56 protein-coding genes and 2 tRNA genes (2 of these 58 running past the window's edge) are annotated in these 57,671 nt (G+C 48.9%); 32 read left to right on the plus strand and 26 right to left on the minus strand.

What is annotated here, in order from left to right:
* The 6 genes from BCY86_RS00580 to BCY86_RS00610 form a co-directional block, all read left to right on the plus strand.
* Window positions 1-230, plus strand: the 3' portion of a protein-coding gene (locus tag BCY86_RS00580) for a 3'-5' exonuclease (RefSeq protein ID WP_075275965.1). It extends 610 nt beyond the left edge of the window; 230 of the gene's 840 nt are visible here — the last part of the coding sequence; its start codon lies beyond the left edge, outside the window; the stop codon is at window positions 228-230.
* 80 nt (window positions 231-310) lie between these two features.
* The gene (locus tag BCY86_RS00585; protein WP_075275966.1) at window positions 311-1,513 is read left to right on the plus strand and encodes a tetratricopeptide repeat protein; all 1,203 of its coding nucleotides are present in this window, start codon (window positions 311-313) and stop codon (window positions 1,511-1,513) included.
* A 59-nt stretch (window positions 1,514-1,572) separates the two neighbouring features.
* Window positions 1,573-2,064, plus strand: a complete 492-nt coding sequence (gene coaD, locus BCY86_RS00590) for a pantetheine-phosphate adenylyltransferase (protein WP_075275967.1) — start codon at window positions 1,573-1,575, stop codon at window positions 2,062-2,064.
* A complete protein-coding gene (locus tag BCY86_RS00600) occupies window positions 2,061-4,544 on the plus strand; it encodes a TonB-dependent receptor domain-containing protein (protein ID WP_083604082.1) in 2,484 nt (827 codons plus the stop codon). The genes coaD and BCY86_RS00600 overlap by 4 nt, the downstream gene beginning before the upstream one ends.
* A gap of 38 nt (window positions 4,545-4,582) precedes the next feature.
* Window positions 4,583-5,407 (plus strand): hypothetical protein, encoded by an 825-nt coding sequence (locus tag BCY86_RS00605; RefSeq protein WP_156864944.1) that lies wholly within the window; start codon window positions 4,583-4,585, stop codon window positions 5,405-5,407.
* 15 nt (window positions 5,408-5,422) lie between these two features.
* Complete coding sequence (locus BCY86_RS00610; protein ID WP_083604083.1) at window positions 5,423-7,579, plus strand: M13 family metallopeptidase; 2,157 nt, start codon at window positions 5,423-5,425, stop codon at window positions 7,577-7,579.
* Between the two features lie 50 nt (window positions 7,580-7,629).
* On the opposite strand, the gene BCY86_RS00615 is transcribed toward BCY86_RS00610, so the two are convergent.
* From BCY86_RS00615 to BCY86_RS09505, 11 genes are all read right to left on the minus strand, one after another.
* The gene (locus tag BCY86_RS00615; RefSeq protein ID WP_075275969.1) at window positions 7,630-8,520 is read right to left on the minus strand and encodes a P-loop NTPase family protein; all 891 of its coding nucleotides are present in this window, start codon (window positions 8,518-8,520) and stop codon (window positions 7,630-7,632) included.
* Between the two features lie 15 nt (window positions 8,521-8,535).
* Window positions 8,536-8,781: a hypothetical protein gene (locus tag BCY86_RS00620; protein WP_075275970.1), complete on the minus strand. Its 246-nt coding sequence runs from the start codon at window positions 8,779-8,781 to the stop codon at window positions 8,536-8,538.
* A 69-nt stretch (window positions 8,782-8,850) separates the two neighbouring features.
* A complete protein-coding gene (locus BCY86_RS00625; protein WP_075275971.1) occupies window positions 8,851-9,270 on the minus strand; it encodes a hypothetical protein in 420 nt (139 codons plus the stop codon).
* Between the two features lie 152 nt (window positions 9,271-9,422).
* A complete protein-coding gene (locus tag BCY86_RS09490; RefSeq protein ID WP_156864945.1) occupies window positions 9,423-9,569 on the minus strand; it encodes a hypothetical protein in 147 nt (48 codons plus the stop codon).
* Window positions 9,570-10,089: 520 nt separating this feature from the next.
* Window positions 10,090-10,563, minus strand: a complete 474-nt coding sequence (locus BCY86_RS00635; protein ID WP_075275973.1) for an efflux RND transporter permease subunit — start codon at window positions 10,561-10,563, stop codon at window positions 10,090-10,092.
* A gap of 180 nt (window positions 10,564-10,743) precedes the next feature.
* Window positions 10,744-11,151, minus strand: a complete 408-nt coding sequence (locus tag BCY86_RS00640; protein WP_075275974.1) for a hypothetical protein — start codon at window positions 11,149-11,151, stop codon at window positions 10,744-10,746.
* A 109-nt stretch (window positions 11,152-11,260) separates the two neighbouring features.
* Window positions 11,261-11,407, minus strand: coding sequence for a hypothetical protein (locus tag BCY86_RS09495; protein ID WP_156864946.1), 147 nt, complete (start codon window positions 11,405-11,407; stop codon window positions 11,261-11,263).
* A 323-nt stretch (window positions 11,408-11,730) separates the two neighbouring features.
* Complete coding sequence (locus BCY86_RS10415; protein WP_075275975.1) at window positions 11,731-11,946, minus strand: efflux RND transporter permease subunit; 216 nt, start codon at window positions 11,944-11,946, stop codon at window positions 11,731-11,733.
* Window positions 11,943-12,653 (minus strand): efflux RND transporter permease subunit, encoded by a 711-nt coding sequence (locus BCY86_RS00650; RefSeq protein ID WP_075275976.1) that lies wholly within the window; start codon window positions 12,651-12,653, stop codon window positions 11,943-11,945. Before BCY86_RS00650 ends, BCY86_RS10415 begins: the two co-directional genes overlap by 4 nt.
* Window position 12,654: 1 nt before the next feature.
* Window positions 12,655-12,879 carry a hypothetical protein gene (locus BCY86_RS00655; RefSeq protein ID WP_156864949.1) on the minus strand — a complete coding sequence of 75 codons (225 nt, stop codon included), beginning with the start codon at window positions 12,877-12,879 and terminating at the stop codon, window positions 12,655-12,657.
* A 392-nt stretch (window positions 12,880-13,271) separates the two neighbouring features.
* Window positions 13,272-13,424: a biotin/lipoyl-binding protein gene (locus tag BCY86_RS09505; RefSeq protein WP_172824752.1), complete on the minus strand. Its 153-nt coding sequence runs from the start codon at window positions 13,422-13,424 to the stop codon at window positions 13,272-13,274.
* A gap of 95 nt (window positions 13,425-13,519) precedes the next feature.
* Between BCY86_RS09505 and BCY86_RS00660 the strand changes: the two genes are divergently transcribed.
* From BCY86_RS00660 to BCY86_RS00680, 5 genes are all read left to right on the plus strand, one after another.
* Complete coding sequence (locus tag BCY86_RS00660) at window positions 13,520-13,768, plus strand: hypothetical protein (RefSeq protein WP_156864951.1); 249 nt, start codon at window positions 13,520-13,522, stop codon at window positions 13,766-13,768.
* A gap of 10 nt (window positions 13,769-13,778) precedes the next feature.
* Window positions 13,779-14,699, plus strand: coding sequence for a glycine--tRNA ligase subunit alpha (glyQ, locus tag BCY86_RS00665; protein WP_075277488.1), 921 nt, complete (start codon window positions 13,779-13,781; stop codon window positions 14,697-14,699).
* A gap of 64 nt (window positions 14,700-14,763) precedes the next feature.
* Window positions 14,764-14,958, plus strand: a complete 195-nt coding sequence (locus BCY86_RS00670; RefSeq protein WP_156864952.1) for a hypothetical protein — start codon at window positions 14,764-14,766, stop codon at window positions 14,956-14,958.
* Window positions 14,959-14,973: 15 nt separating this feature from the next.
* Entirely contained in the window at window positions 14,974-15,393 is a 420-nt protein-coding gene (locus tag BCY86_RS00675) for a hypothetical protein (protein ID WP_075275980.1), read from the plus strand.
* A gap of 20 nt (window positions 15,394-15,413) precedes the next feature.
* Window positions 15,414-15,833, plus strand: coding sequence for a hypothetical protein (locus BCY86_RS00680; RefSeq protein ID WP_156864953.1), 420 nt, complete (start codon window positions 15,414-15,416; stop codon window positions 15,831-15,833).
* A 178-nt stretch (window positions 15,834-16,011) separates the two neighbouring features.
* On the opposite strand, the gene BCY86_RS10010 is transcribed toward BCY86_RS00680, so the two are convergent.
* Window positions 16,012-16,197: a hypothetical protein gene (locus BCY86_RS10010; protein ID WP_172824753.1), complete on the minus strand. Its 186-nt coding sequence runs from the start codon at window positions 16,195-16,197 to the stop codon at window positions 16,012-16,014.
* A gap of 133 nt (window positions 16,198-16,330) precedes the next feature.
* Here BCY86_RS10010 and BCY86_RS09510 point away from each other — a divergent pair, with 133 nt between their 5' ends.
* Together BCY86_RS09510 and BCY86_RS00690 are read left to right on the plus strand one after the other, a co-directional pair.
* On the plus strand, window positions 16,331-16,495 hold the full coding sequence (locus BCY86_RS09510; protein WP_156864954.1) for a hypothetical protein: 165 nt from the start codon (window positions 16,331-16,333) through the stop codon (window positions 16,493-16,495).
* 261 nt (window positions 16,496-16,756) lie between these two features.
* Window positions 16,757-17,092, plus strand: coding sequence for a hypothetical protein (locus BCY86_RS00690; RefSeq protein ID WP_156864955.1), 336 nt, complete (start codon window positions 16,757-16,759; stop codon window positions 17,090-17,092).
* Between the two features lie 179 nt (window positions 17,093-17,271).
* On the opposite strand, the gene BCY86_RS00695 is transcribed toward BCY86_RS00690, so the two are convergent.
* Complete coding sequence (locus BCY86_RS00695) at window positions 17,272-17,553, minus strand: hypothetical protein (RefSeq protein ID WP_075275984.1); 282 nt, start codon at window positions 17,551-17,553, stop codon at window positions 17,272-17,274.
* An 82-nt stretch (window positions 17,554-17,635) separates the two neighbouring features.
* On the opposite strand from BCY86_RS00695, the gene BCY86_RS00700 reads away from it, so the two are divergent.
* The gene (locus tag BCY86_RS00700; RefSeq protein WP_075275985.1) at window positions 17,636-18,880 is read left to right on the plus strand and encodes a protein-disulfide reductase DsbD family protein; all 1,245 of its coding nucleotides are present in this window, start codon (window positions 17,636-17,638) and stop codon (window positions 18,878-18,880) included.
* Window positions 18,881-20,070: 1,190 nt separating this feature from the next.
* Here BCY86_RS00700 and BCY86_RS00715 read toward each other — a convergent pair.
* Window positions 20,071-20,152: transfer RNA gene (locus BCY86_RS00715), tRNA-Leu, on the minus strand.
* Between the two features lie 121 nt (window positions 20,153-20,273).
* On the opposite strand from BCY86_RS00715, the gene BCY86_RS00720 reads away from it, so the two are divergent.
* Both BCY86_RS00720 and purS read left to right on the plus strand, forming a co-directional pair.
* Window positions 20,274-21,248: a phosphoribosylaminoimidazolesuccinocarboxamide synthase gene (locus BCY86_RS00720; RefSeq protein ID WP_075275989.1), complete on the plus strand. Its 975-nt coding sequence runs from the start codon at window positions 20,274-20,276 to the stop codon at window positions 21,246-21,248.
* Window positions 21,249-21,254: 6 nt separating this feature from the next.
* On the plus strand, window positions 21,255-21,551 hold the full coding sequence (purS, locus tag BCY86_RS00725; RefSeq protein ID WP_245776238.1) for a phosphoribosylformylglycinamidine synthase subunit PurS: 297 nt from the start codon (window positions 21,255-21,257) through the stop codon (window positions 21,549-21,551).
* On the opposite strand, the gene fabI is transcribed toward purS, so the two are convergent.
* The 3 genes from fabI to BCY86_RS10420 form a co-directional block, all read right to left on the minus strand.
* The gene (fabI, locus tag BCY86_RS00730) at window positions 21,494-22,297 is read right to left on the minus strand and encodes an enoyl-ACP reductase FabI (protein ID WP_075275990.1); all 804 of its coding nucleotides are present in this window, start codon (window positions 22,295-22,297) and stop codon (window positions 21,494-21,496) included. The genes purS and fabI overlap by 58 nt on opposite strands.
* 266 nt (window positions 22,298-22,563) lie before the next feature.
* Entirely contained in the window at window positions 22,564-22,713 is a 150-nt protein-coding gene (locus BCY86_RS09515; protein WP_156864956.1) for a hypothetical protein, read from the minus strand.
* Between the two features lie 60 nt (window positions 22,714-22,773).
* On the minus strand, window positions 22,774-22,908 hold the full coding sequence (locus BCY86_RS10420; RefSeq protein ID WP_275935832.1) for a hypothetical protein: 135 nt from the start codon (window positions 22,906-22,908) through the stop codon (window positions 22,774-22,776).
* A 625-nt stretch (window positions 22,909-23,533) separates the two neighbouring features.
* On the opposite strand from BCY86_RS10420, the gene BCY86_RS00735 reads away from it, so the two are divergent.
* The 7 genes from BCY86_RS00735 (at window position 23,534) to BCY86_RS00765 (ending at window position 33,105) form a co-directional block, all read left to right on the plus strand.
* Window positions 23,534-24,841, plus strand: coding sequence for a TolC family protein (locus tag BCY86_RS00735; RefSeq protein ID WP_075275992.1), 1,308 nt, complete (start codon window positions 23,534-23,536; stop codon window positions 24,839-24,841).
* Between the two features lie 2 nt (window positions 24,842-24,843).
* Window positions 24,844-26,226, plus strand: coding sequence for a TolC family protein (locus tag BCY86_RS00740; protein WP_075275993.1), 1,383 nt, complete (start codon window positions 24,844-24,846; stop codon window positions 26,224-26,226).
* Window positions 26,223-27,218 carry a DUF3575 domain-containing protein gene (locus BCY86_RS00745; RefSeq protein ID WP_075275994.1) on the plus strand — a complete coding sequence of 332 codons (996 nt, stop codon included), beginning with the start codon at window positions 26,223-26,225 and terminating at the stop codon, window positions 27,216-27,218. Before BCY86_RS00740 ends, BCY86_RS00745 begins: the two co-directional genes overlap by 4 nt.
* 23 nt (window positions 27,219-27,241) lie before the next feature.
* The gene (locus tag BCY86_RS00750) at window positions 27,242-28,396 is read left to right on the plus strand and encodes an efflux RND transporter periplasmic adaptor subunit (RefSeq protein ID WP_083604087.1); all 1,155 of its coding nucleotides are present in this window, start codon (window positions 27,242-27,244) and stop codon (window positions 28,394-28,396) included.
* 24 nt (window positions 28,397-28,420) lie between these two features.
* Window positions 28,421-28,705: a hypothetical protein gene (locus BCY86_RS00755; RefSeq protein WP_075275996.1), complete on the plus strand. Its 285-nt coding sequence runs from the start codon at window positions 28,421-28,423 to the stop codon at window positions 28,703-28,705.
* 138 nt (window positions 28,706-28,843) lie between these two features.
* Complete coding sequence (locus BCY86_RS00760) at window positions 28,844-31,978, plus strand: efflux RND transporter permease subunit (protein WP_075275997.1); 3,135 nt, start codon at window positions 28,844-28,846, stop codon at window positions 31,976-31,978.
* Entirely contained in the window at window positions 31,975-33,105 is a 1,131-nt protein-coding gene (locus BCY86_RS00765; RefSeq protein WP_075275998.1) for an efflux RND transporter periplasmic adaptor subunit, read from the plus strand. Before BCY86_RS00760 ends, BCY86_RS00765 begins: the two co-directional genes overlap by 4 nt.
* A gap of 1,279 nt (window positions 33,106-34,384) precedes the next feature.
* On the opposite strand, the gene BCY86_RS10425 is transcribed toward BCY86_RS00765, so the two are convergent.
* The 3 genes from BCY86_RS10425 to BCY86_RS00790 all read right to left on the minus strand — a co-directional run bounded on the left by BCY86_RS10425 (window position 34,385) and on the right by BCY86_RS00790 (window position 36,396).
* Window positions 34,385-34,978, minus strand: coding sequence for an MFS transporter (locus BCY86_RS10425; RefSeq protein WP_083604088.1), 594 nt, complete (start codon window positions 34,976-34,978; stop codon window positions 34,385-34,387).
* Window positions 34,944-35,342 carry an MFS transporter gene (locus BCY86_RS10645; RefSeq protein WP_075276003.1) on the minus strand — a complete coding sequence of 133 codons (399 nt, stop codon included), beginning with the start codon at window positions 35,340-35,342 and terminating at the stop codon, window positions 34,944-34,946. Before BCY86_RS10645 ends, BCY86_RS10425 begins: the two co-directional genes overlap by 35 nt.
* A 661-nt stretch (window positions 35,343-36,003) precedes the next feature.
* Window positions 36,004-36,396, minus strand: a complete 393-nt coding sequence (locus BCY86_RS00790) for a hypothetical protein (RefSeq protein WP_156864957.1) — start codon at window positions 36,394-36,396, stop codon at window positions 36,004-36,006.
* A gap of 531 nt (window positions 36,397-36,927) precedes the next feature.
* On the opposite strand from BCY86_RS00790, the gene BCY86_RS00795 reads away from it, so the two are divergent.
* The 3 genes from BCY86_RS00795 to BCY86_RS00805 are packed head-to-tail and all read left to right on the plus strand — an operon-like array spanning window position 36,928 to window position 41,027.
* Window positions 36,928-37,587, plus strand: coding sequence for a lytic transglycosylase domain-containing protein (locus BCY86_RS00795; protein WP_075276005.1), 660 nt, complete (start codon window positions 36,928-36,930; stop codon window positions 37,585-37,587).
* Window positions 37,588-37,614: 27 nt separating this feature from the next.
* Entirely contained in the window at window positions 37,615-39,579 is a 1,965-nt protein-coding gene (gene nadE / locus BCY86_RS00800) for an NAD(+) synthase (protein WP_075276007.1), read from the plus strand.
* 56 nt (window positions 39,580-39,635) lie between these two features.
* The gene (locus tag BCY86_RS00805; RefSeq protein WP_216636023.1) at window positions 39,636-41,027 is read left to right on the plus strand and encodes a GDSL-type esterase/lipase family protein; all 1,392 of its coding nucleotides are present in this window, start codon (window positions 39,636-39,638) and stop codon (window positions 41,025-41,027) included.
* A 56-nt stretch (window positions 41,028-41,083) separates the two neighbouring features.
* Here the strand turns inward: BCY86_RS00805 and BCY86_RS00810 are convergent, their stop codons facing one another.
* A complete protein-coding gene (locus tag BCY86_RS00810; protein ID WP_075276010.1) occupies window positions 41,084-42,637 on the minus strand; it encodes a GDSL-type esterase/lipase family protein in 1,554 nt (517 codons plus the stop codon).
* Window positions 42,638-42,701: 64 nt separating this feature from the next.
* Here BCY86_RS00810 and BCY86_RS00815 point away from each other — a divergent pair, with 64 nt between their 5' ends.
* Window positions 42,702-44,171 carry an MBOAT family O-acyltransferase gene (locus tag BCY86_RS00815; RefSeq protein ID WP_075276012.1) on the plus strand — a complete coding sequence of 490 codons (1,470 nt, stop codon included), beginning with the start codon at window positions 42,702-42,704 and terminating at the stop codon, window positions 44,169-44,171.
* Window positions 44,172-44,419: 248 nt separating this feature from the next.
* On the opposite strand, the gene BCY86_RS00820 is transcribed toward BCY86_RS00815, so the two are convergent.
* From BCY86_RS00820 to BCY86_RS00835, 4 genes are all read right to left on the minus strand, one after another.
* Window positions 44,420-44,492: transfer RNA gene (locus BCY86_RS00820), tRNA-Ala, on the minus strand.
* 112 nt (window positions 44,493-44,604) lie between these two features.
* A complete protein-coding gene (locus tag BCY86_RS00825; RefSeq protein ID WP_075276014.1) occupies window positions 44,605-45,246 on the minus strand; it encodes an outer membrane beta-barrel protein in 642 nt (213 codons plus the stop codon).
* Entirely contained in the window at window positions 45,200-47,221 is a 2,022-nt protein-coding gene (locus tag BCY86_RS00830) for a DsbA family protein (protein WP_075276016.1), read from the minus strand. Before BCY86_RS00830 ends, BCY86_RS00825 begins: the two co-directional genes overlap by 47 nt.
* A 102-nt stretch (window positions 47,222-47,323) precedes the next feature.
* Window positions 47,324-47,896 carry a phosphatase PAP2 family protein gene (locus BCY86_RS00835; protein ID WP_075276018.1) on the minus strand — a complete coding sequence of 191 codons (573 nt, stop codon included), beginning with the start codon at window positions 47,894-47,896 and terminating at the stop codon, window positions 47,324-47,326.
* 60 nt (window positions 47,897-47,956) lie between these two features.
* Between BCY86_RS00835 and BCY86_RS00840 the strand changes: the two genes are divergently transcribed.
* The 4 genes from BCY86_RS00840 (at window position 47,957) to BCY86_RS00855 (ending at window position 55,676) form a co-directional block, all read left to right on the plus strand.
* Window positions 47,957-49,585 (plus strand): trypsin-like peptidase domain-containing protein, encoded by a 1,629-nt coding sequence (locus tag BCY86_RS00840; RefSeq protein ID WP_083604090.1) that lies wholly within the window; start codon window positions 47,957-47,959, stop codon window positions 49,583-49,585.
* 4 nt (window positions 49,586-49,589) lie between these two features.
* On the plus strand, window positions 49,590-50,663 hold the full coding sequence (locus BCY86_RS00845) for a polyprenyl synthetase family protein (RefSeq protein ID WP_172824755.1): 1,074 nt from the start codon (window positions 49,590-49,592) through the stop codon (window positions 50,661-50,663).
* 6 nt (window positions 50,664-50,669) lie between these two features.
* On the plus strand, window positions 50,670-51,602 hold the full coding sequence (locus BCY86_RS00850) for a mevalonate kinase family protein (protein ID WP_075276022.1): 933 nt from the start codon (window positions 50,670-50,672) through the stop codon (window positions 51,600-51,602).
* A gap of 141 nt (window positions 51,603-51,743) precedes the next feature.
* Entirely contained in the window at window positions 51,744-55,676 is a 3,933-nt protein-coding gene (locus BCY86_RS00855) for a serine/threonine-protein kinase (RefSeq protein WP_156864958.1), read from the plus strand.
* A 1,169-nt stretch (window positions 55,677-56,845) separates the two neighbouring features.
* Here the strand turns inward: BCY86_RS00855 and BCY86_RS09520 are convergent.
* A complete protein-coding gene (locus tag BCY86_RS09520; protein ID WP_156864959.1) occupies window positions 56,846-57,058 on the minus strand; it encodes a hypothetical protein in 213 nt (70 codons plus the stop codon).
* Window positions 57,059-57,371: 313 nt separating this feature from the next.
* Here BCY86_RS09520 and BCY86_RS00875 point away from each other — a divergent pair, with 313 nt between their 5' ends.
* Window positions 57,372-57,671, plus strand: partial view of a hypothetical protein gene (locus BCY86_RS00875; protein WP_156864960.1) — the 5' portion only. The gene runs 69 nt beyond the window's last position; the window shows 300 of its 369 coding nt (coding positions 1-300); its start codon is at window positions 57,372-57,374; its stop codon lies off the right edge, out of view.

Raw genomic sequence — 57,671 nt, forward strand, 5'->3', positions numbered from 1 at the left:
CTCGAACATCAATTCTCTCAATTTGTCAAAAAGCGCGGGAACAGAAAATACCTTTGCGGATCGCCTATCGACCTTGTGGAAACGCGGAAGAAATTGTGGATGTGTTGGTTTGTGAGGTTCATGCTGATCGGATCCCCCCCAGAGTGGTAGGATTTTTGCTCGAGCGCAAAAATCGACGAGAATTCCGAGCCGATCGAATTCTTCGCGTGGAGCAAATCGAAAAAGAATGATCTTGCTTTTTGATGAAAAGTTTAGCCATGAAACAGAGAAACGGAGAATCTGAATGAGGTTTTGTTGGGCATTTTATTGCATGGTGATTTTTTCTGCTTGTCATTCTTCCTTTAAGGCCCAACCCGCAGAGCAGGGTGTTCTGGTCGATAAATGGGTAACCTGCGCTTCTCAAAGTTATTATGCAGGAGAATGGGATGATGCTGTAGAAGCTTCGCGTGCAGGGCTTCAAATCGGGCGGGAAAATGCTTCTTTAAAGATCATCGCTGCTCGGCTTGCTCTTGCTCGCCTGGAATTCAACGAGGCAATACAGCTTACTTCTTCTTTGGAGGACAGCGAAGCCTATGGAATCCGTTGGCGTGCTCATTGGTTTCAGGGGGAAATTGAACAAGCCGCAGATGAATTGGAAGAGTACTTAAAGGCCCCTTCTTCCAAGGACATGTGGGCGAAAGAAATTTCTAGGCTTGCGAGGAAAGGAATAGGGCGCCACCCCTTTACGTTAAAAGGAGATTTGGTGGTGGGTATTGATATGCCTAGGGCTGGATCCATGGTGGTGGTTCCCTGTGAATTGGAAGGGGAACAGGTGTTTGCTGTGATGGCCACAGCGAGTAGTGAAGTGATCATCGACTCCAGCACGCGAAAGGAATCGGCATGGGTCAACCTCCGATTCGGTGGCCGTATCGAAGTGCAAGATGTGCCTGCGATCGCTTACGACTTAAGTGGAATTTCCCGTCAACTGGGTGCCCCTATCCGGCTTTTGCTTGGGACTCACTTTTTACGCCGAACTCATGTCACTTGGGACCGCAGTGGAGATCAATTTGTCATCCGTAAAGAGGCACCTGATTTTTCGCTTCAGGCTGCCCGAATCCCGCTCTGGTATGCGGATGGGGGGGCTATGCTCCTTCCCGGACGTTTTGCTGCTGTACAAGAAACAGGGATAGTGCTCTCAATGGATTCCTTGGCTCCTTACTCGATCGCTTTTGAAGAGGAGGGTTGGAAGATGTTGAGTGGTTCTTTCTCTGCCCAGGAAGCCAATCGACCTGTTTCTGTGCTCCCTTCTCTCGCTTTGGGTACAGCCCGTTTCTCTGATATTGTTGTGAGACAGGGGGTGCCTATCCCTGAGATTCCTACGCATCTCCCATCGATGAGAATGATTGGTATGGTTGGGGGGGGGCTCTTTTCCACAAAACGGGTGACCATAGGGGAAGAAGGACGATGCCTCTGGATAGAAAATGGCCCTTTCATGGAGCAGGGGAGTAATGGAATGGGCTTGTCCTCCTTGTGATGAGAGGTTGTATGGTTTTCGATCAAAACAGGGTGGCTTAGAAGAGGACAGAGGAAGCGGTGGGCGCTACGATTGCTGTTTATGCAGGGAGCTTTGATCCGATTACGTGGGGGCACTTGGATTTAATTGAGCGCGCTTCTTCTCTTTTCGAAGTGCTCTTGGTCAGTATTGGAATCCACCCCACGCGGGTCCCTCTCTTTACTATACAAGAGCGTCTTGAACTGACGCGTGGTGTTGTTGCAGCATGGAAAAACGTTCATGTGGAGACGTTTGATGGCTTGCTTGTGGATTATTGTTGTCAGAAAGGTGCGCGAGTGATTGTTCGAGGGTTGCGGGCTGTGATGGATTTTGAAAATGAACTCCAGGTGGCTCATGCTAATGCGGACTTGGCCCCCTCAGTGGATACAATTTTTTTGCCAACCCGTACAAGACATGGGTTCGTTTCTGCCTCCTTGGTGAGAGAGATTGCAAAATACGGAGGGGATGTCAGCCGGTATGCTCCGCCTCTTGTCTGTCAGGCGCTTCGCGACAAATTTAGAAGGTCAGCATGAAGTGGAAAACAGTGTTATTGGTTGCTTTACTGTGGCCTTGGCGAGGTGGGGCAGTTGAGTCTCAGGTAGTCCCTCCAGAACCTATCAAAGAGGTTTTGGCTAAGTGGCCGCAAGGGTATCCGTCCTCTTCGAATCCGATGATTCCTCTTCTCGTCTGGATTGATGCCGAGGGAAAAGTGAAACAGGTGGAGTCTCAAGATACTTCGCTTGATCCCGCACTGGTGACAGCTGCGAGGGTGGCGGCGAGTCAGTGGGAGTTTAAGCCGGCCTTGCAGGGAGCAAAACCCGTCGGTGCAAAGATTCGGCTGGTGATTCAGTTTGAATCCCCTCCTTTGCTCGCTTCTCCTTCTCCGTCCGTCTCGGACGCTGCATCTTTCTCTTCGTTGCCGCAGGATCAATCCGACGAGGAATATCATATTAATGTGCGCAGTAAGCGCGGGAGGGAATCGGTTGCTGCAGGGGATATGGATATTAAAATCGGCCAGCTGGGGGATGTCCCGCGTCAGTCGGCGGAAGGTATGCTTCGTCTTGTGCCAGGTCTTGTCCTGACGAGTCATTCTGGACAGGGGCATGCTTCGAGTATGTTTATGCGGGGGTTTGATGTTGGGGAAGGGCAGAACATCGAATTTCAATTGGAAGGAATCCCTCTCAACCAACCCCTCAATCCGCATGGACATGGATATGCGGATTCTCATCTGATCATTCCAGAGCTGCTCCAGACGATTCATGTTATTGAGGGGCCTTTCGATCCGCGGCAGGGGGATTTTGCCGTCGCGGGGAGCATGAATTATCAGTTGGGGATGAAACATCGGGGGCTGTTTGCGAAGAGTGCCTATGGCTCTTTTGACACCAGACGGTTGGTGGTTCTCTGGGGGTCGCAGGAGCATTCGAATCGCACCGTCGGTGGGATCGATTTCACTGACAGCAAAGGGTTTGGGCTGAATCGAAAATTTTCGGAGGCGCGGACGATTGCACAGTATGAGCATACGTTTGAGAATGGGACTGTGCTCACTTTCTTGGGGTTGGGGTATGTGGCCCGCTTTGACAGTGCCGGTGTGATTCGGGAGGATGATGTAGCAACTCGTCGGATGCCTTGTGCAGCAGATCAAGACAGCCAATTTTTCTGTCTGTATGACTCAAACCAGGGGGGGATTACTAACTGGCACGGATTCTCGATGCGTCTATCCAAAAAGGCAAAGAGTTATGCGTGGGGAAACCAGGTGTTCTTGAATGTTCATCAGCTACGCTTTCGTCACAACTTTACTGGATTTCTTCATGATAAAGAGGTGCCTGGAGGTATGCAGCGAGGGGATGGGAATGATCAACTCTATCAGGCTACTACAGTGGGAGGGCGCGGTCATTACACCTTGAACTTGGATTGGAGGGGTGGCCGTCATGAAGTGGAAGTTGGATATTTCATGCGGTACGATTCGGGGACTTCTGCTCAACGCCGCTTGCGTTTCGATGATGGCTCCCCCTACCGCATTGATTTTTCCAATCAGATTGGATTCGCCAACTTGGGGTTGTACGGTGCAGGGCGCTTTATTGCATCCCCTTGGCTGGTCCTGCGAGGAGGACTGCGTGTCGATACATTTGGCTATTCCATTATCAATCAAAAGTCTTCTTTGACCGATGCGTTGGAACAGCGGCTTGCCCCTCCTTCTAGCGATGCGCTGGCGATGTCTCTCGAACCGAGGGCATCGGGGGAGGTGATCTTGACTCCATGCATGAGTTGGGTGACCAGTGCGGGGGTTGGGGTCCGCTCTGCTGATGCCAAAGGGATGATCAGCGATGCCGCTCCTGCTGGACTTGTCTATGCTACAGAGACAGGGGTGGTTGCCAATCGCAGAACAAATAGACAGGAACTGTTGGGTCGGCTCGCGGGATTTTATACGCGGGTGACTCAGGACCAAATGTTCGACGAAGAAGAAGGACGAGCTATCAACATAGGTACTTCTCATCGCTTTGGAATGATGGCAATGATGCGATGGATTCCTTGGTGGGGGTTGGATACCCAGGCGAGTCTTGCATATTCAGAGGCGTATTTATCTCGTTCCGAGCAGAATCCGTTGCAGGAGATGGCCGATCATCGCCTCCTGTACATCCCTCAATGGACTGCTCGCGCGGATGCATCGCTGAGAAGGTCACTGCCTATGACGCAGGGGAAACTCCATTATACGCTTGCTTGTGGAACATCGTACATCACTCCTCGCTCTCTTCCCTTTGACCAGCGAAGCTTAGCCTTTTGGAGTGTAGATGTTGCTGGGAAGGTACGTTGGAAGTGGATTGAAATGGGGATCGAGATGACGAACTTACTTGATCGGCGCAACCAGCAATTTATTCAGAGCTATCCTTCGAATTTTCAAGGACCAGAAGCCTTCCCATCCCGTCTTGTCCAGCCTCATTTTGCGGCCGGGCCGCCCCGCACGATCTTAGGAACGCTAACGCTCTATTGGGATCCTCTTCCCAATACATCCTGAGTATTCAATCTCTGCTCTTTATTATCGATGGAGTCTTGATGCGTCGCTTCTCTCTTTTTCTTATGCTTGGTTATAGTGCAGCAGTGGTCGATTGTGATGGATTGAAATCGCAAAGTACGGCTGCTTTTTTTGACCTTTCGATTGTACCAGTTCTCGCTGACGATTCAGCAGATCCCTCTTTGATGTCTTCTGTGGGTTGGAAAGTCAAGCTGGAAGAGGCTTGTTTGGCATTTGGTCCTATTTATTTGTACCATGATGCAGAGCAGCATGAAGCCGCTTGCCGGCCTTCCCCTCTGCATTGGTTGAAGGCTGGATGGAGTTGGCTGCTCCCTTCGGTGTATGCGCATGGAGCTTATGATGGTGATGGAGAAATGTCTGAGGTGTGTGGTGAGTGGACGAAACGGGTTGCCTTAAATGTTCTGTCGAATCAGATGCTCTTGTTCCAAACCCTATCGGGTCGGACGGAGTCGGTCACTTCATTTTCAGTCGTGCTTGGACCTGTTCGATCAAAAGAAGCAAGCGTCTGTCATCAAGGCGAGTACGCCTATGCGAGAGGAGTAGCGAGTAAAGACGGGAAAGAGATTCTGTTTGAAGGGGGGCTCTTTCATCAGGATGGGGAAGAAGAGCCTCGTGCTCATCGGTTGCCAGTGCGCGATGTGTCGATAGAGGATGGTGGAGAGATCCAGCTTCTGGTCGATTCTACCCAATGGTTTGATGAAGTTGATTTTGCTGGGCTCACTGTGTACAATGACGATGGAAGACGTCGGATTCTGCCTCGGAGCGAGGCTGCCGTTCTATGGCGACGGAAGCTGGAAAGCGATCAAAGTTTCCGTATAGTTCAGGTTTTAAACAAGAAAAGGTAAGGAAAGCAGAGGGTCATGCAAAAGCTTCTCCGATGTCGGACAGTGTTAGTGTATTTTCTGTTTGTTGGATGGTGTAGTAGTGTGGGAGGGGGGGGATGCCATAAGTCAACCAGGGTCATGGCCTCATCTGTTTCCCCAGCGTTATTGGATACGCCAGCCCTTCTTCAGCAACCTGGCCCTGTCTCTTCTTCTTCGCTCAAGCGTCTCGATATTTCTGAGTTAATGCCCGTCGATCCTTCTATATCTGCTTGTCAAGATTTCTATCAGCACGCGTGCGGCATATGGATGAAAGCGAATCCGATCCCTCCTGAATACAGCGCTTGGTATCGAGGGTTTCATGGCCTTGAGGAGCAAATCTCTCAGACGTTACGGACTTTTTTGGAGTCTTATTCAGAAAATCCAAGTCCAGAGAGACCTCATGAAAAGATACTTGGAGATTTTTACAGTTCTTGTATGAATGAAGATCAGATTCAGCAGGTGGGAGTTACCCCGCTTCAAGAGGCTTTGTGTGCGATTGACCAAGTGAAAGATTCGACCTCATTGGCTCATGTGTTGGCCATGCTCCATCGAAAAGGGGCTTACGCGCTGTTTAAGATCGACGTGACTCAGGATTTTCGAGATGCGACAGAGCTGATTGGCCTCATTCAACAAGGGGGGCTTACGCTGCCTGACCGCAAGTATTATCTGGAACCACAAGAGCAGGGGCCTGATAAACAAATCGAGCAAGCCTACCGGATGCATCTAGCCCGCATGTTCGTTCTCTCGGGAATCTCTTCAAAGGGCGATGCTGAGCAGTCTGTGGAATCCGTCCTCGCGATTGAACGGAAATTGGCTGGGGCCAGTCTACCGAGGACTCAACTCCGCGATCCAGCGCTCAATTACCATCGGATGCACCTCGCTGAATTAAAAAGGCTAGCTCCTCATTTAGACTGGGAAACCTATTTCCATGATTTGGGGGTTTTTCCATCCGTTCCTTTCAATGTTGCGCAACCTGAGTTCATCAAAGCAGTCAACCAGCTTGTAGCTTCGTACAATCCCCGTGATTCATCGCTGCGCAGGTACCTGAGATGGCATCTTTTGCATTCCATGACGCATGCATTGCCTAAATCGTTTGAGGAAGAAGAGTTCAGCTTCTTTCAGCGATTTACGGGAGCGAAAAAACTCCATCCTCGTTGGAAGCGGTGTGTGATTGCAACCCACAGTGTTTTAGGGGAAGCACTTTCTATCCCCTTTGTCCAGAAGAGCCTTGGAGAACAAGGGAAGGTGGAGGCCCAACATCTGATTGAACAAATTGAATTGCAGATGCGTCGTTTCCTTACCCAGAGCACGTGGATGGACGAGTCGACGCGCAAGAACGCATTTGAAAAATTGGAGCTTATGCACAATAAGGTGGGCTATCCAGGGAAGTGGCGTTCTTATGAACGACTCCGCCTCCAACGGGATTCTTTTGCAGAGAATGTAGCAGCTAGTCGCGCATTCAACCTGGACTATGAACTAGCCAAGATCGGAAAGCCACTCGATCGAGAGGAGTGGAAAATGAGCCCCTCTACGGTCAATGCCTATTATGAACCCTCCCTTAATGAAATGGTGTTTCCTGCGGGGATGTTACTCCCCCCTTTCTTTTATCGTCCGTTTTCCATAACGATGAACTATGGCGGGATTGGATTTGTGATGGGGCATGAACTGACCCATGGTTTCGATGATGAAGGGAAGCAATTTGATGGGAGGGGAAATTTGATCAATTGGTGGTCCTCTTCCGCCGAAGCCGTTTTTCATCAGAAGGCGAAGTGTATTGAGGATCAGTACAATGAGTACCGGGTGGTTGGCGACGTTCGGATCAATGGAAAGCTGACCTTAGGTGAGAATATAGCTGATCTAGGTGGAATTCGTCTTGCTTATGCTGCCTTTAAAGGATTGCAAGCGATGACTGTTGGGGCCGACACTGGCTCTTTTTCAGAAGAGCAACGGTTTTTTGTAGCATTTGCTCAAAGCTGGTGTGCAAATGTCAGGGAAGAAGAAGCGCGGATGCGCGTTGTTGTCGATCCACATTCTCCTCCTCATTTCCGAGTGAATGGCCCTCTCTCAAACATGCCTGAATTTGCTCGAGCCTTTGGATGCAAGTCAGGGGACGGAATGGTTCGACCGCAAGAAAAGAGATGTGAAGTCTGGTAGTCTTTCTAGCCTTGGAGTTTCAACCAGATCGGTAAACATTCTAGTGGATATTATGGGAAAATTATAGTAGGATAGAGGCTGAGCACAGTGGTTGATGTGTTTGCAGCCCATTGAAAGATGTCCCGTGTGCTTGCTTGTGGCCCTAGAGAGAGAATCAAATGCATAGAGCTACATTCCACAGAAGCTCCCGCTGCGATTGCCTGATCTCTAAATTTGTTGCGATCTCCATGTAAAATGACAAAAAAGCTTCGCTGAATAGAAGCGAGAATGGAGGGAGGTCCTTGTACGACTTGGTGTGAGCTTATTAAGAAGACAACTTCATCCGCTTCTTGCATGAGACGTGAGGTCAAAGGGGTGTGCTCTACAAAAAAAATCCAGTTCTTTGCGTTGAGGTATTGGATTAAGTGGAGCTCAAACTCTTCTGCCATGGGATACGGGAGATTGGCTAACGGCTCCTTGAGAAGGAGTACAGGAGCTTCTGTGGCGAGTACAGCAGCGACTTGAGTAAGATAGCGAGAAAAAGAATCGAGATGACTTAAAGGCTTAGTTTGCTCTTGAAGCCCTGTTTCGTGCAAAGCTTGCTTTGCTACATTTTTTGCTTGCTTTCGGGACAACCCTGAAAGCCGGCCACTCCAGTAAGCGTACTTTTGGGGGGTCCAAGAAGGAGGAAAAGCGGAATCGAAGGATACGGCTGCTGCTTGGCGAGAGGCGATCGCGGCGCGGGGAGATTGTCCCATCAGCTTCAAGCGGCCGGTTGTGGGGTTCAGCTTTCCTGTGATCAATCCGAATAGATGTTCGGTGGCCCCGAGAACCAATAGCCGTTGTCCTGATGTTTTGAAAGAAAGATCATCAAACACCACAACCCCTCCCTGTTCCAGGCGCAGGTTTTCCATTGCAAGCAATGGAAGGAAAGAAGAGTGGGCTTGTTCTAACGTTGCCATAGAGGGTAGTCGCTGTCAGGGGAAGGAAGGGTGGGTAGAAGACTGTCCAATAGCATACTGAAGGCGAATGTATACTATGTGCATTCCAATATGCGCGTAAATGGTATTGAATCGCGCTCTTGTCTGCTCATTTCTTGCATCGGTCATTTCAACAAAAATGGCCTCGCCGTGATTGAACATATCGTACCTTACACGATACCGTTCTTCCGTTGCTGCCAGTTGATGAGAAGTCGTTTGGGAAGCGCCTTTCGCCTCTTGCAACTGTTGCTGGGCTTGCGTGACTTCATTGAGCGCTTCAAGTACAGCTGACTTTTGAGCTTCTATGCTGGTTCACTGAACCGCTATCTCACTCATTCGAGAAGTGATTGAAGGAATATCGAGTGGATTCCAGGCTACAACCCGACTTACATCCCGACTCCCTCGGCACTCATCTTGTTGCTGCATAACGCGCACATTCGGATAGGCGATGATGCCATTTGCAGCTGTATCAAGTCGTGGGGGTATCCCCGCACGAACGATCTCCCTTTGTTTCTGAATCGAAAGCCTCATCTCTTCAAGGGCTTTCACTTCAGGCCTTTTCTCAGAAGCTTCGGCCCGCAAAGCATTGAGGTTATCCAACCCTTCCAGCGGAGTATCGGGGGATTCGAGTAGATTTTCTCCTATCCTGCAATTTGCGGAAGAGTTGTTGTGCGTTGCTACCCGAAGGCGCTCTTCTGCTAATTTGACTGCATCCGTAGCTGGCGCTTGCATCAATTTGACCGATTCAACTTGATCCTTTGCTTTTATAATACATCTGCTTTGGAAGCAGTGCCTTTCTCAAAAGCATGAGATACAACGGTCAAATGCTCTTCCGCCTGCTCAAATGATTGCTCCACCAGGATCACTTCTGTTTGCGCACGGATTCAATCGTAGAATGTCAATTTGGCTTCACTCCCAATTTTAAGGCGCATCGCTTGTTCTTCCCAGTAGGCCAATCGCTGGGAGTGCGCAGCAGCCGCTACCCCCTGGAATAACCGAAGAACATAATCTGAAAGAGGGATCCCAACCACCAATCGACCATCACGCTTATTAATTAGCTGAAAGAAACTCGGTGGGGAAGCTTTGATCGGAGAATCGGTCGCTTGATTAAAGGGGTAAGCGTGGGGGGGCTGGATTCGGTGTTAACACCATATCCCTGGAAAAGGATGAGGTGGGATAAGATAAGAGGGGAGAGACGAATGTGTCAACCTTGCGCTGTCAATTGTGGGATAAACTGCGCTGGACCCCTTGGAGTAATTCCATCGGCTGTCGATCAAAGGTGTCTTTCGCTCTCTGCTCTGTATCTTTCTTAAGTGTTTTTTTCTGAGGGGGAAAGACATTGAGATGCGGTGGGATTGTTTGCGCATAGATCTCTCTACTGTAGAGAAGGGTAAATGGGAACAAATTCCTGAAAAGTGTGCGTTTCACTATCGTACCTTTATGTTTTTTGGAGAGTCATCCTTAAGAAGTTAAGGGATGAGCACAGCCTGCGTTTACTTCTACTAAATGGGTCAGGTGGTCCCCTTTCTTATTTTTGAAGTTCTAACCTGTTCAAAAGTTGAATAAAAACAGGAACTTACGATAAGTGAAGAAATTGTTGAGCTGATCACTCCTCTGATGACTTGCAATACCTATGGGAGCTCTAAACTCACTACCATCCCCTTTTCCAATTGCAGTTGGAAGCATTCCCAAGATCATGGCAGCGCTGGTTATGATGATCGGGCGGAGCCGTTCATGGCCTGCTTCGATAATAGCTTGAGGGGGAGGTTCACCATGCTCTCGCACGTGCACAATCGCCCGATCGATTAAGAAAATCGTATTTTTGGTCACCAACCCCATGAGAAGAACGATCCCGATGAGCGTACCAGGGTACTGTTCGTGATGAAAAGGGCGATGATCGCTCCTAAAAGCGCGAGAGGGAAGGTCGACATGATCGTGAATGATGGAGAAAACTCTCGAATTGAAAGGTGGGGATAAGGTAAATAAAGGCGATGCCGAGTGAAAACACGAGCCTCGTGTTATCATTGATCTCATTCATAAGCCGGAGCTGACCATTGTAGGAAATTGCTGTTCCTGGAGGGAAGTTGAGTTTCTCGAATTTTGGCTTAATTTCGTTGATAATGTCTCCAAGGGGTCGTCCTGTGAAGTCCACACCACGAGCTGTCTGGTGCCGCGTTCTCGCTCGATCAGCTGAGGCCTTTCCTCTCAGTTAAGCTTGATCACATCGACAAGCTTGATAGACCCTTTGGCTCCTAATATGGTGATTTGGCCAACGCTCGCAAACACCCGGGCTCGATCAAGTTGAACTTGAGGCTTAGATCGTTCTGGTGAGTATTTAATTTGGATGTCATCTACACCATGCGTTTCCTGCAGTATCTTCTGTACTTGGTTCGATAGGGGGACAATGTCCTCGTAGTAGTCTCCACACACATTTAACACGATGGGTGCTTCTACAGCTGTCCCCTCGACGAAGAGTGGATCGGTCACTACAATTTTTGTGTCGGGGAGAGCAATCTTGCGCAATACATCGCGCGTTCTTGCTTTGAGAACATCGATCGAAGTCGTTTGTTCTGCTTTTGGGGTGGTCACAACACGCCATTCCGCTTTGTTCACGTCTCCAAGAAAGACCGATGGTTGCGTAGATTGTTTGGATGTCTGGCTCCTTGGGGAGCTTGCTCTTCCCTTTGGCGGCAAGTTCGGAAGCATAGATCAGCGAAGTTCCCTACGGGAACTCGATATCTGCGATGAATTGTCCTTTATCTTCAGAGGTGACGAATTCGGAACCTACAAAACGAGCTAGGTAGATAGCAGGAACAAAGCTTGCTATCGCTTCTGCCCCCACAATCAGCTTGTGACGAACGGCTGCCACAGAAGGCGTTCGATGGGTGTTGTCTATCGCTTGGGATGCAATTTAAAAGGGTCTTTTCAAAAAGGAAAGCTTCTCATCGTGCTTTTCTGCAAGCGATTTTGAAGAACGTGAAGAGAGCATCAGTTCGAGTGTGAACGCTACGAACAGAGAGATCAGGAACGGCGATGGAGGCAGTGATTCTGAACTGGCGGAAGAACTGTCCGACTATCCCTTGAATGAATGCGATCGGCACGAACAACGCTACCATACTGATTAACGTAGATCGTAAGTCCAACATAATGATCAGGATGATCAGAATAGCCGTAGAACTACCGAAGATGATGTCATCCTCGAATCTGATGCACGCTGGATTTAATACGCTCTATATTGTCGATCAGCAGCGAAGCGCTGATCCCTTCTGGCAATTGGGGTTGAAGGGTGGCTAGTTTAGCTTTGATCGCGTCAGCAACCGCCACGCTATTGCCTCCTGATTGGCAAACGACTTGAAAAGCGACAGCATCAGCTCCATTGATGCATGTTAACCGTTCGTATCTCTTCAAACCCGTCTTCCACCGTCCCCACATCTCGAATCCGAGCAGAAGAGCCATACGGTGCTGTGGCTACTGGTTACAATGATGTCGCGCGTCATTTCGACATCTTCAAATTCGCCGAGCGTTCGGACGCTGATTTCTTGTTGCTCTTTGTCAAAATGTCCTGAAGGGATATTGACATTTTCTGCTTGGACACGCGCTGCAATCGTTGTGGCATCGAGGTTCAATGTATCGATCTGATTGCGATCCAGTTCGATCCAGACACGCCGTTCCCTTCCGCCGAAGATATCGATCGAGGACACACCATCCACCTGTTCGAGTGCAGGCTTGATCGTATTGTTGATGAAGAGTCTCGCTGTTGAAATGGAGTCCTTGGATTTGACCGTATAAATTAGAATAGGGCTCGCATCGACGTCTGCTCGGCTGATCGACAACTCTTTGACTTCATCGGGGAGGTTACCTCGCACTTGAGCCACTTTTTCACACACAGAAGCGGAATCATCGACCATGTCTGTTACCGACTTGAAAATGACTATGACTTGCAACAGCCTTTCTTGGGAAAGAGGGCGGATGCGGTCGGTGCCATTGATCCCGACCATTGCATCCTCGATCGGTTTGGTCATGAGCCCCTCTACTTCATCAGGGCTGGCTCCTGGGTATTCGATCAAAACAGTGATGACAGGCATGGTAATATCGGTGAACAAATCGACACCCAATCTAGAAAGTCCAGGATTCCCAGGTCGCTGATGACCATGACTGTGAAAACAGGACGGTGAATCGCACGGAATCGATCACGAACTGAATGCGTGTGGAGATCATTTGCCCATCTTGCACACGCGGCACTTCATCTTGGGAACCAGGGCAAAGCATTTCTTGGGGGATGCGGAGAATGTTCAGAGAGGCTTCGCCTTGAACAACCCCTTTGACCAATAACCCGCTCAATACTAGCTTAGAGCCTTTATTGATGAATCGGGCTTCGAGCAGAAGGAATCTGGTGGTTGGATTGACCGTGGAGAGTATGACTGTGATCTTGTTCCTGATGGTTTGGAGTAGCACTCAGATATCGACATTAGCCCCTACTTTGGTGACTCCGATATCCCCTTTATAGTCCCATTTAATTGAGAATGGATAGAACGGTTAAATGGAAAACAGAAACATTCGGGTTCACAACACCATCCGCCCCCGATGGAATTTGAGTAATCACTCTGGCATAAGGGGCTTGAAGAGTGTTTTTGAAGATGCACATGTACCGCTTGAAGCTATACGCAAGCAGCTTCCAGTTGCGCCTGTGCTGCTTGCACTTGAGCGTGTGCTAGTTAGACTTCACTAACGCCTCATAAAATTATGGTTAACACCTGCCCCGCTTTGACTTGATCGCCGAGTTGCACGCGAACAGTTTGAAGACGGCCGATGGCTTTGAAGCTGATGTCTGCTTCCTGTATCGCTGCCAGACCACCAGTCCAACTACAACAGCGAGAAGCCCCCATCGCGCCCATTTGGGAACTGGAGATGGTGGTGGTTCTCCATGATGGCTTGCTTCTGCTCCCAGCCCGTGGGGTTCATTGCCTGATGGGGAAGCAGCATGGGTGCTGCTGTTGCTTGCTTCATGTCCTTCTTCGAGATTGTTCAATTGATTCATGGATTCTATTTTTCTCTCTCTTCCTCTTCGCTTTTCTTCTGCTCAAGGAGAGAAATAGCAGAAGCTTTGCGAGAGAGAAAGAAGTTTATTGCGTGTGTGCTTTATTGCAAGATAGATGAGATAGGGCTCAATATAGACGAGATGCTGATTAAGGCTACGATTTTACAAGGATTTGGGAAGGGTAAAGGTTAACTAACCCATGATGGGCTTTCAAAAAATAATTCTGTCTTTATCCAATTTTTGGGCGGAGCGGGGGTGTCTCCTGGTTCAGCCCTACAATTCAGAGGTTGGGGCTGGTACCTACAATCCTGCTACCTTCTTGCGCGCGCTGGGACCAGAGCCCTGGAATGTTGCTTATGTAGAGCCGTCTCGCCGTCCTACGGATGGACGATATGGGGACAACCCAAACCGTTTTCAACAATTTCATCAATTTCAAGTTATTCTCAAGCCCCCTCCTGAGAATATTCAGGACCTCTATTTGGAATCGATTCAATCTCTTGGGATCAATCCCCTCGATCATGATATTCGCTTCTTGGAGGATGATTGGGAGTCACCTACACTGGGAGCGTGGGGCTTGGGGTGGCAAGTATGGCTTGATGGGCTTGAGATTACGCAGTTTACCTATTTTCAGCAGGTGGGGGGATTTGACTGCCGCCCTGTTTCAGGTGAAATCACCTATGGCCTCGAACGCATTGCGATGGCTATTCAAGATAAAAGTTCAGTCTACGATGTGGAATGGGGCCCGGGAATCCCCTATCGAGAGCTCGTAAAGCAATCCGAGTGGGAGTGGAGCGCGTATAATTTTGAGTATGCGGACATCGATGCGCATTTTAAGACGTTCGATCACGATGAAGCGGAAGTGAAGCGGTTGCTGTCAATCGCTTCTGAACCACGAAGAAAATTGGTTTTGCCAGCCTATGATTTTTTGGTCAAAGCAGTCCACCAATTCAACGTTCTAGAAGCGCGGGGTGCCATTAGCGTTACGGAACGGGCGCGGTACGTTGGACGCCTTCGTGCGCTTGCGAGGCAAGTGGCGGCAGCGTATCTGGAACAGAGAGAAACCCTTGGATTCCCTCTTTGCCAGAAGCGACCAGATTTTGCTACCCAGAAAGAGGACCACTAGTCTCGTAAGCCTGCCTGAGTTTCATATTCGTCGGTCAATTCTGGATCAGTTTTCTATTGGAGATGTGCTGTTTGCTGTTCCGGGGCATGTTCTTTTGGTTGATTTTGATCGGACCTATCGTTGTGTGCAGAGCATCAATCACGCTCCTCCCCCCGAAGAACGGATAGGCCTTGCTCAATTTTATGCATTTGGCCTTCTGCATGAAATTTTTCATGTCGCCATCCGTTTTTACGAAACCCACACGCATCCTCACTTGTAGCAGACACTCGATCGCATGTTAGCGCCTCAATGCCAGAGGGAGTGTCGAACGGACCTAGAGCAATTTCTGTGTGTTTTCCTTCCTTCTGCAATCTATAAACAACAGATTACGGTTGAAGTACATCTCGATTCGAACAGTTTCGAAGAGAGACGCCCTCATGTGCACCTTACACTGGAGGAAGTATTATTAAAAGGCGAGGGAACCTGCAAGCGCTTGCTGTGGCCTATGCGGTGCATCGCCATGGAGATCACACCTGAGTTGGGGGTGCAGGTTGCTTATGAACACCTTCGCGCGTGCTACATGGGCTGGTGCATTTGGCTGGCTACCGACATTGTCTCTAACTATGCAAGGCTCGATTCCGATTGGGTTGCCGAGCATCTGGATTCTGGGGGAAGACTATCCTCCATTCTCTCATTACACGTGTCAAGGTCTTGACTTAAGTGCAAATGATCGAAATGAGTCTCTTTTTGGCAGGTGGCCATTGGAATGAATCGAACGGTGCTGTTGCCTTTAAATATGTCGATCGGAAAAACAACGGGTTCGTTACATTTATCACGGAGATGGTGGCACTGCAACTGAATTGTTTAAATCATGAGGTGAAGGAGGCTGTGAGCCAGACGATCCTTCAGGTTGCTCGTCTCTCTTCTGTGATTAGACTGGATGCAAGGATGATCTTGTCAAGCTGCATTACCAGCGGTTGTAGTTTCCACCTCCGGGTTCAGGGAAGGGGGATCCCTTCGCGCACGCTCTATTATATGCCATGCCATGACACAGAAACAGTTCCATCGCGATTTCCCAAGAGAATTTTGGCGAGAAATAGTTGGCTACGTGCAACGGGAAGTGCCGGATACCTTCCCCTTGCGGAAACCTTTTAGATGATGGAGGGGTGTCTGCCATTTAGGCATCACCCTGTCTATCATTCTTATGCTCTTATGCTCAAAATAAAGTGAAATGCCGATTGTCGATGGTTGATGAAGAAGGTGTTGGAATACGATCGGCAGATTGTAGGGCGATATGTCTATTTCATGAGTAATCCCGAAGAAGATACTACGCTCAGTCAATTCGGATAAAAGGGATAAATATTTTGGGATCTGTCTGATGATGAGCACACTCCTGGGACTCACTCTCTTTGGGCATGACCAACTGGAGGGTTTCAGTGAGCGGTATGCATGGGATATCCCCTCCCATTTTATGATAAATATCCGGACCAAGGGTTCCTGGAACATCGTGAACGCCCAATCTTCCCCTTTTTGCGAAAGCGCTTTCTGTTCACAGCTGGAACCATTTCTATTTTTATGACTTTTTCTCCTCCCATGGGAAAGTCAAAGAAGACGTTTTTGTTTATTCCAATCGATCCGAAAAAGAATCCGCTTTGATCGCATTTCACAGTCGACTTGCGGAAGCGGAGGGGTGGATTCGTATTTCGGTAGGGTGTCGTGAAGAAGATCAAGGACCTCTCCTCCACATGGATGTGATGAATGCTCTGGGATTTAACCATCGTCCCTCTCTGTTTTACGTTTTCCGAGGTGCGATCTAAGGTTTTGAACACACTCCATGCTAGTCAATCCCTTTTCGAATATGGCCTGTATCTTCACCTTATGGATATTATGCCTTTTTAAATTTTTCTGAGCGAGAAGATGTCATCGATACTTTACCATCAGCGCCTTGAGCTCCGATTGGGGGGAAAGGGATCCCTTCGGTAACGGATTATGAGCAAGAACTCAAATGGAAAGAGTGGGATGAAGCCTATTTTCAAACGGTAGGTGGCTAGACCGTTGTGACGCTGTATGAAAGGAATTTGGTTGACGGCTTACATTTCGAAGTCTTGGAACACCATCTTGAGCAATTTGAAGAAAAGGGGAAGCTATTCATCAAAGAAACCTCTTCCTCCTCTTTTCCTTTCTTGTTGTATGTACAAGGTGGGTATGAGACAGCTTTCTCCACAAGGGCAGAAATCGCCTCTTTCTTCCCTTCTGATGATCGCCGATTTTCGCTCGCTCACTTTGTTACTGCACTCCTCTTTGCAAAGGCTGCTGTCCTTTTCTCCTCAGTCAATGGGCTTACGCCGCTGCCTGGTGCCCCCTCGTGGTTGGCGCATCTAAAGTCTCTCTTGATCCAGTCTTGGAAAGAATAAGGGATTGAAGAAAAAGAAGCGCACGACATAGCCCGTCGGGTGATTGAGTGGGGGGAAGTGCATCAGTTCCATTGGACGCTGAGGTGGGGGAAAGACCCAAGCAGTTTTCTTCTAGCGCGATGGGGTCGCTGTCTCTTTCTGGATGCTGCTGTTGCATGGCAGGAGGAGAGCAGGTGAGTTTAACGCAAGCAGCGATCGAGTTGTTCTAGACTGGAGGCTTCTTGCACGCATCGAATCGTTCTCTTACTGGTGGAACGACCTATGCAAAAAGGGATCTCGTGTTGAAGGTTTGCTTCGATCTCTTTTTGACGTGTTTCAATCAGTGCTGGATCAGAGATATGCATTGCTTTCATCTGGAGCTCAACATTCTTGGCAATCAGCAATGTACATTCCGCCTCTGTGGCTTTATGTCTGCATGCACCTAGAAGGAAAATAATATTGATGAAGAGTACACATTTCAATGATTTACCTCCCTATCGTTCTTTTTCAAGTGGATAGAATAGATCTCTGTCTTAAGTTAAAGCTAGTGAATTGAGGGTTTGGATGGATTGGCCTCTTTTATTTGATTCTAACTCTTTTTCATGGCTGCTAGCAGAAAAAGTAGGTGTGGCATATATGCTCGCATGGGTAAGTGGTTTGAGCCTCACATTAACCCCCTGTGTCTATCCGATGATCGTCGTTACAGTGGGAATTTTTACAGGAGGCTCCAAGATACACTCGAAGGCAGCACGAGCCGCTCTTGCAGCAGCCTTTGTGCTTGGAATGTCGGTCGTTTTGACAGGGCTTGGAATTGGTTTTGCTCTCTCGGGGACAGTCTTCGGCTCGCTCTTGTCTAACAAATGGGTGACGGCTGCTTTTGCTATTTTATTTTTTGGTTTGGCGAGTGGAATGTTTGGCCTGTGGGATGTTGCGTTCCCTCTGCGTGTACAGCAGTGGCTCTCTTCCATTGGGGGCTTAGGGTGGAGAGGGGCTTTTCTGTTAGGTGCAGTCAGTGCTTTTGTAGCAGCCCCCTGCACAGGCCCTTTTCTCGCTGGGCTTTTGATTTGGATCTCGACCACACAGAACATTGGGTTGGGTGCAACGTTGATGTTTGTTTTTTCTTTAGGCTTGGGTTTCCCCTTTTTTCTGGTGGGGACCTTTGCTTTATCTTTGCCGAAGGGGGGCCTTTGGATGGTGGGGGTAAAGTGGGTGTTGGGATTAGTTCTGGCAACCTTTGCGTTTCATTTTCTTGCCCTTGCATTCCCTTCTTTTTCTATTCATGCAAGAAGTATGGTTGATGGAAGTTGGTCTTGGTTATGGGTGGGTGTAAGTCTTGTAATGAGTGGTGCTCTGTTTGTGGAGAAAGTCAAAAAGGGGATTCAGCAGAAAGATATCCTAGCCTATGCGCCCCTTTTTGTTTTATCGATGGGGCTTTTTCTCCTGGTCCTTCGTGCAGAATCACCCCCTCAAGGAATTGACTGGATGGAATCTGAAACAGAGGGGATTGCTCTTGCTGCTAAGGAGGATCGACCGCTTTTGCTCGATTTTCGTGCGGAGTGGTGCTCGGTTTGTAAGGAGTTCGAGCAGCGGACCCTTGCCGATCCCCGAGTCCGATCCGAAATGAGCAGATTTGTCCCAATCCGGATTGATCTTACCTATGAAGCGCATCCAAGTGCTCTTAAAGAAAGATATCGTGTTATGAGCTTACCTACTCTTATTCTTGTCGATCGGAGAGGAATCGTGAGAGCTCGTTTTCATGAGTTCATCCTCTCGGACGAACTATTAGCAGCAATGCGCGCAATCCCATAAGAATGAGCGTTTGAGTGAGGAGAGAGATGGAAGGAAAGGGAGAAGAGGAGGAGAGAGAAAACGTCCTTCGGGGAGGATGAGAGTCCTTCCCCAACTCGCTTTGCTCAGACATCGGGGTCCCTCCCGTCCTGAGGCCAATCCTTGGTTTCCTGGGAGCTATGAGCGAATCACCCCATCTCATGAGAATGGGTTCGGCTCTCTCAAGTTCCAAATCCATCGCCTGGTATGTTCACTACAACTTACCTGCCATGTCTTTAGCCAATAGTCCTGTTCATAGGTTGGTGGTTTTCCATAGGCATTAAGCAATCCTCGGTAGAAGATAGCACGGTAAAACCAGATGATTTCATCGGCTTGATAATCATACATTCCGGTGTTCGGCGCCTAACCGCGCTCATCCATGTTTTTGAATGAGAGTCGAAATGGGCTGTGCGCAAGGAAAGGCAGAGATAAAGGAGATTTCTTGTTACTTTTTATTCTCTCAAAAAGATTATACATTGAATGTGTTGCGCGCATCAATCATACCAAACTTGATCCCTTGTCCTATCCAGTGATCGACTATTCTTGCAAATGTGTTTTGATTTTCAAAGTTCGTTAAATAGGTGTGAATATGATCCTGAGTAGTTCAGCTCTTTGAGATGAATGAACAAGTCCGCATCATACCAAATAATTACGTGATCGAAAGACGGATGTTGATAGGGCTGTTGAAAGTCAGTCACCCCCTTCCTCCCTTTTCGATTCCAGAATGACCACATAGCATCGACTGTGTCGACTTTATGTGAATATCTCTTGTAGCAAAATAATGCTTCCACAATTTTTGATTGGCTTTCAATCAGAGAACAGCATAGCCCTGCCTGCTGAGGTATACTTTTAAGAGCATCCGATTATAATGTTGAATATAAGCCCACTTATCATTGGCGGGCGATTAGAATGAACTTATAAGCGTTCGATAAAGCAGCTCCTATAAAACCTCGTTCTGTTCCTACATAAAGTTGTCTTTTGGCTCTGCCTTGCTTAATATTCAAAGAGATGCTGTCCCTTTCATGGCTCCCTCAGAAAGAGATAAGGGACTTGTTGTCTCGTTGTCAGAGGGACAAGCGGACAAACATCCTTCCCTGCAAAGTATTAAAAACAACAATGGTAGTAAGGGAAATATTTGTAAGTAAGGCTAATATGAATAAAGGAAGGAAGAGTGCACGGGAAGGGAGTTGAACCCTTACGCCTTGCGGCGGTGGAACCTAAATCCACTGCGTCTGCCAATTTCGCCACCCGTGCAAATCCACCTCACTCTAGAATAGAATGCGCAATGCGTCGAGCTTGAACTTTGACAGAGTCTCCTAGCGATGAACTTGAAGTTACGCTATACTTTTCTTCTTCTTAATCTGAAGGAGTAGCTTTGATCGCTGAAGATATTTTGCAAAAAGCCTTACAGGATCCTTTTGACAAGACACAATGTGTAGGTCTGGGACTAAAGGTCGAGGGGAAAGTGCGAGACAGCTACCACCCCCAAAGAGGGCTGCGGTTGCTAATCGCAACGGATCGTGTTAGCGCTTTTGACCGAGTTTTAGGCTCCATCCCCTTCAAAGGGCAGATTTTAACATGCCTTAGTTATTGGTGGTTTCAACAGTTGGCATCTCTTGTCCACCATCATGTACGCCGAATGCCTGACCCGAATACACTTGAGTGCATCGAATGTACCCCTCTTCCTGTTGAGATGGTGGTTCGCCGTTTTTTGACGGGGACCACTTCCACCAGCATGTGGGTTCATTATCAGGCGGGAGAACGTGTTTTTTGTGGCTATGTGTTGCCTGAAGGGCTTCGTAGAAATCAGCGCCTTAATAAGCCCCTATTGACCCCTTCCACCAAAGCTCCTGCGGGTCAGCACGATCAAAGCTGTTCGCGAGAGGAGATCCTTCGCCAGAGCGGCTTGCCCGCGGATGCTTTTGATGAGGCTGCAGCCCTTGCTATGTTGCTCTTTGAAGCGGCTGAAAAACGATGCGCTGAAAGCGGTCTCTTGCTTGTAGATACCAAATATGAATTTGGACGTACCCCCGACGGAAAGGTCGTTGTGATCGATGAAATCCATACGCCGGATTCCTCTCGCTTGTGGAAAGCCGACAGCTATGAAGAACGGTTGAACGCGGGTGAGGAGCCTGAGTCTTTGGATAAGGATTTCATCCGCCATTATTTCCAGACCCAAGGGTTTCATGGAGAAGGGCCTATCCCCCCCTTCCCTGATGCCATTCGAGTAGAGGCCGCTAGGCGATATGTACAAATATTCGAGCAACTCACAGGAGTACCCTTTGAACCGAACACAGAAAATCCGCATACACGTCTTCAGAACAACCTCGCACCCTACCAACAGAGATAACCATAAGTGATAAAAGCGACTATCCTTGTTCGATTAAAGAGAGAAGTGCTCGACCCCCAGGGCGATGCAGTCGGGCGAATGCTTGAAAAGTTAGGATTTCAAGAGGTGAAGAGGGTTCGTGTCGGTAAACTGATCGAACTTGATCTGGATGCGCATCGGACTCAAGATCGAGAATACCTCCTGGCCCGATTGATTCAAATGGCGGATGGACTCTTAGCGAATCCAGTGATGGAGACGTATGAAATTCAGGTGGAGGATTCAGGATCAATGGATGGAGGGATAGGTGGCGCTCCTAAGGCATGATAGCCCCCATCCACATGGATTATTTCTCCTGTAGTGGATGAGAAAAAATCAGAAAGGAGAGCGCACACAGCTTTCGCTACGGAATCCATATCTTGATGCCCCCATCCGAGCGGAGCTTGTCCCATCCAGCTCTTTTCGAGTACAGCAAATCCCGGTATGGCTTTGGCGGCGATTGTCGCTAGGGGCCCTGCGGCAACGAGATTGACTCTTATTTTTTTTTGGCCTAGTTCGCGGGCCAGGTAGCGTGTACAGGATTCGAGCCCCGCTTTGCACACTCCCATCCAGTCGTAAATCGGCCAGGCCAGACGACTATCGAAATCAAGACCTACGATCGATCCCCCTTCTTTCATGAGAGGTACAACAGCTGCTGCGAGCTCTTTAAGGCTGAACGTTGAGATTCGAAAAGCAGTTGCTACGCTTTCCCAGGGAGTGTTCAAAAAGTTTCCTCCCAATGCATCTTCTGGTGCGTAAGCGACGGCGTGGACTGCACCGTGAAGGACCCCCCACTTGGTTTGGAGGGTTTCTCTGAGGGCTGCGAAATGTTCGGGTTGGCTTACGTCTAACTCAAGGATATCAGGGACGGGAGAGAGCCGCTTGGCGCTTTTTTGGGTGACCGACATCGCTCGACCGAAGCTTGTCAGTAGGACTTCAGCCCCTTGCTGCTGGGTAACTTCAGCAATTGCATAAGCGATCGAACGGGGGGTTAAAACGCCTGTAATTAATATTTTTTTATTCGCAAGAATCATGAAAATTCACCCAGTGATTGGGTCGGAAGTCCCTATCACAATAAAGGTTGCCCTTGTGTACAGGGGAACCAAAGATAATCTTTATCAGCTTGTACTGCGTCATAGATGTGGGAGGCAAGAGAATCTAGAAAGATCATGATTGTGGTGTTGGGATGGCTGGCTGCACCGACCGGTTCCAGAGTGTATTCGGATTCGAGCATAGGGTGGCTGGTTTTCTGCTGGTAGCTAACGAAAGGGTTGGGTGAGATGGCCAGGTAATTTTCTTTTTAAGGTGGTTTGGGATTCATCTGTTGCCAGAGCCGGACGGCATCTTGCGTGTTGGGGCGAAATGGCATTCCGCTTGGATCTTGTCTCAGCGGGTTGGGAACAAGCTGCATGGTGACGAGCTGTTTAAGCGATGCCGATTTTTCGGGCAACTCCCAGATCGCATCGAGCGTATTTGCTTCGACATGAATCGTTTGAGTTGCAGCAGTCCACTAGGGAGCGAGAGGGACTTCGAGAGGAGAAGGAGGATGGATGATGAGATCCAGGGGTTCGGTGGTTGGGTCGAGAGGTCTTTGGCCGGTCGGGATAAAAAGCGGATAAGGCTTGGGGGGGGGAGAAGAGGCCATACCCTTTGAATGAAAAACGATGCGTGGTGTCGGAATTCAGATACACTGCATCCGTAGAACAGGAGTCCCATGTGGTTTTGGCTGTGCGGTAGCGCTGCTTCCGTCACCTCGCGCTGAGTCAAGAAGGGAAGTAGTTGATCTCGCTTCCCTTCTGCTTATAATTGCAAATTACCAACGTTCCAACCCTTTCGGCATCTTGTAATGACGCTGCACGACTTCATTCAGTTCGCTGAGAGTTGCAGTCGTAGCTTGCTGAGATGTCATCACTTCGGTAAGGATCAAGATCTGTTAGATCTATTCTGTGAGTCCTCGTTGAGGTGTCAAGGGGGAAGTGAGAGGGAGAGATGATGTTGAGGGGGAAAAGTGTATGAACCGAAATCGACTTATGGTAAGGGTACTCTCCGCACAGCACCGCCCCTATCAGATTTGCTTGGAACAAGACTCCCTTTCTTTTAAAGGATCTGTAGCGCCATGGAAGCCTCTTCATAACGAATGTGGCTGATTGTTATACTTCTTTTCTTCTCTAACTTCCCGAAAGAGGCTAACAGCAGAAGAGTAAATTGTCTTGATCGATTGTGGATTCTTGGCATTCAACAGATAGTCTCTGAAGGGTTATGGAACACAGATGAGCAGTCGAACCATCGGCTTTCTTTTGATTTGCTTCTTTCTCCCTGCGTATTTTGCATGGGGAGGGGAACGAGAACTGCCCGAAGAGTGGACTCTCCAAGAGATGCTTTCTCTTTTCCGCGTTCGTGGTTTGGATCTGCTTCTTGCCGACGCTGCTGTGCTCAAGCAACGAGGGGAAGGGATCGCGAGCGCAGCGCTTTCGAACCCTCAAGTCAGTTTTGTAATCGGTCCGACAATCAACCATGTCAAAGAACCTGGGTGTAGTGGCTGCGTGCGTGAAAATATTGCGTGGGGGATTTCTGACCAAGGAGCCCTCAGTTCTCTTCTCACGGGGAAACAGGCACTCAAAAAAGGGATTGCTCAGGGTGCTCTCTGGGCGATGCAATGGTCCCGTCGAGATGCCCAGCGGCACTTCGAATTTATTCTTAAGACGAATTATCACGAGCTCGCTTCCGCTCAGCAAGAACATGCCTTTTTGAAGGAGCTGCATCGTAGTCTAACACAGTTGGTTGCCCTTTATCAGGCCCACTACCCTGGGACTATCGATCGAGCTGAGCTGGATCGGATGGAGATAGAAAAGCTGGAGGTGGATCAGGCCCTGGTGGACAGTCAACAGCAGATCAGAAAAGCGCAAGTTGAACTTGCTCAACTCCTTGGTGTTCAAACACAGATCCCGTCTTTTCGGGTAAAGGAGTATTCAATCCCTCACTGGTTTGCTTCTTTGCTGGAACCAGAAAAAGAACAGGAGTTGCTTAAGACTGCGATGAAACGTCGACCCGATCGATTCATGCAGTCTGCTTTGTTCGCAAAGGCGGTGACGGCGCTTCATTTGGGAAAACGGGAGCGCATCCCTGAAATTGAGCTTGGGATGGGATTTAATGGGATTGGATATGGACAGGATGCACCGAGTCCACCGTACCTCGCGGCGGTCGTTTCCACTTCGATCCCTGTCTTTTATCAGCGGCAAGGGGAAATTGAACGAGCTGCAGCAGGATTGCAAGCGCAGGCGATCGAACAAGCGAAGAACCACGCGCAGATTGTATGGGAAGTCCATGCTGCTCTGGTCGCTTTTCGTGCCTTCTATGAACGTATGGAAAGAATGCGTTCAGAGATGATTCCTTGTGCAAAGACAGCGAGAGATCGCGTGGAGATGCAGTATAAGCAGAGAGCGGTGAGTCTCATTGATGTGTTAGATGCCCAGCGGCAGTACATCAAGACCCATTTTCAGTATTTGGAAGATGTGCAAGCGTGTTGGAGTGCTATGCATCAAATAGAATATGTGGTGGGGATAGAGCTTGGGGAATGAGGATGTTCCTTTCTCTTCGTTCGAGTAGCCAGAAAACTGTATGGAGTTGGGCAGGGATAGGTCTCTTTGTACTTTCAGCTCATTCTATTTGGGCAGAAGGGCCTCCTCTCGCTGCGGTTGCTCCTCCTCTTCATCAACCATTGCAACTCTCTTCCCCTCTGACGCTCAATCAGGGATTGCAGCTGTTTCGTGCCCGCGCTTTCGACTTAAGATTAGCGGATGCGCAAGTCCAGGTGGCGCAAGGGGATCGAAGAGCAGCAGCTGCAGTTGCGAATCCGAGTTTCTCGGTGCAGGCGGGGCCTACCTTCAATTACAATCCAAACGTGGAGGGGTGTTCGGGATGTCAGCCTTATGCGGTGCAGTGGGATGCTTCAGACAATGGGGCTTTCCATTCTTGGCTTTCGGGGAAGCGAGGATTGCGAATCCGATCGGCTGAAGCTGCACTCGGGGCAGCCAAGTGGAATCGGGTAGATGTGCAACGAGTGCTCGAAGCTCGATTTAAGATCCAGTACACTCAGGTTGCATGGGCCAAAGCAGCGCTCGATTTCTCAAGAGAGCAACAGAGCAGTCTAGTCCAGACGGTAAAGCTCTATCGGGCCCGTTTCCCTGGGGTCATGGATGAAGGGGCGCTTGCTCGGATTGAGCTGCAGAAACTTGAGTCTGACCAAGCGGTTACCACCGCTTGGATGAATTATCGTCAGGCTCAGTTGGGGCTCGGTTTTTTACTTGGAATGCAAGGAGAACAGCAAAAAATTGAAGTGGAACAAGATATGTTGACATTCCGGCCGATCCGATCCCTTCAATCTGTGTCTGAATCCGATCTAATCACGCGGGCGCTGACTCATCGGCCCGATCTTCAATCAATTGGATGGGAAAGGGCTCGCGCTCTCTCTGAACTAGAACTTGCCAAGCGTGAGCGGATTCCTGATATTGCTTTGATCACGCAATATAGTCAGCTTGGACAAGGTCAGAATGGAGGGCAGCCAATGAGCATTAGCTTCGGTATTTCTCTTGAATTGCCTGCTTTTTATCAACAGCAAGGGGATATTCAGCGTGCTCGTGCGGATGTGAAGACGCAGGAGCTCTCTCAGGCCAAAATCGTCTCTCAGGTGGTTGCTGAAGTGACCTCTGCATGGTCTGTTTACCGTACTGCTTGTGAGCTTGTGGAACGGATGAAAAGCGAAATCTTAACGCGCGCGAAGGTGATTCGAGATAATGTCCATTACCAGGTGACGAAAGGGATTGCGGAATTGGCTTTGATCGATTTTTTGGATGCGGAACGAACTTATATTGCTACGCATATGGATTATCTCAATCAAGTGATGGCTTACTGGACAGCGGTCTATCAGCTTGAACAAGCGATTGGGGAGGAGTTAAACGAATGAAGAAAGGGCTCCTGATTTGGCTGGGGGTGGTGCTCGGGATTGGTTTGGGGTTAGGGGGGGTGTCTCTTCGGCAGGCGAGGGCTCTGGATGGAGGGGGGGATGCTTCCTGTTTGCAGGATGCAGGGTGCACTTCTCCAGAAGAGGGGGGTGCGGGGAATGAGGACGAGGAGGAATTGTCTTGCGAGGCTGGGATTTGTCCTACGACCACGCCGGACAATTGGGGATGTGTGGTAGGGGCTACTCGATTGTCGAGATCGGGTGATAAAGGTGTGGGAGATCTCCTTCTAGCAATAGGGATAGGACTTCTGCGGCTTAAGTCTATCGTGTCAAAAAAGCACAGAGGAGGGGGAACCTGGCTGTGGGCCATCTTGGTTGTTTCTTGTGTGATGGGTTGGCGTAGGCTTTCGTGGGCAAAGCCTGCTTCGAACCAGAATCCAAAGGAGGGCTCTTCTGTGGGTCAGGAAAGGAACTTGGTCTTTTCTATAGAGGACGAGGAGGAGGAAGAGTTGAGAAGGCGATTTGCTCTTTCGTATAATCCATTTACGCTTCTCCTGACTCGGGTTGGTCTTAATTTGGAGGCTCTCTTGATTTCCCATCATGGATTGAATCTGACTTTTTTCTATGCGTCTACCCTGACCAACGAAGATTCGCATAACAATCGGTTCCAGGGGGTAGGAGGAGAATTGGGATATCGCTATTATACAGGGGAGTGTGGGCTTCGAGGTCTTTACGTTGGACCTTCGCTTCTCTTAGGGATATATAATGCAATTCCTCTTGTTGGGGATCGGATTCCTTATTGGAATGTGGGGGGGGCACTGGACATCGGTTGGCAGGCGATTGTGGCCAATCGGACAGTTGTGGGGGTGGGAGGGGGGATACAGTATACAGTCCCAAGTGAGAAATTCCCCGCTCAGGAACTCCCAGCTTCTGTCTATGCGATTGAAGGGTTCCGTCCGAGGTTTTTGATGGCGTTCGGTTTTGCATTCGATTAATTGGGTTGGTTAAGTTGTTGTCTATGAGCCGAAAATGGTGTCGCAGGAGTGACTTTTTCTTGGGTACATGGTGGTGGCTTGTTGTTCTGTTTGCTTGTAAAGGTGGGGAAGGGGTAGCTATTCAGTCTTCATGGGATAAGAATGGGGTCTGGCTTACAGAGAGTCAGATGCGGGAGCACCAGGTTGTCCTTTATGACGTGGTTGAAGTTGATTTGGAAGAACCGATTAAATTGACTGGGCGAGTCGATTTTGGTGAGGAGCGGATGGCTAGGGTCCTCCCACCGTTTGCTGGACGGGTGACTCGGGTGGATGCACAATTGGGTCAAACTGTTCAATCAAAGCAGCGCCTTGCTGTGATCGAGGCTCCGGAAATGGTGGTGGCTTCGTCGGATTGGAAGAAAGCCAAGACGGAGTGTTTGGTTGCAAAGCGAACCTATGAGCGTCAGCGTGTGCTATTTGAGCAACAAGCTGGGTCTGGAGTGGCTTTTGAGTCTGCTGAGGATCAGTATCGCAAGGCGGTTGCTGAGCAGGATAGGGCTCGTCAAAAGGTTTTGGGATTTCAGTCAGTTCCCGCTTCTGGGGGGATGGCTCAGGCTTATTCTTTGATCTCGCCGATAGCTGGTCATGTAGTGGGGCGCAGTGTCCGTTCTGGTCTTGAGGTACAGGGGCAGTATGGAGGGGGGCAGTCCGTTCCGCTGTTTACGGTTGCGGACCTTGGGCAGGTGGCCATTTTTATGAATGTGCCTGAGCGTTTGATTCCTGAGGTGAAGAAAGGAAAGGGGGTTCGTGTTGTGGCGAGAGGATATCCAGGGCACGTCTGGGTGGGGAAGGTGGATTGGATTTCGGATGTTCTTGAGGCCCAAACTCGTACGGTTGCGGCACGATGTTTGGTGGAGAATCCCGATCATCTGTTGAAGCCTGAGATGTTTGTCGATGTCCAGGTACAAGGGAGGCACGAGTTGGGACTTTGGATTCCGTCCGCTTCGATCTTGCATTTTGGGGAGCATGTGTTTGTTCTGATCAAGACGGATGAAGGGGTGGGGAAGGTTTTTCTGCAGCCATGGCCTATTGGTGTGAGGGATGGGGAATTGAATGGGGGTGTTCTTGTCGTTCGCAACCTTTCGAAGGGGCAGCAGGTTGCGGCGGGTGGGGTTTCGTTTCTTTTTCAGTCGTTTTGATAGGAAGACATTAATGGGATATAATTGGGTCAATCAAACAAAAAAAACGCTCGCTGGGGATCAAGTGAACGAAGGGAGGAGCGAGACGGTAGAGGGTGGGATAGAGCCTCGCGTGGAGAAGGGCACCCTACAGGTGAGGTGGCAGGGGCGCTTCCCCAACTCGCTTCGCTCAAACATGCAACCCGTCCGCTGTCATCTGTAGGGATAACCCTTCTCAGCCCCTCCCCCTCCACACGCTCTCTCCTGTCATCCCCCCTCCACCCCAGCTCTCCTCTCCATCCTACTGCCCTTTTTCGTCCCTCTTCATGAGTGAATGTTCTTCGTGGGCTTGAAGTTGTTTGTGATTTGGTTGGGCTTTGTTGGGTTAGATTTTTGGTGACGAGTGTTTTTTTGAGCGATGGGGTCTTGCGTCGCGCTGGATGATTGTGTTTGGAGTAGCAATCAGCGATGATTCAACAAATAGTACGCTTTGCTTTAGAAAAGCCGTTTCTTGTTTTGATTGCGGTTTTTTCTCTGATTGGGATGAGTATTTTGGCGCTGATGCGGCTTAATATTGAGGCTTATCCTAATCCTGTTCCTCCTCTTGTAGAGGTGATCGTTCAGCCTGAGGGGATGAATGCTGAGGAAGTCGAACGGTATATCACGGTGCCTCTTGAGATTGGGCTCGCGGGGATGTCTGGTTTGGATCGCATCAGTTCTCAATCGATTTTCGGGTTGAGCGATGTTAAATGTTATTTTAAATGGGGGACAGAGTACGCACGCGCGCGTCAGGAGGTCATTAATCGCCTTTCTTTTGTACAGTTGCCTAATCAGGTTGAAGCACAGATTTCCCCGTGGAATGCAACGGGGGAGATTTTCCGATACCGTATAGAGGGGAGGGGATATACCCTTGAAGAGCTCAAGACGGCGCAGGACTGGATACTTGAACGCCAGTTTAAGCAGGTGCCTGGTGTGATCGATGTGGTTGGGTATGGGGGAAAAATTAAACAATATCAGGTACAAGTCGATCCTTATCTTTTGAAAGGGCGCCATGTTTCCTTGGGTCAACTGCTGGAGAGCATCGCCAATGCCAATCAAAATGTGGGTGGGCAGCGGTTGACGTTGGGGGAGCAAGTGTACGATGTGCGTGGAATTGGTCTCATTCGGGGGATTGAAGATATTGAAAATATTGTAATTTCGGCCTCTCAAGGGGATCCGATTCGGGTTAAAGATATTGCTCGCACCCAAATCGGGCATGCTCCGCGATTAGGGATGGTGGGGTTCGATGATCAATCCGATATTGTTCAAGGTATTATTCTCATGCGTTATGGGGAGGCTGCCTTGCCTACCCTTAAAGGGGTGCATGCGCGGATTGAAGCGATTCGTCAGAATCATGTCCTCCCTCCTGGAATGGATATCATGCCTCTGTACGATCGTGGCTCGCTGATTCATCTGACGACGAAAACGGTCTTTGAGAACCTTGTGCTCGGAATGGTGCTTGTCGCAATCGTGCTGTTCTTGTTTTTAGGAAATGCGCGTGCGGCTCTCATCAGCGCGCTCAATATCCCTCTTGCACTTCTATTCGCGATTTGTGGGGTGGTTGGGTTCAATGTGTCCGCGAATCTTTTGTCGCTGGGGGCTGTCGATTTTGGAATTGTCATCGATTCTACCGTCATCATGGTGGAAAATATATTCAGGCATGCAGGTCCACACACGAAGGGGACGATGGCGGAACGCATCTTAACAGCAGCTCATGAAGTGGCCTCCCCACTCGCCTTCTCTACCCTGATCATCGCGGTTGCGTTTTTGCCTATTTTTAACATGACGGGTGTGTCGGGAGTGATTTTTTCACCGATGGCCCATACCTATGCGCTTGCGATCGCGGGGGCTATTCTTCTGGCATTGACGCTAACCCCCCTTCTCATGAGCCGGTGGAGTCTTCCTCTTGCTACGGAGAAAGAGGGGCCTTTGATGGCTTTTTTGCATCGGATCTACCGGCCTTTCTTTGAGGCAGCCATTCGGAGGCCCAAGCGAGCCCTCTGCCTTCGAATAATTCCGATTGTTCTGTGCGGTGTCCTCTTTCCATTTCTCGGTCAGGAATTTATGCCTCAGCTAGAAGAGGGAAATTTATGGGTGCGCGCCTCTCTGCCGATGTCCATCAGTTTTGAGCAGGCCTCTAAGTATGTGGAACAGATGCGTGCTGTAATCTGGGGTTGTCCAGGGACGTCAGGGGAAGTGTGTGTCGAACAAAATCGGAAACATCCGGAGGTGACTCACGTCATCTCTCAGCTGGGACGTTCGGATGATGGGACGGAAGTGGCTGGGTTTTACAATGTTGAATTTTTTGTCCCGCTTAAACCGTTTGAAGAATGGTCGCGTGGGTTGACGAAGTCCAAACTGATTGAGCAGCTCAGTCAAGAACTCTACCAGACGTTTCCCGATGTGATTTTCAATTTTTCTCAATGTATTAAGGACAATGTGGAGGAAGCGCTTTCAGGGATTAAAGGGGAGAATTCTGTGAAGGTGGTCGGGACAAAACTGCATGTGAATGAAGAATATGCAGGAAAGATTGCGGCGCTCATGAAGACCGTGAGAGGGATTAAGGACGTTGGGATTTTTCACACACTGGGTCAGCCCGATGTGAGGGTTGTACCAGATCGTGTGGCCTGTGCGCGGTACGGATTGAATGTTGGAGATGTGACCTCAGTCGTTCAAACCGCAATCGGAGGGAAGGCGGTAACGCAGGTGTTTGAGGGGGAGAAGCGTTTTGATCTGACAGTGCGCTGGCTGGAGCCCTACCGATCTTCACTAGATGCGATCCGAGCCATTCATGTGACCAACCCTGATGGAGCCGATATTCCGCTCGGCCAGATTGCTGAAATTTCCTTGCAACAGGGGCCGAGTCTGATCCATCGGGAGAATGGATTGCGTTATACACCTATCAAATTTTCCGTGCGTGATCGGGATCTTGCGGGAGCGATTGCGGAAGCTCGAGAGAAAATCCGTTCTCAGATCGCTCTGCCCTATGGTGTGAGGTTAGAGTGGGGCGGAGAAATCAATGAGTTGCGGAGTGCAGAGGAACGATTGAAAGTAATTATTCCGCTTACTTTGTGTCTGATTGCATTTCTTACATATACCGCGGTTAAAAATTGGTTGGACACGCTGATCGTTCTCATTGATATCCCTGTCGCGTGTACTGGAGGGGTTCTCGCGTTGCTCGTGACGCGAACCCATTTTTCCGTCTCGGCTGCAATGGGATTTGTGTCGATTTTTGGGATTGCTATTCAGGATGCGATTTTATTTGTGACCTATTTTCAACGTCTGAGGGAAGGGGCTGGCTTACCGATTGTGGAGGCGGCTCGTGAAGCCGCTGAGAAGCGATTTCGGCCTGTTCTAATGACGACATTGGTTGCAACGCTTGGACTCCTCCCTGCTGCTCTGTCGAATGGGATAGGGGCGCAGTCTCAAAAGCCTATGGCTATTGTAGTGATAGGAGGCTCTTTGATCCTCGCGTTGTTGACACGTGTCCTTCAGCCTCCACTACTCGTAATGGCGCATCAGTGGCTCGAATCTTCTTCTGGGAAAAGGTTGGTTCCTTCATGAAGCGGGATAAGCTTTATGCGGGTTTGGTAGCGTTGCTCGCTTGTTGTAGCTATAAGTCTCTGGTTGCTCCGGAAGGAGATAAGCCCCTGGAAGGAGAGGTCTGGCTGACAGCGGATCAAGTCGAAAAAAGTCACCTCCGGATTGAGGCGGTGGAAGAACGGCCGATTGTGAAGTGCCTAGTCGCTTTTGGACGGATTGCTTTGGATGAACAGCGGGTGTTGAAGATCTATCCCCCTCTTGCTGGACGGGTGACGCGTATTCATGTGAAGTTAGGCCAGCATGTGAAGAAGGGAGATCCTCTTATTTCGATTTATGCTCCTGATATGGGGGAGGTTTCCTCTGACTTGATCAAGGCAAAGTCGGAGCAGCTGCTTGCTCAGAAGGAGTATCAACGCCAGAAGGATTTGTTTGCGCACCATGCCACGTCTGCCCAGGAGTTGGAAAGTGCAGAAGGAAATTATCAAAAAGCGGTCGTAGAGGTAGAGCGCGCAAAGCAAAAAATGCTGCTTTTCCAACGTTTCCAGCTGGACACGGTAACTCATACTTACCTGGTGCGGGCACCTATGGAAGGAGACGTCCTTGCCAAGGCAGTGACTCTAGGAATGGAAGTCCAGTCTCTTTATGGGGGAGGTGATCTTTCTGAACTTTTGGTGATCGGCTCAACAGACCGAGTATGGCTGATTGCAGATTTGTACGAACAGGACATATCCGTGGTGCGTATGGGAGATGTACTCAACGCGATCCCTATGGCTCTTCCGGATAGACAGATTCAAGGGCGTATCGAATGGATATCCCAAGAGGTCGATCCTGTGACCCATGTCCTCCATGTGAGGACCAGTTTTGCAAATCCAGACAGAGCGCTTAAACCGGAGATGACAGTGCGTGTAAGAATTCAGGCGCAGGAAAAAAGAGCCTTGGCTATCCCATACCGTGCGTTGTTCCGTTATCAAGATCAGGCGATCGCTTTTATGCAGGTTGGTCAGACTTCGGATGGGCGCTTTCGGTTTCGTAAGGTACCTGTGGAAACAGGGGATTTTGACGATCAATGGATAGCTATCCGAGATGGGCTAGCAAAAGGTGCGCTTGTGGTTACGGCAGGAGGAGTTTTGCTCCTACCAAATCTGTGATCGCCCTGGTTTCTAGGATTCGGTTTGACAGGAAACAGTTTTCTTCAAGCCATCTTAAAATAACTTGCCATTTTATATGGATCGTGGTGGTTTGATTAATTTCCCGAGAGGATATTGGATTTCTTTGTTCGTGGCAATTCTCCTAATGTCATCTTCGTCCAGCACAGGGATATTTTGAGAGTTGCTTGTGTGGGTGATCGTAAGATTTAATTCTTGGAGTGCTAGCATCGAACGGAGTAATTGAAACAAAATTTCTTTATCCGTTATATCGACTGTTATCTCGAATTGCTTGAGCCGTGGAAAACAGAGTAGGATCCAATTATTGGTTCGATGAATGTAATCTCCTAGTTTAAGGATTTCGAGTTGAGTAAATTTGGAAAATTCTTCTAAAGATTTCAGCTCTATGTTTCCAATTGAATGACTGATAAAATGATTTAAGTGTGGAAGCATTTCCCGAATTTGTTCTACATGTTCCCTTTTCCAGTCATTGTCCGTTGAGATTTCCAGTGTTTTGAGAGCATGGATATCCCGTAAATAGTTGAGTGTTTCTTGCGTAAAAGATATTAATTTATTTAATAGCGTGTAAATCTCTCCAGGAACTACTGTGTTCCAGGATCTCCTCATGGGGAAAAGAACAAATGGTTATTCTTAAATGGGGAATAATTCATTGCGTTCCCTTCCTTTGAGTTCTTCTTGTTGCTGTAGTGCTTTTTCTAACTCTTCTCCAGAAAGACTCGTTTTTAATGTTAGAGTAGGCCAAGAATAATGGTCTGTGGCGTTTAGTTCTTGAAGCATCTATTCGATAGCCGCGTCTACGGGAGTACGTATCTCTTCGTCTTGATGCAGCTCCTAGAGTGTTTCTAGGTTGTCTTTTGCCAAGACAAGGATGAGTTCTATTGTGGCTCTTTATAATTCCATAATTCCGATAAAAGCGAAGTCCATTTGGATTCTACCCTGGGACTTGCATATTGTTGTGAGTCCCACGCAGTAGAATCAAAAGGATGTTTCTGACTATCAGTTCCGTCCTACAGGTGGGCCAGGAGGTGAATCGCGAGAAAGGTTCCTGTTGGTCTTATCCTCTTTCCCTGCTGCATCTTCTACCTCCGTAGTTAGAAAAGCTATTTTTGGCCACTTCCTTGGGAGGAAAATTAGAAGGGAAAAGTGTAGATCGTTTATGTATTTTTGGTTAGTGGTTTTTTGCATTTATTTTTGGTTTAAATTGTTTAATTATATTGTACAATGCATTTTTTGCGTACAGTTTTGAGCGAAAGCAATGCGATTAGGGAGATGATTGCTCCACAGGTAAATAATAAGCTTGGACCATCTCCGAGCTTGTTTTGTTGATCGAGTAGGCGATCAGCATAGGAGTAGTCCCTCCAAAGAGCGGTCCGTTGATGTTGATGACGATGGAAATGGCTGAATAGCGAATGGGGGTAGGGAAGGATTCGGTCATGATGACAGCCAGAGGGCCAAGATAGATGCCAACTGTTGATAGAGGTATTTGAGCCAGCAGTACATCGCTCATCGAGTGAGAGAACGTCGGCCACGTGAGTGGGATTGTTCCTATCAGTAGAAAGAGGCAGGCCCCTATCAGGACGGGCTTTCGTCCTGTGCGATCAGATGACCACCCTCCTAGGCAGTTTGTAACCATCAGCAGGATTAAATTGATAGTGTTGATAAGAAAGGCAGAGCTATTGCTGAGTCCGACGATTCGTATGAGGTGGGTGGTCATGTAGACGAGCAATGTATAGAGACTCAGATCATGTGGTATTATGACGAGGACAGGCGTGAGTGCCTGTTTGCGGTGGCGCAGGAAGATCTGTCGAGGAGGATGGACTTCAATAGTACCTACTTGGTTTAGCGAGATAAGCAGGGGATTCTTCCATCTTACTGCGCATCATAAATCCAACTAAGCCAATGGTCGTTCCAAACAGGAAGGGGATTCTCCATCCCCACGAAAAGAGTTGCTCTGTTGTCAAAAGAGCGGAGACGAGGATAGCCATGATGGATCCAGCAATAAATCCGGATAGACAACTGACTGCTACTAGACTCCCAATCAAACCTCGGTTCCGGTTTCCTGCGTGTTCTGTGACGAAGGTAATCGGACCTCCGTAATTGCCCCCCACAGAGGCCCCTTGCAACATTCGTATCAGGACGAGCAGGATCGGTGCTGAAGGGGACCGACTTGCTGGTAGGTGGGAAGCAATCCCATGATGGTGGAGGGGAGGGTCGTACATAGAAAATGGTCATCAGCATAGCTTGCTTACGTCCAAAGCGGTCACCAATATAGCCAAAGATAAGCCATCCGAGCGGCCTTACGAGAAAACCAGCTGCGAATACCCCGAGGGAAGAAATGACCTCGTTCATCGAATCGGTTGAGGGGAAAAACAGTTTCCCTAGATGAAGGGAGAAATATCCAAAAAGGGCAAAGCCATACCGTTCGAATATGCTCCCGATCAAACTGGTGATGAACATCCGAATGCGAAAAGGAGTTATCATATGGAGACAACTACTTAACTTGGCACTAGGTTAAGCTAAGAATTTAAAAGTTTTCGTGATGTCGAGCGCATAGACGACTCGCCAGTGATAACTTGCTTGGGTGTAGCCATCCTAGGTCCTCTGAAATCTCGGCTGGGAAGGATGGGTAGTTCCAACGAGGAAGTTCAATTGACCCATGGTCACATTTGTATTCTGTTCGGATGGAGAAGCCATCAAATGGTTTATTTTGCTGTTTTCTGCGAAGAGCGGCTTTTCACTCGACCTCCCTTTTCTCAGAAGATGTGTGCTTGAAGATGGTAATGATCAAGATGGGTTAGCATAATGAAAAGCTTGTAAGCAGTAGAACGGGGTGGGCGTTTGGATGCTTGCTTCAACTCAGGTAATCGAACAGGTAAGTGATCAGTCCTGTCCCTTCCCAGAAATGATTGTCCATTTTTTGAGGACAGACCTCCCCTGCTTTTTCTGTTGGGATATAGGGGGGGGTGGTTGCGGTTGAGTCGTAGATGTCGAGGATTTTACCGAGTCAGTCGATAGCATGGGGTCGATAGCTAGCAGGATTACTTCCGTATCTCCCTGTTCAGGGGCTTTGAACGCGATGTGTTTCCCTATCCATCCTGTTCTGCTTCCCACATTGATGGCTTTATCAAATGACTGCTGTGTTTCTGAGAACAGCCGATTGAGCGCCGAACTGATGATAAACGTATCGATGCTCGGTTTCATGAAGGTGGCGCCTAGAGGCTTGTAGAAGAGCATGTCCATGTCCTTGTATCGAATAAAATGCGTTCCTGTCATGCTAAATCCCAGCTGATCAGCGGAGAAGGCAGCCAGCTCCCGCTGGATAATCGGGTGGCTGCTCTGGAGAAATTATTTTGGATTTTCACACATCGACAGAGGAATAATAACGCATTTCCTGAAAGTCTTTATCCAGAATGACTGCAGGTATTCCAACATAGGTGACCTCAAGGTCAATTCCACTGGTTAGTGGTAGATTCTCCTGATGGAGTCATCATATCCGGTAAGTATTCTACATCCTTTTCTTGAGTATAAGAACCTTGATTGAGCGTATTGCCTCCATCGTCTGTTCATGCGTAAGTCGAGACCATCTCCTCTTTTTCAAAAGTGGAACTGCGTTCGTTCTTTTGATTTCCACAGGCTCCTGCGCATAAGATAGCAAATAGAAGGAAGGGAGTCTTCCGATTAAGATGAGGGTTTATATACTTTTCCTACCGTTCAGATCTCCTTGTCAAGTCTCTGTCCTTGAACTTGATAGGGGCGCAGGTGTTCTACTTGTAAAATGGGAGGAGATGAGGCACAATTTGCCTCATGCGGTGGTGGGTTGTAGCTTATGCTTTGTTATGGATCCCAGCTGATCTCCGAGCGAGCATTGTGTACTATCGAGATAAGGAAGGGGGAATTCACTTTACTAACCTTGCTAATCACAAAGATCATGGGAAGCACAAGGCTCATCATCACTATCCTGCTCACTCTGGCTCGATCCAGTTGAGCAAGGTCGAGATTGCACCGATCGCGCTGACACAAATTCCTCTTTTATACCGCCAGTGGATCGAGGAGGCCAGTCGATTGTATCAGATTCCCCAAGAACTCATCCATGCTGTGATTCAGGTGGAAAGTTATTATAACCCTCATGCTGTAAGTCCAGCAGGGGCCCGTGGGCTCATGCAATTGATGCCTGCAACAGCGAGAGAGATGGGGGTGCGCGATATCGACCATCCTCGGGAGAACATCTTCGGAGGTGTCCGCTTTCTTCGGATTTTAGCAAATCAATTTGAAGGGGATCTCGAGCGGACACTCGCCGCTTACAATGCTGGGCCTGGATCTGTGGAGTGGCATGGTGGAATCCCACCGTATGCGGAGACGATCGCTTATGTTGCTAAAGTGAAACATTTGTATGAGCGAGCTCGGAAAGGGGTCGGCTCTCCCTCGGTTCCTGTGCAAGGGGTTGGGCTTCCCGATCAGGCCTAAAGGATAGATGGAAAGGCATCAGAACAGATGAAGCTTGTCCGCCTTGCCGTTGCGAATGTCAACACAACCGTGGGAGCCGTTCGCTCTAATGTGGATCGCGTGGTGGAGCTCGCAAGGAAAGCTGTTGCTCAGGAGGCCGATCTGGTCGCTTTTCCCGAGCAAGTCATTGGAGGATATTCTCCTGAGGATTTGGTTCAATGGCGTGGATTCATTGAGGCTCAATGGGAGGGCCTTCTGCGTTTGGCGGCCCTAACATCGGATCTGCCCCTCGCTCTTGTGGTGGGAGTCTCCGTTGCGCATGAAGAGTTCCTGTACAACACAGCCGTATTCCTTCGTCAAGGGGTTCTATGGGGCTTGGTCCCGAAGGAAAAATTGCCTGGCTACCATGTCTTTTATGAACCTCGCATGTGGACTCCAGGTCGTCCGGGATTGTTGACCCGTGTCCGAGGGGTTCCCTGTGGTGATCTTCTGTTTGAAGGAGATTTTGGCCTTTTAGCGCTCGAACTCTGTGAAGATATCTGGTCTTCGGAAGGGCCTCTTCGCCGTCGTTGTTATGAAGGGGCCGAGATTGTTGTGAATCTTTCGGCATCCCCCTATCGGATAGGGATAGCAGATGCTCGGCGAGAGCTTCTTGCTGTCCGCTCTAGAGATTATTATACTACTATTGTTTACACAAATGGGGTAGGGGCCAACGATGGACTTATCTTGGATGGAGGAGGTTATGTCTGTCAGAATGGGCGGGTGGTGTTAGAAGTACCTCGTTTTCAAGAGGGGGTTCATTCTGTTACGGTAGATCTGGAAAGTAGCCGTCGCCTCCGCCACCAGAATACGGTTTGGCGTCTTGACCGGGAGCAAGCACGCCTTCGAGATGCATCTCTTCTTCCACATCGCATTCAAGTCAAGGAAATCGAAGGGATGCAAAGTGGGAGGAAACACGCTTACCCTTTCCCGTCCCATCGCCATTTTTTTCTTCCTCCATGGATATCTGAAAAAAGAAAGGACGCTCGGCAGGAATTCTGTGAAGAGCTGCTCGATGCTCTTACCTTAGGACTAGGGGATTATTTCGAAAAAAACAGTTCTTTTCGCCAAATTGGGGTAGCTCTTTCGGGTGGTAGAGATAGCCTTTTCTGTCTCATTTTGGTCCGTCGCTACATTGATAAACGGTACGCCTCGTGGAGTCAGAAGGAACGGGATAAAAAGGCGCAGGAAATCGTAAAGGCATTTTTTATGCCTTCTACTTACTCTGGGGAAGTCAGCAAGCTTGTCGCTATAACTGCTTCGGAAGAGCTGAGGATTCCTCTGGTCGTTCTTCCGATCGATCAAGCTCGACAGCTTGAGTTGCAAGCAGTGCAGAGGATGCTTCAGCCGGAAGAGCAGCTCCCCTCTTTTGTTTCTCAGAATATCCAAGCTAGAATCCGCGCCATGCGGATGTGGAACTGGGCCAATGCGGTTGGTGGTCTCTTTATTCAAACGAGCAATATGAGTGAGAAGGCAGTGGGGTACACAACCATTGGAGGGGATATGGAGGGTTCGCTCTCTCTCATCGCAAACATTCCGAAAACTTTGGTTAATTATCTGCTGATCTATCTCCAGGAAACGTCGTCACTTGTTTGCATTCAACAGGTTCTGTCCATCCCACCCTCTGCGGAGCTCGACATTGGGCAAGAGGATGAGAAAGATCTCATGCCTTTTTCAATCCTTGACGCTTGCTTAGCCTTGTACGGGAGAGAAAAAATGAGCGCTTCAGAAGTTGTCCAGGTGTTGGAGGAGATGTTCCCTGAACATACGCAAGAGACTTTGACCGGATGGATAAATCAGTTTATCTCTCTCTTTACGGGTTCGATTTATAAGTGGGTTCAGGCGCCGCTTAGCCTTCATGTGAATGATTTTGACCTCGATCGGGAGCGTACCCTTCAATTGCCTGTTGTTCAGAAAAAGGAATGGAAAACATCTGAAGGATATGAGCAGGGGATGGGCGTGAGGTGGCTATGAGCTCCACCCGTCGCAGAAAAAACCATAAAAGTTTATGTAGGGGTGGGGGGAATGCAGTGCTATGCGGTTTCATTCTGAGCGCTTGTCAGCACTTTATCCCTGAAGCCAAGAGTCCCCCACCGCCTCCAATCAAAGAGATAGACTCCCGTTTAGAAACCAACGCTGCACCTCTTCGAAGTGGAAATGGCTTGGCTAGCCAGAATCCGAACATGGCTCAGGATAACTCTGATTACTTGGAATTTCCTCATTCGCTGGATCGTTTCTTTCAAGCACTGGCGACCTTGGAAGGGGGAGCTGCAAAGCGTGATGTGTTGATTACCCAACTGGGGGACTCCCATACCGTGGCGGATTGGGGAACAGCAGCATTCCGTCGTTATTTGCAATCTCAATTTGGCAATGGTGGAAGAGGGTTTGTGGCGCTTGGCAAGCCAATGAATGGGTATATTCAGCAGGGGGTGCGTGGGGATATGTCTACCGGGTGGGTGACAGAACGACCGAAATTGGTGCAAGGGCAGTGGGCGGGGGATGGCTATTATGGCCTCAACGGAATGGCTATCAAAACTTCTCGAAAAAATGCTTCTGCTTGGATTGACATCCGAGTGCCTATTACAAGTGTTGAGATCGCTTATTTCAAGCAGCCTCGCGGTGGCCAATTCGATGTATTGATCGATGGAAAAGTGATCGGTCGGGTTTCATCAGCGAGCTCTGTTCGTGGCTCAGGGTTTTTCCCGATGCGGGTTCAGCGATCTTCCTGTCGCGTGCAAGTCAGGACAGTGGGAGATGGTGAAGTGAGGATTTTTGGCGCTACCCTAGAACACACGTATATTGGGATTACGGTCGATGCGGTTGGATCCAACGGTGCTCGCGTGACTACGCCGCTGCAGTCCAATGAAGATCATCTTATGGAACAGCTTCGGCATCGCAATCCAGAACTATTTATCGTGGCTTACGGTACCAATGAGGCGGGGGATGACGTCCCGATTCGGACATACGAGAATCGATTGACGGAGCTTTTTGACCGTATAGCTCGTTCCGTTCCGAAGGCTTCCTGTTTGATTTTATCGCCCCCTGATCGTGTTAAAAAGACGCCGGAAGGGTGGGTCAGTTTGCCGAAAATTCGCGCCATTATGGCTTTTCAGCGGCGGGTGGCTGCATCGCGCGGATGTGCGTTTTACAGTTTGTTCAATGCGATGGGTGGAGCGGGTGCCATCAGAAGTTGGGCAACAGAACTACCCCCGCGTGCTCAGCAGGATGGAGTTCATTTGACGCGGGAAGGGTATGCTCTGCTGGGTCGTAGGTTAGCTTTTTCGATTTTACGAGCATATGGTGCTTGGAGAATGGCTCATGGTCTTCCTCCTCGTTCTCAAGCTCCGGTATCTGTCGCGGAATGGAGGAATTTGAACTACAAAAACAACGAACATAGAGAGCTCACTCTTCTGTCTCAGTAGCCGCCTGCGCTCGATGGATAGAGCGTATGTGGGTATCCTGCCGTCTCTTAAGTTTTTTACGGCCTTTCGTTTTTTGACGCTCGGGGGTTTTGTGGCTTAAGGATCTCTGGAGGCATAGGGGCTTCTGGATGGATGGATGCATAGGCGTGATAGCTTCGGACTAAGGCTCGGAATAGAAGATCTCCTATGATCTGCGCACCTGCGGGGGTAGGATGTGTTAAATCCCCGCTCGCGAGGGCAGGGTTGGAGTTTAACCAGCGTCCCATGGTCCCTTCTCCACCCATCGCTTCGAAGGTGTTCCAAAAAGCGCAGCCGTGCTGAAGGGCCACGCGGCGCTGCGCTTCTACAAGCTTGTAGATGATCGGTCGGGTTCGCAATTTTCCTGTCGGGCTTCGATCTGCGCGATCCATTGCAGAGACAACGAGGACAGAGACCGACGGAGCCGCTGTTTTGATGTTATCCAATACATTTCCAAGGCTCCGTTCATAGTTGGGTCCAGGAGCAGGATCTTCACTCTCGTTGGCTCCGTATTGAAGGACGATCAAGGAGGGCTGGCGGAGGGCGAACTGCTCTTTCCAGTGTTGGACGTTGATTTGTCCGAGAAGTCGCGCTCGAGCTCCATTAGCCCCCAGTGCATCGTAACTGACTCCTGCTTGATCATATTCTAAGACAACGCCGAAGATTCGTACATCCCCTTTTCCTCGTGTCTTGAGGGTTATCGTCCCCTCTTCCGAAGGCACTGGCATGGGATAGATGCGGGATATTTTCTTAGACCCTTGTGTTGAGACGACTTGAGGAGCATTTGCGCTACCCACTATAGAAACTTCAAATTCCCCGCCCCCTGGTTGTTCTAAATAGTAAATGTCAAAATGGGACACACGCCGGCCGAACTGACCGCGCTCGGCTGTCCCAAAAGATGATGTTGCGTATCCTTGGGTGTGAAAAGAAGTCCCCCCTAACCCATACATTCCGTCTTCGATGAGGGGGCCCACGATCCGGTGGGCGATCCAGCCATCGGAAGAGCAGTGCTTGACGTCGTTGTGAAAATACCATGGCCAGGGGTTGGCTGTCAGGATAAACCCATGCCCCGCATCTCCAAAGTGTTCATGAAAGCGACGGCGCAGCGTTCCTGAAACCAGATCGCTGGTGATGATCGAGTCCCCATAGTGTGAGATTCGAGTAATTGCCTTCTTTTCCCCCATTAAAGTGCGGGCAAGGGCTTGGTGAAAGGCAGTGAGCGAATGGCCTGTTGGATCGACAACATCTATCTGGTTTGTCTCTTGTGCGAGCGCCTGGGTCTGGGTTACATCTCGGGTTGCATTCGGCAGAGCGTTGGTGACCTCGGCTTTATTCTCAGACGCACGAAGAGGAAGTTCTCCTACAGTAAGCTGAAGAGGAGAGACTTCTGAAGCTTGTACGGAAGTCTCGTTTTGGATAGGATCTCCAGGAAGAGGCACAATTCTCCACCTCTTGAGGGGGGGGACGAGATAAGGGATCCCAAGCGCAATGAAAAGAACCACCCCTGACCGTACGGCTTTGATGTGAAAAGGCTTAGGGAGGGCTAGATTTTTTTTTTTTGAAAGGGTGGAGAAATAGTTTAAAGCAGACACGTATACCACCCCATGCTACAACATTTTTCTTTCAAAGACAAGGATACTGTTTCAAGGGCTTTTTATGTTATTCAATAGTCCTCTGTATTTCATCTTTTTGGCGATTACGCTAGCTGGCTTTTGGCTCCTTCGACAACGAGCTCAGGCGCGTTCACTCTTTCTGTTGCTTGCTAGCTATGGATTTTATTTTTACGGTACTTACGATGCTGCTTTTTCCCAAGCGCTGCTCCTTTCTGAATTAGGTTGGAGTCTTTTATGTCTTGGGCTTATTTTTGGTGGGAGTACTCTCGATTATCTATTGGGCCGCATGTTGGATCGGACTCAAGAACCACGGACGAGGAAGATCCTCCTCTGGTCTTCTGTAGTCTGCTATATGGGAATTCTCTGTATTTTTAAATATTTCAATTTTTTAATGGATTCTTTTTCGGGCTTGGCTGCAGTTCTGAGAATTCCTGTAACCCCCTTTTACGTGTCGCTTGCTCTCCCTTTTGGGATCTCCTTTTTTACGTTTGAGACGATGAGTTATACCATCGACGTCTATCGAGGTGAGCTGAAGGCAGCCAAAAACTATCTGCATTATCTTCTTTTCGTCTGTTTCTTTCCTCATTTGGTTGCAGGTCCGATTGTGCGCGCGAAGGATATGCTCCCCCAATTTGCGCAGGTGCCTCGCTACCATGAATCATTGCAGTCCCGTGGCTTGTGGTTAATTCTTGGCGGGATTGTGAAAAAGGTAGTGATTGGAGATCTTCTCTCGCTGAATCTAGTCAATCGGGTGTTTGACAATCCAGAACGATTTTCCAGTGTAGAGACGTTGCTTGCCATCTATGGCTATGCTATCCAAATTTATGCCGATTTTTCTGGCTATACCGATGTGGCTTTAGGGAGTTCACTCCTTTTCGGATATGAGCTACCTCAGAATTTTGATGCTCCCTATCTTTCCAGGAGTATTCGGGACTTCTGGCGTCGCTGGCATATGTCATTGAGTACGTGGTTGAGGGATTATCTGTATATCCCGCTGGGTGGGTCGCGAGGGAGAGAGTGGAAGACCTATCGCAATTTGATGATTACGATGCTGCTTGGGGGGCTGTGGCATGGTGCATCCTGGAATTTTGTCCTGTGGGGAATGCTGCATGGGGTCGCTCTTTCAGTGAATCGGTATTGGGGGAAGGTGCAGGATCGATTACCGCAAATTTCTTCAGGTTTTAAGGCGTTTCTAGGAATTTTGTTGACATTTCATTATGTCTGTTTCTGTTGGATATTTTTCCGAGCTCCTACATTAGGACATGCAATTCTGATGTTACGTCGTTTAGTCGTTTGGGAAGGGGGAGTTCTCAATGTTCCTTTATATGTGTTTTTAATTTTGATTGCTGGAATGATCCTTCATGCGGTTCCGGGACAGTTGAAAAGGAGGTTGGAGACTTTCTTTGTGGAGAGCTCTGCTCTTGTCCAGGGGCTCGTCTTAGCGGGTGTCTCGTATGCGGTCTTTTTTGCGATGGCTTCGAAGCCGTCGCCCTTTGTGTATGGCCAATTCTGATCTATCCCGTACCCTTGGAGGTCGCAGGGCCTGGGAGGGGCGAGAGGGGAAGAGGATAGAGAGGAGGAGGGAAGCGAGGGCGGGGTTCTCCGGTAGATGACAGGGGGTATCCCGAACTCACTTCGCTCAAACACAAGACCACCCCTGATCATCCACTTGAAGAACCCCGCCTTCTCCGTCCAGGCTGCCTGTTTCTTTAGATGGGCGTTGGTTTTTTTCTTGAGATGTTGTTGGATAGTAGGCAGGGGTGGAGCAGAGGGGGATCGAACCCCTGGCCTCCGCATTGCGAACGCGGCGCTCTCCCAACTGAGCTACTGCCCCAATTTTATTTTGACTTTCGGCCGATCTAAAGGAGAGTGGTCAGGTGTGACGATACGAGGATCACTTTTAAAGTCAAGCCTATGCTGTGTGAAAATGAAAGGCAAGAGGTGAGTTACCAGCCCCATAAATATTCAATCCTGATAAAAAGGTTGTTTAGGGTGGAATAAGGTGCAGTGGCTGGGAAGAGGAAAGCGTATCGAAAGGCAAGACCGACTGCCCAATTGCGTTCAAGTTGGTAGTCAAGACCTGCTGCAAATTGAAGATGAGGTTGAATGGTTGGGTAAGAAGTCCCTTTTCCTGTAAAGCAAGTCCCTCCTACTAGACCCCCTACATAGGGAATCCAGCTAAGTATATCGATAATGTAGGTTACTCCCCCCCCTAGATAGGTGGTCGAGGCTGGCGAAGAATCAATCGCTCTCTTTTTTTCGTCGGACTCTTTGACCTCTGCTAAAGTAGAGCCTTCTATGATAAGGTTAAGAGCATCGTTAAGCCCGTAGGCATAATGGAGATGGAGCCCAGTCAGGAGAGCGTTGGGTACTCGAGAAGCAGACGAGCTTAACTGTCCCATCCCGAACCCACCTCCTACATGGTGCTGCCACTCAAATCCATGGCTCCGCTGGGCCCAACAGAAGAGGATGGCCATGAGCCATCCCTGGACAAGAAAGAGAGGGAAAGAGCGCGCTCCCCCTTTCCATTTACTAAAGGAACTAGATTTTTCCTGTTGGATGAGGTTGTTTGGTTTCTGTGAGAGCACGGTTGACAACCCTTTTGATCTTAGCGAGGGACTGTGCACCATTGATGAAGTATCCGTTGATCACAAGCGCAGGCGTCCCTGTGATACCCGCTTCTTTGGCAGCCTTGATGTCGGCTTCCACGTCTGCTGGATTGGGATGATCCATTTCCTCAGCCCATTTCTTCATGTCTAACCCGAGCTGTTGAGCGTAGGTATCGAGCTTCTCCCGCTTGAAGCCATCCCCACCCTGGTTTTCAAATAGCTTGTCGTGCATTTTCCAAAACCCATCTGCCCCTCTCTGATGGTAGGCAGCGAGGGCTGCAAAAGCCGCTGGCTTGGCATCCATATGGAAATCGAGAGGCAAATTGCGCCACTCGACTCGTACGCGAGGCCCAAATTCTTCTACGATTTTGGCGATGCTTTCCTCGATTCGCTTACAATAAGGGCATTGGAAGTCAGAAAATAACTGGATCACGACAGGTGCATTCATTGGCCCTTTTAAAGGGGGATGAGCGGCTGAAGCTACTTTCTTTTTCTCTAGTTCATGAGCAGCTTTCCCGTCTTTGATTAGAGTTTCATACAGTTTCTCACGAGGAATTCCCTGATTGAGCAAGGATTTCGCTTTCTCGATTTCTTCATCGATGATCTTTTTGAAACTGGTGAAAGGTTGTGCTCCTGCAAGACGACGGCCGTTGATAAAGAAGTGAGGTGTGCCAGACGCTTGCATATCATCTGCTAGGTTTTGATCCTCTTCGATAACAGATTGATATTTATGCTTTGCTAATGCTTTTTCGACTCCTTTTACGTTAAGACCAATTTCGTTGGCGATTCGATTCAGATCAGCATCTTCAAGAGAAGGTGCTGTTTTTTCAGCGATATTAAAAAGTCGGTCGTGGGCTTCCCAGAATCCTTTATCACCTTTTTGGGCACGCGCTTCGAGGGTGAACTCAGCAGCGGGTTCTGCTCGGGAATGAAAGGGGAGCGGCTGATGCTTCCACACCAAGCGCACTTGATCTCCATAGGTTTCTGTTACTTTCTGAAGCGTCTCTTCCACCCGGCGGCAGAAAGGACACTGGAAATCTGAGAATTCAATGATGGTGACTAGAGCGTTGCGATCTCCTCGGACCGGACTGTTCCCCACCTCTACCTTGAAAACAGTTTTGGTATCTTCCTTCTCCTCTTTTTCTGGAGGGGGGGCATTCTTCTGATTGGCCTGAGAAAGGACGGTGTACAGCTTCTCTTTGGGAATCCCGCTCGCTATTTTCGCTTTTGCCTTCTCCAGTTCTTGATCGATCAACTTTTTAAAGCTTTCTATAGGCTGAGCTCCAGAAAGAAGAATCCCATTAATGAAGAAGGCGGGTGTTCCCCGGACACCAGAGCGTGAAGCAAGATCGTGATCTTTCTCCACTTTCTGTGCCCATTTGTGGGAAGTGAGACCAGCATCATAAGCGTTCAAATCTGCGATGCTTGCCTCTTTTGCCCAATGGTGGAAGTTTTCTGCAGTGAGGGACTGCTGGTTTTTAAAAGCGAGCGCGTGAAATTTCCAGAAAGCCTCACTCCCTCCCATCGCGAAGACACCTTGTGCGGCTTCTGCGGCAGGCTTTGCGTGGGGATGGAAAGAAAGGGGTTCATTCTTCCAAAAGATCCGGATTTTGTTTGATTTGTAGAACTCTTTCAGTTCGTTGAGGGTGTTTTCTACGCGGCTGCAAAATGGGCATTGAAAGTCGGAGAACTGAACGATCGTCACCGGTGCAAAACGATCTCCCCACATTGGATCTTGGCTGCTGACAGGGATGGAAGCTTCCTCTTCGCTCCATGCAGCGACGTCCGCCCCTTCTTGTTGGAGAAGCCCTTTCCTTAAACGGTATTGGTCATATCCCCACATAAGCCCAAGCCCTGTTATAAAGCAAAGCAAAAATCCAACCCAAGCCACTCCTGCATTGATCCCCCCTGGGAGATGATGAGGGGGGGTTGTTTCTTTCTGATGGTCACCCATTCTTAACACCTACACTTCTCGAGTCTTTATGGCTTTTAATCACTAGGATAAGAGAGATTGACGATCTCTCGATAATGTACATACAATACAAAATAAATTACTCTATGAGATTTTTACTTTCTTTTGGAAGAAAAGAAAACAGAACGCTCCAGCTGTTCCGAATAAAGTGCCGAGACAAGCCCCGGCGATCACGTCTGATGGGTAATGGAGTCTAAGGCTGATGCGGGAGAGGCCGATGGCGGTAGCGATTCCCGCGATCCCAAACACCTCGACCAATCGGATAGTTTTGGAAGAGGTGTGTAAGGAGTATGGTTGGTATAGGATAAAACAGATGAAAAAAGAGGCAGTAGCAAACCCACGGCTGCTGTGTCCGCTCGGAAAGGAGGAGTAGAGCTGAGAGACGTGAAGGAGGGGGTGAATCGGATAGACTAGGAAAGGGCGCGGGCGATTGATTGCATGCTTGAGGATCCAGACCAATCCGTTAGTAGCAAGTTGTGTTCCTGATAAGAAAAGGGCGATCAATCGGGTCTTGGGAGGAAAGAGGAAGGGGACGATTCCCAGCAGAGACCAACTGCTTCCCAACCATGTCCAGCTGACCCAAAAAATCAGTAAAGCAAAGGGGATGGGATCGTGATAAAATGCAAAGAACAGCTGGTGATCAATTGTTTCTATCATGTGTTGAGTGCCCGAGAACAAGAAGCTACTTCACCTGTTCTTGTAGGGTGAGGTAAAGGGATGGAACCAAAGGTGACTGCAGCAAAGCAGCTAGGTAGGAAAAGGATTGGAAAGAGTTCAATCTCAATCAAGGAAAAGTTGATTTGTGATGATGGGTGGATGGTACAAATGAGGCAGGGAATTGCTTGTTGTTTAGTGATGATATTGTGCGGTGGAATCGTTACTTCCCACTGCTATGCCAAAAAGCCAATGGTGAATGCTCCTTCATCTTCTGTGGTCGCTCCAGCTCCAATGGAATTGCCTAAGGTTCCTCCTCCATTCGAAGCGGCTCCTGTGATGATGGCACCGGATATTCCTAAGTTGGTTGCTGCACTAAAACCGGTGGTTGTCAATATCACTACTTTGCATGAGGAGCGAGTCCAATCGTTAGGTGGGTTCCCTTTCTTTTTCTTCGATTTTGGGAGTCCTTTTGACTTTTTTGGACGCAGGCGTCCCAATAATAATAAAGAGGGGGATCAGGTCATTCGTAGAAAAGCGCTCGGGTCTGGGTTTATTATTCATTCGGCTGGGTATGTCGTGACCAACGAACATGTGGTCGAAAAGGCGAACGAAGTTCGTGTCAAGGTGGCGGATGGGCGTGAGTTTCTCGCTGTTGTCAAAGGGAAAGACAGGCTGCTCGATCTGGCGATTCTCGAACTTAAGGATGCACGAGATCTGCGTGTTGCCTCTTTAGGTTCGAGCGAATTGGTGCAGGATGGGGAATTTGTGATCGCGATTGGCAACCCTTTTGGATTGGAATTTACAGTCACAACAGGGGTGGTAAGCGCACGAGGTCGTATAATTGGTGCAGGCCCTTACGATGATTTTATTCAGACAAACGCTTTGATCAATCCGGGGAACAGCGGTGGTCCTCTCTTTAATCTGAAGGGGCAGGTAGTTGGTATTAATACAGCTATCCAGCGTGATGGTCAGGGAATAGGATTTGCTATCCCCGTCAATGCGCTGAAAGAAGTGGTCTCTGATTTATTGACGATAGGTCACGTGGAACGCGGTAAATTAGGGGTTGTGATCCAGGGGGACGAGATCAGCGGTGCCTTGGCGGAAGCGCTTGGTTTGCCCGGTAAGCAAGGGGTAATCATCGCTGAAGTGGAGCCCAATAGCACTGCAGAAAGGGCTGGTCTGCAATCGGGAGATGTCATTTTGGCAGTGGAGGGGATCAAAGTGACGCGCCCATCGGATTTTCCTCGGTTGATTGCTAGACACAAACCAAAGACGAAAGTGAAAATAGACATTTGGTCTCGCGAGAAAAAGCAGAAGACAGTGACTGTCATCTTGGGTGCCTTAGAGGTGAAGGAAGAAGAGTCAGAGGATGGATCGGGGGAAGCAGAAGAAGGTGCTTCTCTGCTGCTCTCTCGGTCGGAGTGGGGGGTCACGTTGGTCGAGCAGCCGGCAGGCAGCAAAGAGGAAGTTCGTGTGGTTGTCGCTTGGGTAGCGCGTGGCAGCATCATGGAGGGGATTCTGGAACGAGGGGATATCCTTCTTGAAGTAAACTGGGTTGCTATCAAACGGAGAGCCGATGTGGAAGCAGCTATTCAACGAGTTCCGCCAGGTGCTTCGATCGCGTTTAAGATACAGCGTCAGAACAGAATCCATTATGTTGCAGCCAAGCGAAGCCCTAAGCATTCGTGAGAGAGTGTTTTTGTTATCTAAGGATCTTCATGAGTCTACTCTGAGGCGAGATCGATTTCTCGCTTACTGGAAGGAGATGCAGATCGCCGTGGAAGCTCAATTGGAATCCTGCTTGGAACGTTGTGAGCGGCATATGGGGCACCTTCACCCATTCCTTGGGTTGGTGGCACAGCAGTTTCGTTCGTTGACAATGCGGGGTGGGAAAAGGCTTCGCTCGATTCTTCTATGCAGTGCTTATGAAGCGTGTGGAGGGGAAGATGGGGAGGAAGTGATCCAAGCAGCAGTGGCTTTTGAGCTACTGCAGAGTTATTTGTTGATCCACGATGATTGGATGGATGATGACCTCATGCGTCGTGGGGGTCCTACCGTGCATGCGTCGTTTGCTGAGCACTATCAGTCGAAAGATGTAGGGGCAGCAGTGGCTATCTTAGCTGGGGATTTAGCTTCGGCGATGGCTCAAAAAGAGCTTTTTTCCCTTCCGCTTCCTGAAGAACGGGTTCTCAAAGCTGCTCGACATTTTGCTCTTTTGCAGAAGGAAGTGATTTGGGGTCAACTGCTCGACATTTGTCCTTTCGAAGAGGAAGTTCCTTGGCATACCTTTCTCGATCTGAAAACGGGTAGCTATACAGTCCGAGGTCCTATCGCAATGGGATGCATACTGGCGGAAGGGACACAGGAACAGCAGAAAACATTGGAGGCTTTTGCAAGGCCTTTGGGCATTGCTTTCCAGATACGGGATGATCTTCTCGGTGTGTTTGGAGACTCAGAAGCGACTGGAAAGCCTATATGGAACGATATTCGAAAAGGGAAACAGACTTTTTTGATGGCAGAAGCAAGTCGACACGAAAAAGTTCGCGCTCTTTTGCCTCAAGTTTATGGTAGAGGGGATTGGACACCCCAGGAAATGTCTTCGCTCCTTACAGCTATAGAAGAAGCAGGGGTACGTGACGTGATGGAGGCTCGCCTTCGCTCTTTCCTCGAGGAAGCATTGCAGGCATTGCTCCTCTGCCCTATTTCAAAGAGAGGGGCTGAATTATTGGAAGGAGCAGCCTATCAAATGATCTATCGCGACAGGTAAAAAAAGATGAATGCACTTGTGAGGCATGTTGCAGGTCTACACGTTGCAGCGCCTGGAAAATTGGTGATCACAGGTGCCTATGCAGTGCTTGAAGGGGCTCCTGCATTGGTTTTGGCCGTCGACCGATATGCTGTGGCTTGTAGAGAAACATTTAATTTGGCCTCTTCCTATGAGGCATCATTTGCATTGAAGCAAGGGGAGGCTCCTGGAGTCGATGTGAGTTCGTTTTGGAAAGAGGGTTGCAAGCTCGGTTTAGGATCTAGTGCAGCTGGTTTGGTCGCCTCGCTCGGATTGCGAGAAGCGGAGGGTGGTATTGACTTGAATCGGTCTGACGTCCGCCGTAGGTTGTTTGATGTAGCCAAAGAGGCACACGCTCGGGCACAAGGGGGGGGGAGTGGAGTGGATGTCGCTGCATCGGTGTATGGAGGGATAATCTGTTATGTATCGCATCCGCCAGAACCAACTACGATTTTTCCAGTCTCGCTCCCTGCAGGAACCCAGATATCCTGTTTTTGGAGTGGAAAAAGTGTGCGAACCAGTGATGCGCTAAGCCGCCTCCGCATTTTCCAAAAAGAATATGCAGAGAAATACAGAGAATCTATGAATCCCCTCCTTCTCGCTTCTTGTGAAGTTATGAAGGCAACAGTGGCAGCGGATGCACCGCGTTTTGTCTATTCTGTTCAACAATTTGCAGAAGCGCTTGATGCATTCGGTCAGAGAACTGGAATCCCTATCATGCCTGAGGCCTATCGCGCACTTGGGGAGCGAGCAGCTTTTGAAGGGGCTGCTTTTTATCCATCGGGGGCGGGAGGGGGGGATATGTGTTTATACGTTGGGCTTCAAATGCCGTCTCTTTCTTTGCTTCAACATATTGAGCGAGCTGGCTTGTCGACATTTGATTTTGAGATCGACCAAAAAGGGGTCATATTGATTAAATAAATGTGTTGTTTCTATCCCCCATCCTACTTATCCAATGAGCCACTTTATTTTTCCTTTCTCCTTTCTGCTTGTAGAGTAGCATTTTATCAAGGGTTAGAGTAACTTTAGGGCTAATTTGTGCGAGAGAGGGAGGGTTCTATTGTGAGTATAGAAAAGGGACTGATTCCTGTCGCTTTTTCTGGAACAAAGCGCTTTCAAGTCGTACGAAAGCTAGGGGAAGGGGGTATGGGAGTTGTCTATGAGGTTTTGGATCGAGAGCGGCGAGTTCATTTAGCTCTCAAAACTCTCCTTTGTGCTACGGCTGGTATCCTTCTGCGCTTCAAAGAGGAATTCAGAGGATTTCGAAGTCTGCATCACCCCAATTTGGTTCGGCTAGGAGAATTGTATGAAGAAGATGGGGTCTGGTTCTTCACAATGGAGCTGCTGGAGGGGACGGATTTCATTACGTATGTGAAGCAAAGTCCCTCCCTGTCTTCAGACCCTGTTCAAAACAGAGACAAAACGCTGGATCGCACGTCTATCTGTGGGGAGTATTATGTACTCCCTCCTGCTGATTCCAATCGCCACTGTGGGAATGAGACCAAACGGTCGGCTTCCACTCATTTACATTTATTGGAGGGTGAGAGCAACAGAGAAGCTTCTTTGCCTGAAACAATAATAGAATCCCTCTCTCCTCTCCATACAAATAATCAACCTGGATTGCATTCTGCTGTGATTCCGTATGTTACCTTTAACGAAGCAGCGTTGTGCAATGCTCTCCTTCAATTGACGGAGGGGTTGACGGCGTTGCACGCTGCTGGAAAAATTCATCGCGATATCAAACCTTCCAATATTTTTGTGACCAAGGAAGGGCGGGTTAAACTCTTAGATTATGGGATCGCAAAAGATATTTCGTTAACAGCACAAACTATTACTATGACCCAAGTAGTAGGGACTCCACTTTATATGGCTCCTGAACAAATCATAGGAAAGCACATCGGTCCAGCAATTGATTGGTATGCGGTGGGCGTTGTACTCTATGAAGCTTTGACGGGGGTGGTTCCCTTCAGAGGCGAGGTGTCCCCTTGGCAAGCCATGGAAGATAAGCAGACTCGTTTGCCTCCTCCTCCAATTGAACTTGCTCCGGATATTTCAATCGAATTGAGTCATTTGTGTATGAAGCTTCTTGCGATCAAGCCTGAAGAGCGTGCGGATGGCAGGGATATTTTTGAGTGCCTCGGTGAATTGTCACAGGTTGAAAAAGGGGAGGGGAACCCTTTGTTCCGAGGCTCTCAGGAACAGGTGGACTTGTTTGTGGGTCGAGAAAAAGAGCTTGTTGTTATGTATCAAGTCCTGCAAGAAGTGAAAACGCTGAAGCGGGGAAAAGCGATCTACATCCGAGGGGAATCAGGCGTAGGGAAGTCTGCTTTGATGAATCATTTTATTGCGCAAGCCCGAAAGATAGAACCACAGGTCGTGGTGCTGGCAGGTCAATGCTATGGAGATGAATTTGTTCCCTACAATGCAGTAGATCGGGTGATCGATCAGCTAAGCCGATATCTAGCGCATCTCCCGAAAGAAGTGGCCGCTACGTTGCTCCCTCGCCACACCAGACTGTTGGCGAATACCTTTCATGTTTTGGAGCATGTGGAAGCTGTCAGTGATTTTCCTGAAGCGATTGTTGGTAATCATCCACAGGATCGCAAGAACCTAGTGAATCAAGCATTGAGGGAGCTTTTAACGCGTCTCGCTGATCGCTTTTTCGTCATTATGACCATCGATGACCTACAATGGGCGGATTCCGATAGCCTTTCTCTGCTTTCGCACCTATTGCAGCCTCCTGATTGCCCTCGTCTCTTATTGATCGGTACCGTTCGGGACATGCACAAAGATTTGGATACACATTCTTTTTCTGTGTTGGCGAATGAGGACATCGTCAATATCCAGCTCTCTCCTCTCAATTCAAAAGAGGCGAAGCAACTTGTGGCTAAGTTGATGGAGCAAGCCAATACAAAAATGTGGGTGGATGAAGAGGCGATTGCAAAAGAAGCGCACGGTTATCCGCTTTTTCTTGAGCAGGTCCTGCAACATCGTTTGGCTGTGGTTGAAAGTCAGGTCTCTCCCGATGCACTGCAGTTGGAGGATGCGATATGGGCGCGCGTTTCTTCCCTCGATGACAAAACGAGAGGATTATTGGAAATCTTGTCTCTTGCTGCAATTCCTTTAACCCAGCGTGTGGCGGTAGCGGTTGCAGGGTTGAAAGAGGGGGAGGGGTTTGAAAGGATCAAGGTGTTAAAAAGAAATCAGCTTGTGCAAGCTCCAGCTGGTTTGCAAAATGCAGAATTGATAGAGCCCTATCACGATTATATTCGCCGTGCCATTTGTCGGCGGATCCCGGAAGAAACCAAAAACTCTTACCATCTTCGAATTGCCCTTGCTTTAGAACAGGGGGAACAACAAGAGCCTGAGGCCTTAGCCTATCATTGGCGGGAAGCTGGAGATATTGAAAAAGCGGGGCATTATGCTTTTGCATCCGCAGAAGCAGCGGAAAACAAACTTGCCTTTGACAAGGCAATTGCGGGATATGAGCAGGCGATTCAACTTCAAGAAAATCAAGGGAAGGATGTCCGTTCGGTTCGTATCAAACTGGCAGATGTACTTGCTAAGGCAGGTCGTTGTCACGAGGCAGCGTGTGTGTATCGCGCAGTGATTATGCAGCAGGAGCGAGAGGACACGGTTGAACTGAGGCGCAGAGCGATGGACCAATTGTTTCGTGGAGGGCATATTGATGAGGGATTGATCGAACTTCGCAAAGTAATTGCTTCGGTGGACCTAGTGATGCCGGAAACCCCTGAGGATGTGTTCGAGGCCTTTTTGAAAGAGCATCATATCCTTAAACAGCGAGGATTCAGTTTTGAAGTGACCCCTTCTCAGTGGACTCCTCTCCCCTCCAATCATAAAGTCGATATCTGTTGGACGGCAGCTTCCGGACTGCTGTTTGTAGATCTAGTGCGAGGTCTCTATTTCCACGTTTTGCATCTCCTGATGGCTCTTGAGACTGGAGACTTGGTGCAGATAGCGAGAGGCCTTGTGGTGGAGGCCTCTATCGTCATGATGTTAGGAGGGGCTTATCCCTCCGACGTCCTCGTAACAGCTAGGCGGATTCCTCAGGATAGCTCGCACCGAGAATATTTGCAGATATTGATCGCGCTGCACGAGGCGTTCATTCATTATTTGAATGGGCGCTGGAAAGACGCATGCGCAAAATGTATTGAAGCAGATGATCTCGTTTATCACTCTGCAAAAGGGATTGAATGGGAACAAGCAACAATTCAACAGATTTTCTGTTGGTCTCTTGTTTGTCTTGGTTGCTTTCGCGAGCTTTCTCTTCAGATTCAAAAGCAACTTGCAAAGAGCGTTGGGAGCAGGGATTTGTATGGGAATATAGGAATACGCCTTGGTCTGCCTAATATGATATGGTTAATTCGAGACAATCCTGTTCGAGCAAGGGCTGAGGCGGAAGCAGCTGTAAGCCAGTGGTCCAAGCAGATATTCACTCAGCAGCATCTCTGGGAGTTGATAGCCCAGGTCAATATTGATCTCTACCAAAAGGACTACGATACGGCGTGGAACCGCCTCCTCAAACGAGAAGAAGAGAACAGAGCCTCCGGGCTTCTTCATATCCAGTTCAATCGGATCCTTTTCCTTGAACTTCAACTGAGAGCTTCACTAGGGGTCGCTAGGGCGAGAAAAAGGGAGAAAAACTCTTTCTCTTTGGAATTTTCTCTGAAAGCCTTGCGGGAACTCAAGAAAGAAGAAGTAGCGTGGGCGGAGGCGCTGGCTCGAATGGGAGAGGCCGGTGTGTTTTTCCTTAAAGGTAAAATTTCAGAAGCTGTTCATTTGCTCGACGCAGCGATTGTCAGTTTTGATGGCCTTGACATGAAATTGCATGTTGCAGTTTCACGATGGTGTCGAAGCAAGCTGGATCAGAGCTCGCGCGCGCAGCGAGCTGGTCGAGAAGCGGAAGCCTACTTCAATAGCGAACAAGTTATTGCCCCAGCTCGTTTTATTTCTGTCTTTGTCCCTTGGTTTTGAGGAATATAAACTGTTCGTGTAGTGGAGGCGTTGGAGATCGAGTCCATACAGAGGATTTTTACAAACATCAACAAGACTAAGCACTTGGCCTCTAAACGGTTGAATCCTTTGGATAAAGTTCATCCCCTCGCCTTCCTTTCTGTTCCGTGTGAATAATGCAAAATCACGGCCACCCGACGGCTGCATGGGGAAGCCTCCCTAGTAACTTCTTCTACCAGGGTTGGGATACTTGGTCTCCACACCCACTTTTAGTCCATTGTGTTGTGCTAAAGTGGTGCTTCAAACGGTGGGGTGAATTTTGTAGGAAGAAAGAATCTGTAGTTGTGAGTCTACCTAGAAGATAAATGCCTCTTTTGAGTTAACCTTGATATATCCACACTTGCCTTCTGCCAACGTCTTTGCTAACAAAGTGAAGTTTAAAGGATCAAAGAAGTGTAGCAATATTCTTTCCGCTTTCTCCGTGGTGAAGTGGGGAGTCTTATACGCCTTGAGGTTCTGTAGTGGCTCGCGTAGGCGCTGGGTTATGAGAGAGACTAAAAGGTTGTGCTGGCTCAGAGGTGCGAGGGTAACCTCTGCTCGATGTGCTCGCGAAAGCGTGGGGATAGGGTGCAGTGAAAGATCCAATGCGTGATTTTCTGGGGGGGAAGGTATATTGAACTCTGCGTATTCCTCTTCCTCCCCTGGGTGAATAAAGCCTCAAACAAAAGGCCGTTCTTTCGGAACGGTACAAAACGAGGAGTACTATAAGAACGCATGACGAATACGTTGCTTGTGGACTTGGCCTTCGGGCGGCAGGGAGATGCGAAAAGAGCTAAACCATTCTTTAAATTGAGGTCTGGAGAAGAAAGTTCTGCAAGGGCATAACCCACGAAAGTATTGCGTCGAAGAGCAAGAAGAATGTGACGCTCCTGTCTGCCGCAGGTGCTCTTCGATGCGAAGTGAGTGGTTGTATTGGGCTGGAAAGATGTGGCTGTCTCTCGCAGGGAGAGGGGAGGGATGATCCGTATGGAGGGGGTGGAAAAGGAATGCTGTTGGAGCAGAGAGAGCTGAGGCTCGTGGATTTGCTATGCAAGGGAGCCATAGACGCGGGAGACCCACTTATTTTGGGGGAAGAAATGGGTGCTCAAGAAAGAGAGATAGTTCTGTTGTTCAAAATGCTTCAAGGCACTTCAACTGGTCGCGTGGCCGGCTCTTCTGCTTGGGCGGGCTCCAAGAAACCCTAGGTACCAAGTCTGATTATAGACCTGAAGACCAGAGATATATCCGATCAGCTGCTGCCTCTCCAGCCGCACGAGCCGATGAAAAATATGTTGCTCTCGAGTGCGTAGAGCTTCCTGGGTGCTGTTGATATCAGCTATCAAGGTGTGATCGTTTGGATTCATTCTTCCTCAACCAAAACCGGTTTCTCGGGAAAAAGGCCAGAGCTCCTCGAAGGCTTTCTCGTATCCTTTTTGCACAATGGGGGTGCACTCCTTCCTGGCAGCTGAATGAGGCTATCCTTGTTTCTGCAATAAGCTCTGTGGGCTATGTGTCCCCTGTGCGGTACTTTTCGGTAAGGATGAGGGAGTACCACTATGCAGGATCTTAGTGTTTCCTTTTTATTGCAGCTCGAAATGCTGCTATGGCAGCGGGTTTGCCAACTCGGTGAAAGCTCATAGCAGATCCTCGAGATCCTTTTCGTTGCAAGATCTCCTTATGACTGAGACTTCGGTTCTCAAGGTGTTGAGGAACAATGGAGAAGGTTTATCCCAGCAAGGGGGTAAATTAATCAAAGGCAACTTTCTTCGGTTTGTAAAGGGGGCGGATCCTTCTCGTTGGCTAGAACCTTATCATGACTGGATTCGGCAAGCAGTTCGTAACCATTTGCCCAAAAGAGTCCAGGTGATGCACCATCGTAAAATTGCGAGTGCACTGACTAGAAAGGGAGCCAGAGATTCCGCACGCTTACCAAGTGTGCCGATGCTTTGCGCGCAAAAAAACAAAGACGATAACGTC

It is taken from the genome of Pajaroellobacter abortibovis, assembly GCF_001931505.1.
GTDB lineage: Bacteria > Myxococcota_A > Polyangia > Polyangiales > Polyangiaceae > Pajaroellobacter > Pajaroellobacter abortibovis.

Excerpts from the sequence above, each read along its gene's own strand:
- BCY86_RS00750 (WP_083604087.1), top strand. The coding sequence starts at position 27,242 with ATGAGCCGAAAATGGTGTCGCAGGAGTGACTTTTTCTTGGGTACATGG.
- BCY86_RS00605 (WP_156864944.1), top strand. The coding sequence starts at position 4,583 with ATGCGTCGCTTCTCTCTTTTTCTTATGCTTGGTTATAGTGCAGCAGTG.
- BCY86_RS00745 (WP_075275994.1), top strand. The coding sequence starts at position 26,223 with ATGAAGAAAGGGCTCCTGATTTGGCTGGGGGTGGTGCTCGGGATTGGT.
- BCY86_RS00660 (WP_156864951.1), top strand. The coding sequence starts at position 13,520 with ATGGGTGCTGCTGTTGCTTGCTTCATGTCCTTCTTCGAGATTGTTCAA.
- BCY86_RS00840 (WP_083604090.1), top strand. The coding sequence starts at position 47,957 with ATGGAACCAAAGGTGACTGCAGCAAAGCAGCTAGGTAGGAAAAGGATT.
- BCY86_RS00790 (WP_156864957.1), bottom strand. The coding sequence starts at position 36,396 with ATGACAGGAACGCATTTTATTCGATACAAGGACATGGACATGCTCTTC.
- glyQ (WP_075277488.1), top strand. The coding sequence starts at position 13,779 with ATGGGCTTTCAAAAAATAATTCTGTCTTTATCCAATTTTTGGGCGGAG.
- BCY86_RS00830 (WP_075276016.1), bottom strand. The coding sequence starts at position 47,221 with ATGGGTGACCATCAGAAAGAAACAACCCCCCCTCATCATCTCCCAGGG.
- BCY86_RS00795 (WP_075276005.1), top strand. The coding sequence starts at position 36,928 with ATGCGGTGGTGGGTTGTAGCTTATGCTTTGTTATGGATCCCAGCTGAT.
- BCY86_RS09520 (WP_156864959.1), bottom strand. The coding sequence starts at position 57,058 with ATGAATCCAAACGATCACACCTTGATAGCTGATATCAACAGCACCCAG.
- BCY86_RS00765 (WP_075275998.1), top strand. The coding sequence starts at position 31,975 with ATGAAGCGGGATAAGCTTTATGCGGGTTTGGTAGCGTTGCTCGCTTGT.
- BCY86_RS00680 (WP_156864953.1), top strand. The coding sequence starts at position 15,414 with ATGAGTCTCTTTTTGGCAGGTGGCCATTGGAATGAATCGAACGGTGCT.
- BCY86_RS10420 (WP_275935832.1), bottom strand. The coding sequence starts at position 22,908 with ATGGCCTCTTCTCCCCCCCCCAAGCCTTATCCGCTTTTTATCCCGACC.
- BCY86_RS09505 (WP_172824752.1), bottom strand. The coding sequence starts at position 13,424 with ATGGGGGCTTCTCGCTGTTGTAGTTGGACTGGTGGTCTGGCAGCGATA.
- nadE (WP_075276007.1), top strand. The coding sequence starts at position 37,615 with ATGAAGCTTGTCCGCCTTGCCGTTGCGAATGTCAACACAACCGTGGGA.
- BCY86_RS00815 (WP_075276012.1), top strand. The coding sequence starts at position 42,702 with ATGTTATTCAATAGTCCTCTGTATTTCATCTTTTTGGCGATTACGCTA.
- BCY86_RS00585 (WP_075275966.1), top strand. The coding sequence starts at position 311 with ATGGTGATTTTTTCTGCTTGTCATTCTTCCTTTAAGGCCCAACCCGCA.
- BCY86_RS00850 (WP_075276022.1), top strand. The coding sequence starts at position 50,670 with ATGAATGCACTTGTGAGGCATGTTGCAGGTCTACACGTTGCAGCGCCT.
- BCY86_RS00615 (WP_075275969.1), bottom strand. The coding sequence starts at position 8,520 with ATGGCAACGTTAGAACAAGCCCACTCTTCTTTCCTTCCATTGCTTGCA.
- BCY86_RS00635 (WP_075275973.1), bottom strand. The coding sequence starts at position 10,563 with ATGATAACACGAGGCTCGTGTTTTCACTCGGCATCGCCTTTATTTACC.
- BCY86_RS00740 (WP_075275993.1), top strand. The coding sequence starts at position 24,844 with ATGTTCCTTTCTCTTCGTTCGAGTAGCCAGAAAACTGTATGGAGTTGG.
- BCY86_RS00675 (WP_075275980.1), top strand. The coding sequence starts at position 14,974 with ATGTTAGCGCCTCAATGCCAGAGGGAGTGTCGAACGGACCTAGAGCAA.
- BCY86_RS00610 (WP_083604083.1), top strand. The coding sequence starts at position 5,423 with ATGCAAAAGCTTCTCCGATGTCGGACAGTGTTAGTGTATTTTCTGTTT.
- BCY86_RS00735 (WP_075275992.1), top strand. The coding sequence starts at position 23,534 with ATGAGCAGTCGAACCATCGGCTTTCTTTTGATTTGCTTCTTTCTCCCT.
- BCY86_RS10645 (WP_075276003.1), bottom strand. The coding sequence starts at position 35,342 with ATGTACGACCCTCCCCTCCACCATCATGGGATTGCTTCCCACCTACCA.
- BCY86_RS00600 (WP_083604082.1), top strand. The coding sequence starts at position 2,061 with ATGAAGTGGAAAACAGTGTTATTGGTTGCTTTACTGTGGCCTTGGCGA.
- BCY86_RS00625 (WP_075275971.1), bottom strand. The coding sequence starts at position 9,270 with ATGCAAGCGCCAGCTACGGATGCAGTCAAATTAGCAGAAGAGCGCCTT.
- fabI (WP_075275990.1), bottom strand. The coding sequence starts at position 22,297 with ATGATTCTTGCGAATAAAAAAATATTAATTACAGGCGTTTTAACCCCC.
- BCY86_RS00700 (WP_075275985.1), top strand. The coding sequence starts at position 17,636 with ATGGATTGGCCTCTTTTATTTGATTCTAACTCTTTTTCATGGCTGCTA.
- BCY86_RS00835 (WP_075276018.1), bottom strand. The coding sequence starts at position 47,896 with ATGATAGAAACAATTGATCACCAGCTGTTCTTTGCATTTTATCACGAT.
- BCY86_RS00760 (WP_075275997.1), top strand. The coding sequence starts at position 28,844 with ATGATTCAACAAATAGTACGCTTTGCTTTAGAAAAGCCGTTTCTTGTT.